This is a genomic window from Herbiconiux sp. 320_LB (genome assembly GCF_059691755.1).
Map to the genome: position 1 here is coordinate 198,333 of NZ_JCAWAD010000002.1, position 56,928 is coordinate 255,260.

Consider the following 56,928-nt stretch of genomic DNA (forward strand, 5'->3'; position numbering starts at 1 on the left):
ATCCACAACACCTTCAACGTGCACCCGAGCATCATGGACTCGGACCCGAAGTTCGCCGAGACGCAGGCGGCCGCCGGCGGTGCGCTGATCAAGGACGGCTCGAAGTACCTCTTCGACTGGTCCGACCCCGCGCAGCTCGAGGCCTACTTCGCCCTGCACAGCGAGACCCAGGCCGAGGGCGTGGACTCGTGGTGGCTCGACTGGTGCTGCAGCGACGCCTCGCGGTACACCGCGGGCGGCGTGACGCCGGATGCGTTCATCAACCACCAGTACGCCGAGCGCGCCGACGACCGCCTCGGTCGCGGCTTCGCGTTCTCGCGGGCCTACGGCGACCTGACCGCGGGCGGCTACGGCAACCCGCAGCCGGTCGCGACCGGGCCGTGGGCCGACAAGCGCACCACGCTGCACTTCACCGGCGACACCACGTCGACCTGGCAGATGCTGCAGGCGCAGGTCGGCTACACGCCGGGCGAGTCCGCCTCGACGGGCCTCTCGGCGATCAGCCACGACATCGGCGGCCACACCGGGGGCGAGACCTCCCCGGGCGCCGAGGCCGAGAGCACCAAGCTGGCGGATGACCTCTACGCCCGCTGGGTGCAGTTCGGTACCTTCCAGCCGATCGACCGCCTGCACAGCAACCACAGCGACCGACTGCCCTGGCAGTACGGTGCCGAGGCGGATGCGTCGGCGTCGAAGTTCCTGAACCTGCGCGAGAACCTGATGCCGCTGACCTACACGCTGGCGGCCCAGGCCTCCCAGACCGGCACGCCGGTCGTGCGCCCGCTCTACCTGGCGTACCCGGAGCAGGAAGAGGCCTACGCGCAGGCCGGCAACGAGTACCTGTTCGGCCCGGACGTGCTGGTCGCGCCCGTGACGACCGCGGGCACGACGGCGGCGAAGACGGTGTGGTTCCCCGAGGGCGACTCGTGGACCGACTACTTCACCGGCACCACCTACGCCGGCGGCACCTCGGCGTCGATCACCACGTCGCTGGACACCATGCCGGTGTTCGTGCGCTCCGGCGGCATCGTGCCGACGCGCAGCCATGACGTGGCGAACGACGAGACCAGCCCGCTGACGGATGTGACGGTCACCGTGACCGGCGGCGCCGACGGCACGTCGAGCCTGTACGAGGACGACGGCGTGAGCACCGACCCGGCCGCGTCGACGACCACGGCGATGTCGTACACGCAGGGCGCCGACGGTGGATCGCTCGCGATCGCCCCCGTCGCGGGCGCCTTCGAGGGGCAGGTCACGGACCGCACCTGGACCGTGGCGTTCACGAACGCGGAGCAGCCGAAGACGGTCACCGTCGACGGCGCCGTGGTCGCGGCCGAGTCCTGGACCTACGACGCCGCCACGCGCACCGTCTCGGTCTCCGTGCCCTCGCGCTCGGTCGCCCAGGCGACCACGGTCGCCTTCTCGACCCAGGCGCCGACCGACCCGGGCACCGACCCCGGGACGGACCCGGGCACGGGAACCGGCCCCGGCACGGGAACGGGTCCCGGCACCGGGACCGGTCCCGGCACGGGCGTCTCCGACGGCTCGGGCTCGGCCGGTTCGCCCGCCGACCCCGCCGGCTCCACCGGCTCCACCGGCTCCGGCTCGACGGCGACCGACCCGCTGGCCCTGACCGGTTCGGCGGCGGCCCTCATCGCGGCCGTCGCGGCGGCCCTCCTGGCGGCCGGGGTGCTCCTCGCCCTCCGCGCCCGCCGTCGTCGCGCCACCGAGTAGCCCGTCCCGCTCCACCCCGGCACCCCTCCCGCCTCACGGCAGGAGGGGTGCCCTCGTTAAGCGGCGCCGTCGCCGCTGCCGTCGCTGCCGCCGCTGCCGTCGACACCGCCGCCGATGGAACCGTTTCGCCCCCACCGGACACTCCTCATCAAGAGCAACCGACAAGGAGACGACATGCCTGACGACCAGTACCGCATCGACCCGGCCGACCTGAACCTCCCGCCGACCCAGCCCCTCGACATCACCTGGATCCTCGAGCAGCAGCGCGCCTGACCCGCCCCGTCCAGGCCCGCGCATCGCCCCGCCCCGCGCATCCGCGCGGCCGGCGCTCAGGCCCGGGCGAACGGGCCGGCGGGGGCGAAGGCGTGGGCGGCGAAGCGGGTGCCGATGAGGGCGTGCGCCTCGGGGCCGGGATGCAGGGCGTCGGGCAGCGGGTGGGTCGCCGCATCCGCCTCGCCGAAGAGCTCGAGGCCGTCGAGGTAGTACAGGTGCGGGTCGTCGGCGCGGCGCTCGACCAGCGAGGCGAGCTCGCGCCGGATGACCTCGAGCGTCAGTGACCCCTGGGCCTCGTCGCCCGGGGTTCCGGTGGCGATGAAGCGCACCTGGCCCGCGGCGAGGCCGGCCGGGTCGATGGCGCCGGGCCCGGGGGTGCGTTCGTGGATGCCGCAGAACACCGGCGAGATCAGCACGAGCGGGGTGTCGGGATGCCCCTCCCGGATCGTGTCGAGGAACCCGTGTACCGCGGGCACGAACGAGCGCAGCCGCATCCCGTCGATGTTGACGACGTTGATGCCGAGCTTGACGCTGATCAGGTCGGCCGGGGCGTCGCGCATGATCCGCGCGAGGAAGGGGTCGACCAGCGCGCTGCCGCCGAACCCGAGGTTGCGGAGCTCGACCCCGCCGCGGCGGGCGGCGATCGCGGGCCAGATCTCGCTCGGGGCGATCGCGTTCGAGCCGTGGCTGATCGAGCTGCCGTGGTGCAGCCAGAGGGGGCGGCGGGCCGGGCGGGCGCCGGTGCTGGTGCTCACGTTCTCGCCATAGGTGCCGTCGACCTCCCCGCCGGTGGCGCCCGTGGCGGTCGAAGACCGAGGCTCCGCGGTCACGGCGCGCAACTCGCCGGCCGGCTGGATCTCGGCGTCCGCCTCCAGGGCCACGAGCTCGATCGCCTCGTTGTGCGGGAGCCAGATCTCGACGTCCTTCACGCCGGGGGCGAGGCCGTCGAGCTCGGTGACCTGGTCGTCGCCGGGCACGAAGGCCGAGCCGCCCGTCTGCAGGTCGACCTCGACGAGATCGCCCGCGGTGAGGGTGTCGCGCATCCGGAGCTCGTCGTCGACGTAGACGTCGAGCCGGCCCCGGGGCCGGTCGATGCCGAGGTAGCCGACGCGGGAGGGGTGGGTGACGAGCCGGATGCGCGTGGCGGCGGTGCGGAACGCCAGGCGCACGCCCGAGGGCTGGGCCTCGACGAGCAGCAGCTGGGGGTCGGGGTAGCGCTCGCGCACGGCGGCGGGCAGGCGGTGCGGGCGCACGCCGCCGCGCTCGGTCGGCTCGAGCTCGGCGGCGCCGCGCACGAGGGCGGGCGTGAAGGGGGTGTGGAAGCGGAGGTCGGTCATGGTCGTGTTCGGCTTTCGGGGGTGGGGGTGGGGTGGATGTGGGTGGGTGGGCCGGGGTGGGTGGGGTCAGGCGTCAGCGTCGGCGGGCCAGTCGCGGAGCGCCCGGTCGAGCACGTCGACCGCCCGCGCCCACGAGGTCTCGGTGCTTGGGTCGCGGTGCGAGAACGAGCCGGAGCGCTCGAGCGCCAGGAATCCGTTGATCGTGGCGCCCACGAACCGTGTCGCGTGCACCAGCTCGGCCTCGGGCAGCCGGTAGCCGCGCAGCACGGCCCAGGTGAACGAGACCAGGCGGGCGCCGGCCTCGGATCCGCTGGTCGACGGCGCCGCCGGCCGTTGCAGCGCGGCCCAGCGACCCGGATGCTCGCGAGCGAACTCCCGGTACGCTCCGACCATCCCGGCGAGCGCGTCGCGCCCCGCTCGGCCGGCGGTCTGGGCGGCGATGAGGTCGGCGAGCTCGCCGAGCGCCGCTTCGTGCACCCCGTCGAGCACGGCGGACCGGTCGCGCACGTGCGAATAGAGGCTAGCGGGTTGCACCCTGAGGTCGCGGGCCACGGCCGAGACCGAGAGCGTGTCGAACCCGTCGCGGTCGGCGAGGTCGCCGGCGGCACGGATGACGGCGGCGCGGTCGAGCCCGCGGCGGGCGTTCGTGGGTGCGTTCTCGGAGGTGGCCATGTGGTTAACCTACACCCTGTAGGCATGGACCTATGCACCGTAGCCGATAGATCGGTGCGGCCGTAGCCGCGTGCGCCGCCGCCGCCCACTCCCCTGCACGACCGCCCGACGCCTAGGCTGCAGGCATGACTCGCCTCGCCGTCTCCGCCCCGCTCGCCCCCGCCCCGGTCGGCCCTTACTCGCACGCGGCCGGGCGGGAGGGCGGGCCGCTGCACCTCTCGGGCCAGACCCCGATCGATCCCGCGACCGGAGCCCTCGTCGACGGCGACGTCGAGACCCAGACCCGGCGCGTGTTCGCCAACCTGGAGGCGGTGCTGGCCGCATCCGGTCGCGGCTTCGACGACGTCGTGAAGGTGAACGTCTACCTCGTCGACATGGCCGACTTCGCGGCGATGAACCTCGTCTACGCCGGGGTCTTCGCCGAGCCCTACCCGGCGCGCACGACCGTCGCGGTCGCCGGACTGCCCCTCGGGGCGAGGGTCGAGATCGAGCTCGTCGCCTGAGCGGGTCGAGCATCTACTTTCCATTGTGGAAAGTTAATGCGAAGATGGAATCACTTCCCACCTGAGAGGCGGTTCCCATGCCCCCCATCGACCAGTACCGACCGCAGAACCTTCCGCAGGGCGACGACCACCAGGCCGTGCCCTCCGGCAACCCCGTGCCCCCTGGCGCGCTCAGCCCCGCCGCGGCGCGGGAGCTGCTCGCGGCCGCCGACACCGCATCCGCCCACGGCGACACCATCTCGGGCCGCGCCTGGCTCGGCCCGACGATTAGCGTCTTCCTGGCGGTGCTCCTGGGCGCATTCCTTCTCGCCGGCGTGTACGTCCTGCCCGTGGCCACCGCGCCGGAGGCGGCGCTGATCTCGGGCGGCTACGCCGTGGGGGTCGTCCTCGCGGTCACCGCCTACAACCTGGGCCGGAAGGTCGTGACCCGCGGCTGGCTCACGCGCTACACGCGCGGCGTCGCGATCTCGAGCGGCGTGTTCTTCGTGTCGCTGGCGCTATCGTTCCTCATCGACGAGCGGTCGCTCGCGCTGTGGGTGCCGCTGGCGATCGCGACCGCGCTGCCCCTCATCATCCTCGGCACCCGCCGAAGCTCCGCCCCCCGGAGCGCCGTCGACCGGAGCGCCGCATGACCCGCACCCCGCACCCCGATGCGCCGGGCCCCGCGCCCGATGTCGCGCCGACGCCCCAGCGGACTGCGAGCGATACGGCACTCACGCCGTCCACGCCGACGTCCGACCGGGCACCCGCCTCCGCCGAAGACGCCCCCAGCCCCCCACACCCCCGCCACCGCGTCGACGACCTGCTCACCGCCCCGATCCGCCTCAGCATCGTGGCCGCGCTCAGCCGGGCCGACGAGATCGAGTTCCGCATCCTGCGCGACAGCATCCAGATCTCCGACTCGGCCCTCAGCAAGCAGCTCACCGCCCTCGAGCAGGCCGCGTACCTGACGGTGCGCAAGGGCTACCTCGGCAAGCGGCCGCGCACCTGGCTCTCCGTCACGGCGGAGGGCCGGGGCGCCCTGCGCCGCCACCTCGCGGCCCTCACCGCGATCGTCGAGGGCGAGGATGCGGCCGCTCCCGCGCCGTCGGGCAGACTGGAGGGGTGAGTCCGCGCATCCACCTCGCCCGCGACCCCCGTGCCAAACCCCGCGAACGCAGCCGCCTGGTGCGGCTGGTGCGGTTGTGGCGCACCAGGAGGCCGACGACCTTCCGCGAGAAGGTGCGGTACAAGATGCTGCGCGACCACCGCCCCCTGCTCGTCACCTTCGCCGACAAGGCCGCGGTGCGCGACCACGTGGCCGCCCGGGTCGGAGCCCACGTGCTGCCCCGGGCGCACGCGGTGCTCGAGGATCCGGACGGCCTGCTCGACCTCGACCTCCCGTCGAGCTACGTCGTCAAGCCCACCCACGGCAGCGGGGCGTGCGTGGTGGTGTCGCCGGCGGCTCCGGCCGACGCGGTGCTGCCCCCGGCGGGCACGTGGTGGGGGTATTCGCACGTGCGTCCGGATGCGGTCAGTCGCGACCACCTCGCCGCCACCGCCCGCTTCTGGTCGAGCAAGCTCTACGGCCAGGGCCCGAACCGCGAGTGGGCGTACGGGCGGGTGCCGCCGCGGACCATCGTCGAGGAGAAGCTCGGAGCCCCCGCGCCCGCCGGGCAGGCGGAGCTCGGGCAGGGCGACGCGAGCCGGGGTATGGCCGGGCCGATCGCGACCGGGCCGGGCGGCGACGGGATCCCCGACGACTACAAGCTCTTCGTCTTCCACGGTCGCTGCCGCTACATCCAGGTCGACGCCGGCCGCTTCGGCGCGCGTACCCAGGACTTCTTCGACGCCGCCTGGAACCACCTGCCGATGAGCGGCGGCCCCGCCTGGGCCGAGCCGCAGCCCTCGCGCCCCGCGCGCCTGGACGAGATGATCGCCATCGCCGAACGCCTCGGCGCGGAGACCGACTTCGTGCGCGTCGACCTCTACCACCTGCCGGATCGCGTCGTGTTCGGCGAGCTGACCAGCTACCCCGCCGGTGGCGACAGTCCCTTCGACCCCGAGAGCTTCGACCTCGAGTTCGGCCGCCACTGGACCGTCCCCCGCCGCTACCGCTGACCTCGGCCCGCCGCGCTGACCGCGGCCCGCCCCGCGTCCTGCGACCTGCCCCGCCCCCGCGGTGCGCCCACCTCCCGCCCTCGCCTCCCGCCGCCCTCGCCTCCCGCAGGCCGCGCATCCAACACGCCGCCCGGCCCTGGTCCCCGCCGCTGCCACCGACCGCGGCCCACGCCTCCACCCGGTCGGGCGCGCGTCATGGCGCGTTCGGTCCGGATGTGCAAGGGGGCTGCGTCCTCAGCACGCCACGGCAGGCTGAGACCAGCGCCGACACCGGCCACCGCCCCCGAACCCCCGCCGAGCCGGCGCCGGAGACACACCCCATGCCCCACCCCGATCCACCTGCCGCACCCCGCCGACGGGCCTCCCCCGGAGCCGGCCCGCGCCACGCCCGCCCCGCGCATCCGCTCGCCACCTCAGCCCCCGCACCAGCCCCCACGCGCCTCACCGTGTCGGTCGTCATCCCCGTGCTCGACGACGCCGAGAACCTGCGCCGCTGCCTCGACGCCCTCGCCCGCCAGACCCTGGCGCCCGACGAGATCGTGGTGGTCGACAACGGATCCCGCGACGACTCCGCCGCGGTCGCCCGCCGTGCCGGGGCACGCGTCGTGCGCGAACTCCGCCCCGGCATCCCGGCGGCGAGCGCCGGCGGCTACGACGCCGCGACCGGAGACGTGATCGCCCGCCTCGACGCCGACTGCCTGCCCGACCCCACCTGGGTCGCCGCGATCGCCGCCACCCTCACCGCGCATCCGGAACTCACGGCCATCACCGGCACCGCCCGCTTCCACGACGGCCCGCGAGCCCTGCGCGGCATCGGCGCGCGGCTGTACCTCCTCGCCTACTTCGGCACGCTCGCGCCGGCGCTCGGGCACGTGCCGCTGTTCGGCTCGAACTTCGCGCTGCGACGGGATGCGTGGCTGCAGGTGCGCGACGACGTACACCGCACCGACACCGAGCTGCACGACGACCTCGACCTGTCGTTCCACCTCGGCGCCCCGTGGGTGATCCGGTTCGAGCCCGCCATCCGGATGCGGATCTCGGCCCGCCCCTTCGCCGACGGACGCGCGCTGGTGCGGCGATTCCGCCGCGGCTTCCACACCGTCGCCCGGCACTGGCCGCACGAACTCCCCTGGCTGCGCTGGGTGCGCCTGGCCCGAGCCGCCCACGCCCGCCGAGCTGACCTCGCTGGCCGCGCCCGCCGTGACGACCGGATCCGCCGCGCTGACCCGACAAGCGGTGCCGCTCGCGCCAGCCGCCCAGAAACGGAGGTCAGTGCACTGCGAGGTGTGCCACGGCGGTGATCAGCCGCGGGGCGATGTCGTCCGGCCACGGGAATGCGGGGGCGGCCGACCGCTGACTGGCCAGCCCGTGGAGCCCCAGCCACAGGGCCACGGCGTCGGCGAAGACGTCCGTGCTCGTCGAGGCGCCGGTCGCGACGCAGTCCTCGAGGGCCGTGACGAAGACCCCGAGCGCGCCCTGCCCGAGGGCCTGCACCTCCTGCAGACTGAGCGCCGAGGATTCCAGGGCCGCAGTCGCCGTCCACAGACCGCCGAACATGATCCGGTAGCGCTGCGGCAGACGCGCCGCGAAGTCGAGGTAGGCGTCGCACACCGCGGTCAATCGCGCGACGGGGCGGCTTCCGGCCCCCGCAGCCCCAGCGCGCAACGACTGCTCGAGCTCCGCGAAGGTCTCCTCGAGCACGGCGAAGAAGATCGAGTCGGTGTTGGCGAAGTGCCCGTAGATGGCCGGCGCCGACACCCCCGCCCGCCGGGCGATGGAGCGCAGGGTCACCAGGGCCTCGTTCCCGGTCTCGTCCAGCAGCTCGGCGGCCGCCGCGACGATCCGGATGCCCAGGTCTCCGCTGCGCACAGTGCCCCGCCGCCCGGTCCCGCTCCCGCGCGCTTCAGACGCGCCGCCGGGCGACCCCGACCGTGACCCCGGCTCCGGCTGCGGCCCCGGCTCCGGCTCTGTTCCACTCACACTCGTAAAGTAACGCCCCGCGGCCAGTCGGAACAATTCGCATCCTGTCGACGAGAAGATGCTTTACACATGTAAAGCCGACGTGCTACTTTACAGGCGTTCAGAAGCTGCGACCCGGCGTTGCGCCGCAGATCCCCTTGGCATCCACGCCCGAAAGAATCTGGTGATCATGCGGCCTCGCCCGTCTCGCTCCTCCCTCATCGCCGCCGTCGCCCTGCTCGTCGGCCCCGTCTTCTATCTGGTCGCCGAGACGGTGAGCGCGGCGGCCTGGGTCAGCCCGAGCTACAGCTACCTCGACAACTGGGTCAGCGATCTCGGCGCCAGCACCGTCGGAACCTTCCAGGGCCGACAGATCGACTCGCCGCTCTACCCACTGATGAACGCCGGGTTCCTGGTTCAGGGTCTGCTGTTCGCGGTCGGACTCCTGATCGTGTCTCGCCGGCTGCAGGGGCGACTCCGCACCGCGGTCGTCGCTCTCACCGTCGCGACGACCGCGGGGTACGTGCTGCTCGCGTTGTTCCACGGCTCCGCTCGGGCCGCGGAGGACGGCACCCTCGCCCTGCACTTCCTGGGTGCGGGGCTCGCGATCCTCGGAGCGAACACGCTGGCGATCGTGCTGGGCGTGCACTGGGGCCGGGATGCCGCGACCCGACTCCTGGGCCGGGTCTGCGTCGTCCTCGGGATCGTCGCGTTGGTGGCGGTCGTCGTGCTGTTCTCGACCTTGAACAGCGGCCTGCCCGCGGGGATGATCGAACGGATCGCCGTCTACATCTCCGTTCTCTGGCCGGTCGGCCTGGCCTTCCGGCTGCTTCGCCCCAGCCGGGTGCCCGAGCCGGCCTGACCGGAACTCCCCGCGCTCCCGCCGCCGCATCCGGTCCGGCACTCCGGCCCCGCACCCCCACCACTCGCACCGCATCCTCACCACCCGCACCCCCACCACCTGCACCTCGCCCCGCATCCCCACCACCCGCATCCCCACCACGCGCATCCCCCACCCCCGCATCCCCAAGGACATGACGATGACGACCACTGACTCCGGCACCCTCCGCCCGTTCCAGGTTTCCGTCCCCGACCGCGATCTCGCCGACCTGAAGGAGCGGTTGTCGCGAACGCGCTGGCCGCATCCCGAGACCGTCTCGGACTGGTCGCAGGGCGTGCCGCTCGCGAGCGCCAAGGCGCTGGTCGACGTGTGGGCGAACGACTACGACTGGCGCCGCTTCGAGGCCGAGCTGAACGCGCATCCGCAGTACCTGACCGAGATCGACGGCGTCGACATCCACGTCATCCACGTGCGGTCGCAGAACCCCGGCGCGCTGCCCCTCGTGCTCACGCACGGGTGGCCCGGATCGAACGCCGACTACCTGAAGCTCATCGGCCCCCTGACCGACCCCGAGGCGTTCGGCGGAGACGCGGCCGACTCGTTCGACGTGGTCATCCCCTCGATGCCCGGCTTCGGCTTCTCGGGCGCGCCGTCCGAGACCGGGTGGTCGGTCGAGCGCACCGCCCGCGCCTGGGTCGAGCTCATGCGGCGGCTCGGGTACGAGCGCTGGGCGGCCCAGGGCGGCGACTGGGGCGGGATGGTCACGCTCACGTTGGGTGCGATGGAGCCGGACGGGCTGGCCGGCATCCACGTGCACTCGGCCTACGCGTTCCCGTCGCCCCTGCCCGAGCCGTCGAGCCCGGAGGAACGGTCCGCGCTCGACGGGCTCGCGCGGTATGCCGGAGAGCTGGGCGGCTCCAGCCACGTGCAGGCGACCAAGCCCGAGACCGTCGGCGTCGCCCTCGCGGACTCCCCCGCCGGCCAGGCGGTGTGGATCTACGAGAAGTACCAGTCCAAGACCGACAACCAGGGGCGCGCCGAGGATGCGATCAGCACCACCGACATGCTCGACGAGATCTCGCTCGCCTGGTTCACCAACACCGCGGCGTCGTCGGGCCGGGTCTACTGGGAGAACCGCACGGTCGGAGCCAGCGGCCCCACGGTCGACCTCCCCGTCGCGGTGACCCTGTTCCCCCGCGATCTCCCGCGGCCGACCCGGGGTTGGGTGGAACGCGCCTACCCGAACCTCGTCTACTGCAACGAGCCCGACCGCGGCGGCCACTTCGCGGCGCTCGAACAGCCGGGCATCCTGGTCGACGACATCCGGGCGGGGCTTCGGTCGCTCCGGTGACCTGCGCCGCTGCGCCCGCCACCTGATCGGGAAGGCGCGGCGCGTGTCCGCGATCCGGCTCTGAGAGCCGGCACCGGATGCACGCCGCGCGCGAGCGGACCGGCGCGGGTCGAGCCAGAGTAGACGTGTGCCCATCGTCCCCATCGCCCGCGATCGCTCCGTTCCGGTCGTGCCCGCGACCGAGCCCGTGCCTGTGCCCGTGCCGCCGCACCTGCGCGCGTTCCACCTGCCCCCGGAGGCGACCGCCGACGCCGATGCGCTGGTCATCCTCGCGATCGGCAACTGCCAGGCCGAGTCCCTCCGCCTCTTCCTCCCGGAGACCACCGCCACCGCATCCGGCCGCCCCATCGTCTCCGTCCGCATCCCGCCGGTGCACGAGCTCACCGCCGCCGACATCGCGCCGCTGCACGCCTGGCTGGCCCGCGCCGACCACGTGGTGCTGCAGCCGATCCGCGACGGCTACCGCGGACTCCCGATCGGCACCCGCGAGCTCCTCGCCGCGACCCGGCCGGGTACGCGCTCCGCGATCGTGCCCGTGATCCGGTTCGCCGGCCTGTACCCGCGGCACCTGATCATCCGCCCACCCTCCGACACCTCGCTCGTGCCGCCGCTCGTCGCGTATCACGACGCCGCGATCCTGGCCGAGGCCGCCGGGCTCACCCTGCCCCCGCTGACCCCCCACGCCATCCGGGCCGTGGCCGAGGCCTCGCTCGGCGAGCTCCGCGAGCGCGAGCAGCGGCACGGGGGCGTCGTGGCCTCCGACCTCTTCACCTCCCCCCGCTTCGTCCTGATGCGCACGATCAACCACCCCGGCAACCCGATCTGGCACGAGCTCGCCCGCCGGGTGCTCGACGCGCTCGGCGTCGAGGCCGAGGTCCGCGACCCCGGGCGCGAGATCCTCGGATCGGTGCACGCCCCCCGCGAGGCCGCGGTGATCGAGGCGTTCGGGCTCGACGAGGCGCCGCGCGACGAGTGGATCGTCGACGGCCGCCCGCTCTCCGCCGCCGCCGTGCGCGAGGCCCACCTGCGCTGGTACGCCGAGCATCCGGATGCGGTACAGGCCGGCCTCGCCCGCCACGCAGCCACCCTCCGCACCCTCGGCCTCGGCGCGGGCCGCGGCGCCTCCAGCCTCGGCGCCTCCGGCCGCGCCGCCTCCCGCCGCGGCGCCTCCGGCCGCGCCGCCTCCAGCCTCGATGCCTCCGGCCTCCCCGACGGCCCCGACCTCAGCCTCGGCGCATCCAGCCTCCCTGACGGCCCCGACCTCAGCCTCGGCGCATCCAGCCTCCCCGACGGAAACGGAGCCGCATGACCGACCTGCTCCGCCCGCCAACCCCGGCGCATCCCGCCCCCGATCTCCCCCACCTCCACATCACCCGCGACCCCCGCCACGGCGTCACCCTCTACGCCCGCCGCCTGGCTGACGCGCTCGCCCCTTCGCCCCTGAGCCCCTCGCCGACCGCGCTGTCGCCTGCCAGCCCCACCCCGCCCACGCAGCAATCGAAGGGCTTGACCAATCAAGCCCCAGGCAGCCACGCCCACCCCCGCATCCACCTCCACTTCACCGACCGCCTCTGGGGCGCCGACCCCGAGTCGGCCGCCGCCGCCATCGAGGAGATCGCGCGACGCGGCCCGGTCACCGTCACCCTGCACGATCTCCCCCAACCCAGCGACGGGATGCGCGGCCTCGCCCGCCGCGCCCGCTGCTACGAGCGGGTGGTGCGGGCCGCCTCGGGCGTGGTCTGCAACAGCCGGCACGAGGCCGACCTGCTCCGCCGGTACGTCGATGCGTCGATCGTGCCCGCGGTCATCCCGCTGCCCGTCGACGCCGAGCCCCTCCCCGCATCCGGCCCGCACACCGGCCCCGCGACCACCTGGATCCCCGCGCCCACCCAGCGCCCCCGGCCCGAGCATCCGACCCGCGCATCCGCCGCACCCCCCACCACCCGCCACCCGAACCCACGGCGGTCGCCCCGCGTCAGCGTGCTCGGGTACGTGTACCCGGGCAAGGGCCACGACCGCACGATCCGCGCCGTCGCCGCGCTCGACCGGTGGCCGCGGGTGATGGTCGAGGCGCTGGGGCGGGCATCCGACGGGCACGAGCGCGACCTCGAGTCGATCCGCCGCATCGCCCGCCACTCGGCCGTGGCGCTCGAGGTCTCGGGGTTCCTCCCCGACGACGAGCTTCTCGCCCGCTGCCGGCTCGCCGACGTGCCGGTGATCGCGCATCAGCACGTCTCCGCATCCGGATCCCTCGCCACCTGGCTCGGCGCCGGCCGCCGGCCGCTCGTGCTGCGGAGTCCGTACATGGAGGAGATGGCCGAGCTGCACCGCGGCGCCCTCACGCTCGTGACGGCCCGCGAGCTGCCGCAGGCGATCGAGCGGGCCCTCGACGACCCGGGCTCGACCTGGCTCGGCCGCCGCGCCGCGCTCGGCCCGACCCTCGCCGAGACCGCCGCCCGCTACCGCTCCTTCTGGGACGCGGTACCCTGGTGACCCCTCCCCCTCTCGGCCCCGGGGTTCCGGGCAACGCCTGGGACATGTTCGACGAGCGGATGCGCGACGCCCAGACGCGCGACGACGGCATGCACGACGACCCGGTGCGCGACGAGCGGATGCACGCGGACCCGCCGCTGGTGTCGGTGATCGTCGTGCACTACGCCCAGCCCGACGACCTCACCCGCACCCTGCGCTCGCTCGCCCGCCAGACCTATCCGCGGCTCGAGGTGATCGTGGTCGACGACGGCTCGCCCGTGCCGCCGCAGTCGGTTCCCGATGGCGTGCAGCTCATCCTGCTGCCGGACCGCGGCTTCCGCGCCGCCGCCGCGCGCAACGCGGGTGCGGCCCGGGCCTCGGGCGAGGTGCTCTGCTTCCTCGACGCCGACACGGCACCCGAGCCCGAGTACGTGGCCCGCCTGACCCGCCTCCCCCTCCTCCTGCCGGAGGCAGTCACGGTCGGCCACCGCCTCCACGCCGACTTCCCTGCGCCACCGACCGAGGCACCGGTCGAGGTGCTGGGCCCGCTCCACGAACTCCCCGAGCCCGCCTGGCTCCGCGACGCCTACGCCGCCTCCCGCAACCTCCTCGACGCCGACCAGCACTCGTACCGGTTCCTGATCGGCGCCGTGCTCTGCTGCTCGCGGTGGTTCTTCGCCGAGGCGGGCGGCTTCGACGAGCGCTTCGACCGCTACGGCGGCGAGGACTGGGAGTGGGCCCACCGCGCCTGGACCTCCGGCGCCGTCTTCGCCCACGTCCCCGACGCGATCGCCTGGCACAACGGCCCCGACCTCGCCGGCCGAGCGATCGACCGCGACGACCTCGTGCGCCGCAAGAACCTCGAGGCGCTGTCGCTCCTCGACCGCATCGGCGTGCCCGGCACGCGCCTCCGCGGCCTCGCATCCGCAGCCCCCGACGTGGTCATCGACCTCGGCGCCCCGCCCCCGCCGACTGGCACCCGGTCGAACCCGACGCCGACGGATGCCGCGGCCGGCGCACGCTCCTCGGCGGCTGCCACGGTCATCTGCGCAGACGTGCTGCTGGCGGCGCTTCCCTTGGCGCGGGTGGTCGTCGACGATCGGCACGCCGGCGCGCTCGCGGGCGACCCCCGGGTCAGCGCGCGCTCAGCCTCCGCCGACCTCTTGCGTGCGGCCCGCGTGATCGTGCTCGCCCCGCATCCGCTCACGGTTCCCCGTGCATCCCGCGCCGCCTTCGCCGCCCAGCTCCAGGATGCGGTCGACGTGGTCGGCAACGGCACCCTCGGGTGGTCGCGCCTCATCGCCGCCAGCACGGCCGAGCCGACCGCCGAGATCATCGTCGCCTCGCAGCGCGCCGAGCGCCGGCGCTCGTGGAGACCGCAGACTCACGGCTTCCTCACCGAGACGACGACGGCCCCACTTCGAGCGCTTCCTGCAGAGCCCGACCTCGAGGCTCACCTCTCCGGTTGGGCCAACTGAGCCGACCCGGCCGGGAACCCGGTCAGGCGGTCTCGGCCTCCGGGTCCGGGTCTTCCTCGGGGTTGAAGTTCGACCCGTCGGGGTCGTGGCCGACGGCGATGCCGGTGTCGGAGTTCGGGATCGTCCCGTCCTTGCCGAGGTTCGGCCCGTCGGTGCCGGGCTGCCGTTCGGTGCCGTCGCGCAGGCCGTCGCCGTCGGTCAGGGAGTCCGTCGCCGTGGGGTCGACCTCCGCGTCGCGGTCGGCCGGGGGCTGGTCGGTCATGATGTCTCCTGACGTCGGTTGCTGATCGTGCCATCATGCCTACGCCCCTCGAGCCGGATGCGCCTGGCCGAGGCCCCCGATCAGCGCAACAAGCGGTGGATCCCCAGGTCGCGCTCGGCCATGATCGTCTCCCGCGACCGCTCCGCCGCCCGCCGCAGGTCGTGCAGCTCGCGCAGCTCGCGATCACCGACACCAGAAGCAGAGCCCGAAGCAGCATCCGCCACAGAAGCAGCCCGAGCCACAGAAGCCGACGCCGCAACCGAAGCCGACGCCGACGCCGACGCCACCCGCCCCCGACGCTGACTCCACGTCACCAACCTGCTCCCGACGGCATAGGCCGCCCGCTCCAGTGCCGAGACCCCCCGGCGGTCGATCGTTCCTGCTGCGTTCATGACTCCTGCTCCTCTCCAGGGGTTCCGGGCGTCTCCTCCGCGTCCATCACGGGGAAGGCATTGAGTTGGATCTGCACCGGCCGCGACCCCGGCTGCCGCTGCCCGCGGTAGCGCTGCACGTACCGGTCGGTCACCGCCTGCAGCTCGGCGACGAGCGTCGCGAGCTGCTCCGCGGTGAGCCGGATGTTCGAGGTGTCGACCGCAGACGCCTCGAGCCACCGCGGGTCGAGCCGGTCGCGACCGTGGGCGAGGTAGTCGGTGAACAGCGCGTCGCGCGTCACCTGCCACTCCCGCAGCACCAGGTCGCTCGCCGCGCGCTCGGCGCTCTGCGGCGGGTAGGTGTCGGCGACGTCGATGCCCTGGGGCACCCGCTCCCACCAGCGCTCCCGGCTCGACCCGCGCGACGAGTCCTCCCGCACGAAACCGTGCTTCTCGAGCTGCCGGAGGTGGTAGCTCATCGACCCGCTCGACTCGCCGAGTCGCTCGGCCAGCCCGCTCGCCGTGAACGCCCCGTACACCGAGAGGGTGTCCAGGATGCGCACGCGCAGCGGATGCGCCAGCCCCTTGAGGCTGGTCAGGTCGATGATGCGGTTCGGCAACTCCTCGGTCATGATCCAAAGATAGCTTTGCAAGCACCTCTTTGCAAACATCTCTTTGCATTGTTTTCTTTGCGCCCGGCCATCCCAGCGCAGCCAACGCAGCCAACGCAAGCATCGGTCACAGCCCGCACACGCCCCGCTCATCGGCGACTCCCATCCACCATCCAGACACCGACGCCCCGGAGCCGGTAGTTTCACCCCATGCCCTTGCTCCTCCCGCGCCGCCCGGCTGCTCGCGCCCTGTGCGCGACCCTCGTCTCCCTCACCCTCCTCACGGTCGCCGGATGCACGGCCTCCCCCGCGCCGAGCCCCACGAGCACGCCGTCGCCCACCCCGACCCCCACACCCACCCCGACCCCGACGGTCACCCCGACTCCCACGCCGACCCCGACCCCGGATCCGCTCGCCGGCCTGAGCCTCGAGCAGAAGGTCGGCCAGCTGTTCATGGTCGGCACCTCCGTCGACGGCGCGAACCCCACCACGCTCTCCGCGGTCACCGACGACCACGTCGGCAGCATCTTCCTCCAGGGCCGCTCGACCGCCGGCGTGGATGCGACGGCCCAGCTGGTCTCCACCTTCACCGCGGCCGCCGCATCCGCCGGCCAGCCCGCGCCGCTCTGGGTCTCGACCGACCAGGAGGGCGGCGACGTGCAGGTGCTGAGCGGGCCCGGGTTCGACACGATCCCCTCGGCCCTCGACCAGGGCGGCCTCGACGACGGCACGCTGCAGACGGATGCCGCCGGCTGGGCGGCGTCGCTGGCCCAGGCCGGGGTGAACCTCAACCTCGCCCCGGTCGCCGACATCGTCACGAATGCCGAGACGGCGCAGAGCAACCCGCCGATCGGCCAGCTCGACCGCGAGTACGGCTACGACGAGGCGACCGTGGTCGCGAAGGCCGGCGCGTTCGCGCAGGGGATGCGGGATTCGAAGGTCATGCCGACCTTCAAACACTTCCCGGGTCTCGGCCACGTGGGCGGCAACACCGACTTCTCGCAGGGCGTCACCGACGGCTTCGTCACCGCCGACGGCCCCGACGTCGACACCTACCGCGGGCTGCTCGCCGGCGGGCCGGCCCTGGTCATGATGTCGACGGCGATCTACGACCAGATCGACCCCTCGCTCCCGGCCGCGTTCTCACCCACGGTCGTGACCGGCGTGCTGCGCGACAAGGTCGGCTTCCAGGGCGTCGTCACGACCGACGACCTGTCGGCGGCCACCCAGGTCTCGGCCTGGTCACCGGCCGACCGGGCGACGCTCGCGATCGACGCGGGGGTCGACCTCGTGCTGGTGTCGGCCGATCCCTCGGTCTTCCCCGAGATGTACCAGGCCGTGCTCGCCCGCGCCCAGAGCGACCCCGCCTTCGCGGCGAAGGTGGATGCGGCGGCCACCCGGGTCCTGGCGGCCAAGGCCTCGCTCACCTAGCGCGGAGAAGCCCGGCGAGCCGCCGCCTCCGCTCCGGATGCCACCGGGTGCGGGTGCGACGGCTCGTCGGGTACGGTCGTCGAGCTGTGGTCGTCGGTCAGTGCGCGCGGCGCCGACGCGTCGCGAGCAGGGCGAGGCCGAGCAGGAGCGCGACGAGCCCCGCCCCGATCATCCCGAGCGTCTCGGCCGCGCCGGTCGCGGCGAGCGACCCGTCGCCCGAGGACGAACCCGCGGGAGCGGAGCTGCTCCCGCCCGACATGCCGTCGCCGTCCGCACCGGTTCCGGCGCCCGGCTGGCCGCTGCCGGGCTGACCGCTGCCCGGCTGGCCGCTGCCGGGCTGACCCGATCCGGGCTGACCGGTCCCCGGCTCACCCGTCCCCGGCTGCCCAGTCCCGGGCTCCCCCGAGCCCGGATCCCCCACGACCGGCCCCGCGTCGACCCCGTCCGGCAGGTGGTCGTCGGCGGTGGCGTGGAACACGACCGAGTAGCTCCGGCTGAACTCGCCGTTCGCCGAGGTCACCGTGACGGTGCGCCCGCCGAGAGCCGCAGCACCCGACACCGCAGCACCCGTCGCCGCAGCCCCCGTCTCCGTGACCGGGCCGGTCCCGTCCGTCACCGTCACGGTCGCCCCGCTGACCGCTGCGGTCGCGGAGACCGTGGGGAGCGCGTGTCCGGCCGGCCAGTCGAGCACGTACGCCGAGGTCGACGGCGAGAACGCGTCCAGCGCGACCCCGGCCACGTCGATCCCGGCCGCCGTCGCCACGCTCGCGCGGGTGCGGTCGGCGTGGTTCGTCACCGTGACCGTGCCCGCCGCGTCGACCACGTAGGTCGCGGTCATCGCCGCGGCCAGGTCGAGACGCTGCCAGCTGACGTCGCCCTCGCCGGTCAGGTCGAGGGGGTACCCCGAATCCAGAGCGGTCTGCTCCAGGATCTCGGTGCGTTGCTCGTCATCCAGCTCGGGGAACGCCGAGCTCAGCAACGCGGCCGCCTCCGCCGGCACCCGGATCGGCTGACCCGCGTCGCCGACCCGCGAGAAGCCGTAGTCGAGGCGCTCGGTGTAGAGCGACACCGCCGCACTCTCGTCGAGCCCGCGGTAGGCCGAACCCTGGCACGCGGCCAGCGTGTCGCCGAAGCCCTGCTGCTCGCAGGAGGCCAGCAGCACCTGCTCGATCTCCTGGTGCGCCGCGTCGATCAGCGGCCGGAACGCCGGGTCCGCCCAGCGGTGCGCGATCGTGGCCTGGGCCGTCATCCGGCTGCTGATCACGTCGAGCGGGTAGTGGAAGCCGAGCACGATCCGGTTGTCGCCGTACTCCGAGGTGCGGGCGAGGATGCCCGGCGCGAGCTCCGGCAGCAGCGTGGCCAGCACGGTTCCGGCGGTGTAACCGCCGTAGGTGTGGCCGCTCGGGAACGACCCGCTCCCGGTCAGCCCGCCGTAGGAGCCGTTGTTCGACTCGCGGATCTTGCCGCCGTCGCCGACCAGCCCCATCCGCACGTACGGCCGCTGGTAGGCGAAGGTGTTCTTCGCGGTGTCGGTGCCGTCGAGCCCGGCCGTCATCTGACCGAACAGAGCATCGGTCAGCGGCAGCCGGCCCGACTTCAGTGCGGCCTGGTAGATCGGGCCGAGCTGGGAGCCCAGCCCGTCGGCCATCGTGACCGTCGCGCTGGTGTCGGCGTCGATCTCGGCGCGGTCCACCTGGGCGGCCGAGGCGGCGCTGTTGATCGCGATGGCGATCCGGTCGTTCTCGGCCGTCGCCGGGGTCGCGTCGGGCAGGGTCTCGTTCGGGGCCAGGATGCCCGGGCCGAGCTGCTTCACGCCCCGCAGCATCCAGACGAACGTGTTCTCCCCGTCCGGCGTCGCCGGCCACGAGTCCGAGGCGGTCGCGGCGACCGCGGCGGAGGCGAGGCCGCTCCCGTCGTCCGTCGCCGGCAGCTCACCGCCGATCCCGGTCCCGGTCCCTGTCCCCGATGCAGCCCCGATCACCAGTGCGACCGTCTCGGCCGATGCCGCCGAGGCGCCGATCGCGTTCACCGCCCGCACGTGCGCCGTGACCTGCGATCCCGTCGGGAGCCAGGCGAACACGGCGCTGCGCTGGTCCGCGTCGTCGATCCGCACCTCGTGCCCGTCGTTGAGCGTCACGATGTATCCGGTGACCGGCGAACCGCCGTCGTCCGCGGGGGTGGTCCAGTCGACCGTGATCCCGGTGGCCCCGGCCGTCGAGGAGACAGCCGCGGGAGCGGCGGGGACGTGCAGGGGCGCGACCACGAGCCCGTCGCGGGCCGCGGTCAGAGCCGAGGATGCCGCGGCCAGCGCGTCATCCGTCGCCGACGCATCCGCCGCGACCGCCTCGGCCGAGACGAGCGCCGACTGCAGCGCCGCCCAGGAGGCGCTCGTGTACCGACGGTCGGTGATGGCCGACACGAGGTCGATCTCGTGCTCGAGCACCAGCCGCGCCCGCGGGATGAGCTGACCGGCCGCGAGCCGGAGGCTGCGCGCCTGCCGGGTCACCGCATCCTGATCGACGGCCTTCGCCGTGGCGGGATCGGCCGAGGCCGCGGCCGCCAGGAGCGCCTGGCCACCGGCGTACTCACGGCTGAAGACCGCGAAGTCGATCGTGTCGTAGCGCTCTCCGGCTCCCGTCAGAGCGGTCGTCTCGGCGACGGCCGACTCGAGGTCGGTGAGGTCGACCGGGGCGGTTCCCCCGCCCGCCGTGGCGGTGAGGAAGGTCAGCGAGTCGATGTTCGCCACGTAGGGATGGTTCGCGTCGCCCTTGGTGGTCAGGCGCAGGTGCACCCGGTGGGTGCCCTTGACGGCGGGCAGGGCGACCGTCGTGGTGCCGGCGTTCGACCATCCCGTGCCCGTCACCGGGAGCGGGAGGGTCGCGTACGGCGTGCCCGGATTCGCGGCGTCGAAGCCGTCGAGGTAGACCTGGATGGCCGAGTCGGTGCCGCACCGGCTGGAGTTGTTGACGTAGTGCACGGCGACCTGGGTGCGCGGCGTGGAGCCGAAGTCGATGTCGCCGTAGTCGAGCCAGGAGCCGTTCGTCGTGCCCCCGAGGTTCGTGACCGAGGTGCCGTCGTTCCAGCTGCTCTTCTCGGCCTTGAGCCCGTTGCCGCTGTTCGAGACCCAGGCGGCGGCCTGGATGCGCACGTCCGTGACGGGCGAGCGGGTGAACTCGAGCGAGGTGATGTTGCCGACGTACGGCTGCGCCGAGGTCTGGGTCGACGACACGAACGAGGCGTAGACGTCCTTGACGCCGGAGAACACGGCCGGGTCGAGGGCGACCGTGGCGGTGCCCTTCGTCCCCCATCCCGAGCCGGTGTAGGCGAGCGGGATGTCGACCTTCGTGGCGGAGGTCAGCGAGCCGAGCCGGAGCTCGATGTGCGAGTCGGAGGCCGCGCGCGAGCTCGGCTTGTCGTAGACCACCGAGATGCTGTCGGCGCCCCGGCCGAGGTCACGGCCGCTCCACTGGGCCCAGGATCCGTTCGCCACGTTCTCGAACAGCCCGTTGGCGAGGTTCAGGGGCTTCTCGCCGTTGCCGGTGCCGGTGACGTTCGGCGCGGTGAGCAGGGCCACCGAGGCCGGACCATCGGCCGGCTGCTCCGCCGCGGAGGAGGCGAAGCGGAACCAGTCGAAGTTCGCGACCCACTGCTGCCCCGACGGGGCGTGGAAGACGAACGAGACCTGGCGAGCGGCCATCAGCGACGCCGGATCGGCGACCGCTGCGGAGACGGTGGTGTAGTTCTGCCAGCCGTCGGTGCCCGGGAGGGCGACCGTGGCGACGATCGGGCCGTCGACACCGCCGGCGTGGACGTCGACCGAACTGGGCGCGCCGGTGGCGGCGGCCGAGCTCGCGTAGCGCACGTCGATCCGCACCGGTGAGACACCGGCGAAGTCCAGGCCGTTGTAACGCACCCAGGCGCCCTCGGTCACGCCGCCCAGGTCGCCGTTGGAGTAGTACGCCTCGCGCTTGAGCGGGCCTCCGCTCCACTCGTCGGAGGCCTCGGCCTCGAGCGTGCGGTAGGCGCCCTCGTCGAGCGTGAGCGCTGCGGCGGCCGACCGGAGTCCCTCGGTCGCGCTGCGCAGACGGGCGCTCGTGGCGCTCGCGTCGCCGAGAACGGTCTGCGCCCGCTGGAGCGCCGACCGGAAGGTCTGGAACGAGGCGTAGGAGTAACTGCCGGTGCGCACCAGCACGGCCTCGTCGACCAGCTGCTGCAGGGCCACCCGGTCGGTCGAGGCGACCGAGAGGGCGAGCGGCGCGAGGCCGGAGACGCCCTCGCCGGTCAGCTGGGCCGCAGTGACGCCGTTCGCCAGTGCCGCGTCGGTGAAGGCGACGAAGAACTTCGCGTTGCCGGAGGTCGAACCCGACAGTCGCACCGAGACGCTCTGCGCATCCACCTGCACGACCTGCGCGGTCACGCCGTCGGGAAGTCCGGAGACGGTCGCGGCGCCGGTCGTCAGGAGGTCCGTGCCCGCGGCGGCGGAGAACGACGCGCCGGCCGCGAGGGTGAGGCGCACCGAACCGTCGACGGTGCCGTCGGCCGCGGCCTCGACGGCCGTGTGGTCGGCGGCCACCGCGAAGGTGGTGCCGACCCCGCCGTCACCGGGCTGGTCGCCGGCGGTGCTCAACGAGTAGGCCGGGGCGGTCGAGGTGCCCCAGTCCGACGGCGTCGAGCCCATGGTGAAGCCGAGCTCGCCCCCGGCGAGGATGTCGGAGTAGTCGACCCAGGTGTTGCCGAAGGCCGTGCCGCGCAGGGTCGCCGACTGCACGTAGTACGCGTCCTTCGAGACGCCGGCCGCCGCGACCGAGAAGTCGGTGCCCGAGGCGCGGTGGATCGTGGTGCGGTCGAAGAACGGCGAGCCGATCTGGTACTCCGACGATCCGGCGGTGACCGGGAACAGGCCGATCGCGGCCGCGACGAACATCGTCGACATGGTGCCCGCGTCGTTGTCCATGGTGGGCAGGAAGCCCCTCGGGTCGAGCTTGTAGACCTGCGTGCGGATGGGCGGGGTGAACTCGCCGCTGCCGCTGGGCGCCTCGTTGGTCGAGCCGGTCGCGATGTAGCGGTTCCAGGTCTCGCCGGTGTAGATCGCGCGCACCCACTTCTGGGTCAGGCTCGGCTCGCCGACGTAGTTGAACAGGTACGGCGCCTGCAGGTCGATCTCGTTGGCGTTCGAGTGCAGCATCGCGTGCCCGTTCTGCGGGTCGTCCTCGCCGAACATGTGCTCGAGGGCGAGCTTCTGCGCCGCCGTGCCGCCCATGGCGTCGGCGAGGCCGGCCATGTCGTAGGCGTCGTACCAGTTGTACTGCCAGAGCGTGCCCTGGTAGAGGCCGGAGGATTCGAACTGCTCGTAGTTCACGCTGCCGAAGTTCCCGGCGGCGTCGCGCGGCGTGAGCAGGCCGACGGGCGTGCCGTCCGCCGCGGTCCACGCGCCGCCCTTGTACAGGTTGGCGATCGGCAGGGCCGCCTGGGCGCGGAGCTGGGCCGCGTCGTCGGTCTTGCCCAGCGCATCCGCCACGACGGCGAGGGCCCACTGGTCGTAGCCGCGCTGCACCGAGTTGCCCGGGTCGTTGGCGATGTAGCCCTGCCGCAGCTGTTCGCCGGTGTAGTACCCGGAGTAGTCCTTGAGAGCGGGGTAGGCCTCGTCGAGACGGTCGAAACCGGTGAAGCCCTTCGACAGGGCGTCCGCGATGATCACGGCCGAACGCTCCCAGCGCACGGTGGGCACCGAGTGGGTGAGCTGGTTCAGGGTCTTGCCGGTCTGCGCCGTGTCGGCGAAGAGGACGATCAGCGACTGGATCATGTCGCGGTACATCTCCGGGTCGACGTAGGCGAAGACCGAGTACTTCCGGAAGTCGTCCCACGACGACCAGCCGTCGTAGTAGGTGAAGCCCTCGGCGCGGTGGATGCCGCCGTCGACGCCGCGGTAGGTGCCGTCGGTGCTGGTCGCGTTCATCGGGATCGCGAACATCCGGTACAGGTGCGTGTAGAAGAGCTTCTTCAGGGTGCCGTCAGGGTCGCTCGCGACCGAGGCCGAGACGTCGACGGTGCCGAGGCGGTCGTTCCAGACCCGGTTCGCCTGGGCGCGCACCTGGTCGAAGCCGAGCGTGCCGAGCTCGCGACCCTGGTCGACGCGGGCCTGGTCGGCGCTGATCGGCGAGATCGTGACCTCCAGGCCGATGTCGGATGCGCGGGCCGGGTCGAAGGTGACGATCGCGCCGGTGTCGGTGCCGGTCTGCGAGGTCGCGGTGCCGAGCTTCTTGTCGTCGCCCCAGGTCGTGACGGTCGTCGCCGGCTGGGTGGTCTCGGCGTAGTAGAACAGCTCGTAGGCGGCGCCGTTGAACGAGCCCGCGATGCGGCCGCCGAACGAGACCCGGCCGTCGTCGAGCGTCGTGACGTCGACCGAGGAGCCGGTGCGGCTGGTGAAGTTGTTCGCCAGATCGAGCACGAGCGACGGCGTCTGACCGGCCGGGAACCCGTACCGCTGCACCGCGGTGCGGGTCGTCGCGGTGACCTCCGCGTCGATCGTGCCGCCGGTGCGGGTCACCGCCCCGTCGGTGCCCGTGATGGCGCCGAGGCCGACCTGGTAGTAGCCGGGGCTCGCCGTCTCGTCGTCGTGCGAGTAGTCGTGGGCGTAGCTGCCGGTGCTGGGGCGCGCGCTGTACGTCACGCCGGTCGGCACGACGAGGATGTCGCCGCCGCCGCCCGAGCCGCCCACGCCGTCGAGGTTGGTCTGGGTGAACCCGGCGATCTGATCCTCGCCGTAGTCGTACCCGGTGTGGTTGCGGTTCGGCGTGGTCAGCGGGTTGACCTTCGCGATGCCGTTGGGCAGCTGGGCGCCGGGGAGGTCGTTGCCGTCGTCGCCCGCGGTCGAGACGAACGGGTCGACCAGCGACGTGTAGTCGGTGGCCGAAGCGGCGACGTCGGACACGGCGCTCGACGAAGCCGGGCGAGCGGGGCTCTGACCCGCGGCGAAGGCCGGGACGGCGCCCCCGGTGACGGCGATCGACGCAGTGAGCGCCATCGCGACGGCGACCGAGCGGATGGTGGCGACCGAGCGGACGGTGAGGATGCGAGACAACGAGTACTCCAGATCAGACGGGTTCCCAGGCCTCCTCGACCCGCGCCACGAGGGCGCGCGCGTCGAGGGACACCCGCAGACGACACGGAGCGCGTGAACTCGGGATGAACGGCGGATGGAACGCCGGCGATCGACCCGGTCAGACGGCCTTTCCCAGATCGCCGCCCTAGGGCGTTCCGGGCGTGTCGCACGTTGTCATAGTCGTATCGGGGCCAGCCACGACCCCGCCGGTCGGCGTAGCGTGGAGGGCATGACTGCACTCGCACCCACCCTCCCGCTCAACGACGGCAACCGCATCCCGGCGATCGGTTTCGGCACCTATCCGCTCCGCGGCCAAGAGGGCGTGGATGCGATTACCTCGGCCATCGAGGTGGGGTACCGCTCGCTCGACACCGCCTTCAACTACGAGAACGAGGGCGCCGTCGGCGAGGCCGTGCGCCGGGCGGGCGTGCCGCGCGACGAGCTCTTCATCACCTCGAAGCTCCCCGGGCGCTACCACGGCCGCGATCTCTCGGCGCAGGCCGTGCGCGAGTCGCTCTGGCGGCTGGGTCTCGAGCACCTCGACCTCTACCTCATCCACTGGCCGAACCCGAGCGTCGACCGCTTCGCCGAGGCCTGGGATGCGCTGGTCACCGCCCAGCAGGAGGGCCTGGTCCGCTCGATCGGCGTCAGCAACTTCACCGAGGAGCACCTGCGGCGGATCATCGCCGCCACGGACGTGACCCCGGCGGTCAACCAGATCGAGATGCACCCGTACTTCCCACAGACCGCCATGCGCGCGGTGAACGCCGAGCTCGGCATCCAGACCGAGGCGTGGAGCCCGCTCGGCAAGGGCAGCGCCCCCTACGAGGAGGAGCCGGTCGCCTCGGCCGCCGCCGCCCACGGGGTCACCCCGGCACAGGTCATCCTGCGGTGGCACGTGCAGCTGGGCAGCGTGCCGATCCCGAAGAGCGCGACCCCCTCACGCCAGGCCGAGAACCTCGACGTGTTCGGGTTCGAGCTGAGCGAGGCCGAGGTGACGGCGATCACCGCCCTCGGCCGGCCGGACGGCCGCCTGTTCGGCGGCGACCCGGACGTGCACGAAGAGCAGTAGGGGCCGCCGCACACGCCGGGCGCGCGCCGGGCGCGCGTCAGGCGTCGCGTCGCCCGGTCTGGCGATCCCAGTCGAGCGACTTGAACTGCAGGAAGGTGCAGAGGTTCCCCGCGACGACGACCTCGGCCGCAAGACCGGCCAGGTGGTACGGCGTCATCGCGGTGTCGTTGCCGCGGGCGGTGAGGGTCGCCTCCCAGAGCGGGTCGTCGATGCCGATCGGCTGCATGAAGATGTCCGCCGGAGCGTTCTTCAGCCGCACGATGACGAGGCCGGTGTCGCGCCCGTCCGTCCCGTCCTGCAGGACGACGTCCAGGTGTCCGACGATGCTGTGGCCCTGCTGGCGGAACTCGTCCACCCACTCCTCGAGGAGTTCTCTGGTCCGGTAGGGCAGACCGGGGTTATCAATGCTCATCAGGGAAATGATCACACAGCAGGCTGGATGAACGAAGCCGGCGGATCACAAAGTGTACTGAACCCAGGAATCGCCCGTCATCGGTGGCCCGGCGCCCGGCGTCGCCGGCCGAGCGAGCCGTACGCCAGCACGGCCCAGCCGAGCAGCAGCGCCGCGAGCGCCCCGACGACCAGGCCCGGTTCCGCCGCCGCCGAGCCCCGCGCTCCCGCGCCCGTCGCCGCCAGCTGAGGCGAGGGCAGAGCGGCGGGAACGACGTTCGGCGCGGGGAGGGCGGCGAGGAACGCGGCCGCATCCACTCGCCCGGCGCCCGTCGCATCCCGCTCGGCGACGACGGGGAACCCGGTGGAGATCGGCACCGCCGTGGCCGTGAGCGCCGCTCGCAGCTCGGCCGGGGTGGCGTTCGGCGAGTACTGCCGACCCAGGGCGACCACGGCCGCGACCGAGGGTGCCGCCGCCGAGGTGCCCCAGAAGGAGTACACCCCGGGCCGGCCGTCGACCGGGCGGGTGCTGCTGAAATAGTTCGTCAGGATGCGGTCGACACCCGTGACGTCGGGCTTCGGGCGGATCACCGGCTCCGGCAAGGGGCTCGGCACGGGAGTGACGCTCTCGTCGACCGAGAAGTACTCGGCCACCGGGCCCAGCGAGCTGAAGGTCTCGAGCGTGGTCGGCGCCTCGGCCGGGGTCGCGGCCACCGTGACGACGAGAGCGCTGCCGCCGTGCCCGCTGATCGTCGACCCGACACGATCGTCGCCGATGGCGCCGAAGTACTCCGCCGCGATGATCTGGTCGTGGAAGGCCCAGATCCAGTCGAGGGCGGGCGTGACCGCGGCCGACGGCCCGCGAGAGAGGTCGCGCACGATCGAGAAGTCGTAGGTGCCGTCCAACGGAGGCTTGTAGGCGCCGGCGGTGATCGCGAGTCCGTCTGCGGCGGCACCGAGGATGCTCGTCGCCCCGGCCGGATCGGTGACCGCGAGCCGGAACGCGCCCTTGGCGGTGCCCCAGGCCTCCGACCACTGCATCGAGAAGGTCGAGGCGGTGTCGGCGGCTCCGAGTCCGAGCGTGTCGGTCGGGTCGGCGGGGCCGCCCTGGGCGAAGTCCATGCAGTCGAAGGGGCCGGGCGTGGCACCGGAACGGGTGCTCATCGCGACGACCACCGCGTCGGGGCAGGCCGTCGGGCGGTAGGCCGAGGTCTCCCAGCCGTTGACCGGGTGGCCGGCGCTGCGGTAGCCGTCCCACCCGGTGTTGTTGTAGTTGCCGGCGCTGGTGAGGTAGGTGACGCCCTGACGTTCGGCCTGGGCGATCGCCCCGCCGACGGGGCCGGAGTAGTAGAACGGCTCGCCGAACAGGTAGAGGTCGTCGACGATCACGGTGGCGCCCGCGGCGGCCAGGGCGAGGATCGAGTCGTGGAAGGTCAGCTCGTCGATCCCGGAGGAGGCGTACGCCAGCTTCGCGCCCGGGGCGATGCTGTGGATGATCTGCGCCATGGCCCGGCCCTCGTCGCCCACCTCGTCGCCGGTCTCGTCGCTGAGCACGGTGACGGGCTGTTCGTGGCCGCAGGGGTTGCCGGGGCCGGGCAGCAGGCCCGCGGCGATGTCCTCGGCCGGGGTGCTGAGCGCCGTGGTGCTCCCCGCGTAGGAGTCGGAGAGGATGCCGACGGTCACGCCGGTGCCGTCCACCCCGTGGATGGCGGAGGCGAGGTCGGCCCGCAGCGGCGCGGGCGCCACCGCCTCGACGCTCCGGCACCCCGCTCCCGCCGCGGTGCCGCCGACCGGAGCGCCCTCGGCGGACGCGGGCACCGCCGAGGTCGCGGGCTGCAGGGCCTCGACGACCGAGGCCACGCCGGGCAGCGCGGCGACCGCCTCGAGCCGGCTCGGAGCGACGAAGGCGCTCGCCCGCGCGTACTCCACGGAGGTCGACTGCACATCGGCGAGCGCCGCCAGTGCGGCGAAGTCGGCCTCGGTGGGTCGGGTCGCGTACCGGATCGACACGGCGATCCGCCCCTCCTCGACCTGCAGGCTCCCGGCGCCGTCCTCGGCCACCCCGAGCGCGGCGGCGCTGTCGTCGGGGTCCGAGCCCTCGGGCAGGTCGGCCACCGCTTCGAGCCGGTCGGACAGCCCGACCACGTCGGCGAACACCTCGCCCTCGTCCGGAGCCCCCGGCCCGCTCGGCTGACCCGGCGCCTGGGGAACCCCGGCGGTCGAGGCGGTCGAGGCGGTCGAGGTGGTCGAGGTGGTCGAGGTGGTCGAGGTGGTCGAGGTGGTGGCCCCCGCGGCATTCGCCGCCGTCGGCGGAGCCACCAGCCCCGGGGCCAGCAGCCCCACGGTCACGAGGGTCGCGCCGGCCAGCAGCAGCGACACCTTCCCGGTCGTCGTCGTCATCCTGTTCCCCCACGGCACAGCCACACGCTAGCGCATCGCCGCCCCGCACCGCCGGGCGGTGTCACCGCACGCGACGCCCAGCGTCGCCGTCCCACATCCCCGCCGTGCGTCGCCGCGCTCCATCCCCTCGCCCTCGTCCCGCCCCCTCAGGCGCTGGCATCCCCGCGGCCACTCGCATCCCCCTCCCCTCCCCCCGGCCACTCGCATCCCCGCTCCCTCCCCTCGGCCACTCGCATCCCCCTCCCCTCCCCCCGGCCACTCGCATCCCCGCTCCCTCCCCTCGGCCACTCGCATCCCCTCCCATCCCCATCCCCATCCCCATCCCCTCGGCCGCTCGCATCGGCCGCGGGGCCGCGTCAAGGCCCCCGCGGAGGATTGGGTCGGCGGATCGGCGGTTGTTATCGTGAGACGTCCTCGCGATGCGCGGGGCGGTCGCCGGGGGTCGGCGGCGGAACGAGGGGGAACAATGGCCGAGACCGTGGGCACGTCGCGATCCGGAGCCGGGCTCCGCCTCCCCCTGGCCGCGGGCGCGGCGCTCGCCCTGGGCATCCTGACCCTCGGCCTGGCCGGCCCGGCCGCCGCCGCACCCGCAGACACCCCTACACCCGCAGACACCCCCGCCACCGCGTCGATCCCGATCGGCTTCGTCACCGTGCAGAACGGCGACGGCCGGTTCTACCCCACCGTCGAGATCCTGCTCGGCACGAACCCCGATCCGTACACGGTCATCCTCGACACCGGGTCGACCGCCCTGGTGATGTTCCACGACGACATCCCCGGCGCCACGACGACGGATGCCCCCGCGAGCGTGCAGTACGTCGGCAACGGGGCGACCGGCACCATCGCCACCGCCGACTTCTCGATCGGCGGCGAGACGGCGAGCGACGTCAACTTCCTCGCGGGCACCTGCAGCACCAGCTGCTCCTTCGGCGGCAACGAGCTCGACGGCGTGCTGGGCATCGGCCAGGCGCTGCAGGAGCAGAAGAGCGCCTCCTCGCCGAAGACGACGTACCCGTGGTACAGCCCGCTGCGCCAGTTCGACGACTCCGCGCTGAGCGCCGGCTACAGCCTCGGGTTCACCGAGCAGGACAACGTGATGACCTCCGGAACCCTGACCCTCGGCGCCCCCGCCGTGACGGCCACCACCCCCGGCGTCGTCACTCTCGGTGCCGCGACCGCCTCCGGCACCTACCCGAACGTGCTCGAGAGCCCGGTGTACCAGAAGGCGGTCCCGCTGTGCTGGAGCGTCGAGGACGTCGCTCCGCTGTGCCAGGCGACCACGATCGACAGCGGCGCTCCCGCCGGGATGCTCACCGGCAGCCAGTTCGAGGGACTCTCCGACGACCTCGTCGCCGACCAGACGGGGCTGGCCGCCGAGAGCGGCATCGGCACGATCGCCGACGGCGACAGCCTGAAGTTCTCGGCGTCCGCCGGCGCACCGTCGATCGCGAGCTGGGTCGCGACCCGGGGCATCCACAAGATGGAGCTCTTCAGCTCGATCCCCGACGGCCACCTCAACACCGGCAACGCGTTCTTCGTGGGCCGCACCCTCAGCTACGACGCCGCGACCGGCCAGATCTTCGTGCAGGCCGGCGCGCCCGCACCCGCCGCCCCCGCCACCGTCTCGGCCGCCCCCAGCGGCAGCGGCACGGTCACCGCCCTCTGGGCCGACCCCACCCCCGCCGCCCAAGCCACCACCACCACCGCCGCCGGGGCGACCGACGCATCCGCCCTCACCGCCACCGCCCAGGCCACCGCCGACCCCGCGCCTGCCGCCACGACGTCACCGGCCGCGGCCGAGACCGCCGCAGCCCCCACCCCCGCCGCCGAGCCGCTGACCGACCGCCTGGTGCGGGTCCGGGATGCGGCCGGCCACACGGTCCGCCGCTTCAACCTGCCCGGCGAGGCCACCTCGGTCACCATCGCCGGCCTCGTCGACGGGCAGACCTACTCGGTCGACATCGCCTCGGCGAACCGCCGCGGCGTCAGCGAGTATGCCAGCGCGATCGTCACCCTTCAGGCCCCGGCGGCCTCGCCTTCAGACCCGACCGGATCCGCCCGCCTCGCCGACACCGGCGTCGCGGCGACCTCTCCCCTGCTCTCCGCGCTGTCGTCGCCGCTCCCCCTGGGCCTCTTGCTCGCGAGCATCCTCACCGGCACGCTCCTCCTCCGCAGCGCCCACCCCCGGGCCGCCCGCCCCCGGGCAGCCCGCCCCCGCGCCTCCCGCACCCGCCCCGACCGCCGAGACTGAAGCCACCCCCGCGCTTCCACCAAACGCGTCGCGCTCCCCGCGCGACAGACGCGACAGACGCAGACCGACCCTGGCGCGGCGCTGCCCGTCGCGGTTGAATCGAGCATGGAACCCATCTTCTGGATCCCCATCGGCATGATCATCGTCATCGCGATCGCGGTGGCGGGCTACTCCTACTGGCGCACCGAGAAGAGCAAGCTCGACGTCGAACGCCGGGCCGAGCTCGAGGGCGCCCGCGAGGCCGACGAGCCCCGCCCCTAGCAGCGCCGCCCGCCGCCGCCGTCACCCGCGAGGCAGCCGCCACCCGCCGGTGCCCCGCCCCTAGACCGTCGGCAACCGCACGGTCGCGGTCGTGCCGACCCCCGGCTCGCTCGCCAGCACGAGCGATCCCCCGTGCGCCCGCACGATCCGCTCGGCGATCGACAGGCCCAGCCCGATCCCCGGGATCGCCTGCTGCTCGGCATAGGCTGAGCGGTGGAACAGCTCGCCGGCCCGGCTGAGGTCGGCCGGCGACATCCCGACCCCCGTGTCGGCCACCTCGATCACGACCTCGTCTCCTTCCCGCCACGCCCCCACCACGACCCGCCCGGCGGCCCGGTTGTAGAGCACCGCGTTCTCGATCAGGATGTCGGCGAGCTGAGCGAACCGCGACGGATCGACGCGAGCCGCCACCGCTCCCCGCCCGGCCCGGCGGGGCGGGCCGGCGTCGAGGGCCACGCCCCGTTCATCCGCCGCCGCGGCCGCCCGCTCGAGCGCCGAGGCGACCAGGGGTGCGAGGTCGACCTCGGCGGCCGAGACCGCGACCGGGTGCCGGCCCGCGTCGAGCACGTCGTCGATCGCGCGGGCCAGCGCGTGCGCCTTGCGGTCGATCACCTCGAGCCAGGCCCCGGCCGCCGAGTCGCCCACGTCTCCGCGGATCAGATCGGCGTACCCGATGATCGAGGTCAGCGGCGTCTTCAGCTCGTGCCCGATCGTGCGCACGATCTGCTCCTTGCTCTCCAGCGCCGACATCAGCTCGGAGACCTCGTGGGCCACGATCAGGGTTCCGCCGTCCGGGAGCCGCCGCCCGGTCACCGAGACCGCCAGCTGGTCGCCCGGGCGGCCGACCCAGTAGACGACGCCGTCGAGCTCGCCCGAACCGAGCATCGCCGCGATGTGCTCGCGGTCGCTCTCGACCGGTGTGACCTTGTCCCGCCGGTAGATCCGCACCCCCGACCCGTCTCTCGACCCCGCCCCCGCCGTCGACCCCGGCCCGGGATGCGCCCCGCACTCCGCCCCCGACCGCGCCGCCCGCGGGTCACCCCCCGCCGCATCCGCACCCCACAACCCGGCCCTCCTGGCCAGCGCCGTGGCGGCCTCGTTCAGGGCGACCGGACGGCCGTCCCGGTCGATCCGCGCGACCGCGGCCCCGATCGCGTCGGTCACCACCCCGTAGATCTCCTCCTCGACGTCGTGCACCGCGCGATCCACCCGGAACCGGGAGGCCGCGATCGAGACGGTCACCAGGATGGGCATCGCCAGCGCCGGCAGCAGCACGATCCGGGCCCACTCGGCCGCGGTCGTCGGCAGCCCCGACGTGCGCAGCGCCGCCGCCCCCGCGAGCACCGACCCCGCCAGAGCGAGCACGAGCCCGCGCGTGCGGAAGGCGTAGGCGAGCCAGAGCAGGGGCAGCAGCACCAGCATCCCGGCGGCCGGGAGCAGCTGCGTGACCGCATGGCGCACGAGCAGCCCCGCGACCAGGTCGGCCAGCGGAAAGGCGATCACGGCCGGCTCAGGGATGCCCGGGACCGCGACCACCACGGCCATCCCCAGGGCGGCGATGACTCCGGCCGCCACGATCTCACCGGAGAGCGTATCGGAGTCGAGCGAGATCACCGCGGCGACCACGATGGCCGTCGACACGAGGAAGCCCAGTTGCAGGATGAGCGGCTCGGACAGCCGTTCTCCGCGCACCACTCTCATCCGAACCGCCCCCCATCGCCGAAGCGGCTCCGCTCCGGAGTCAGCCTAGGGCTGGCTGTGTCCCCAGAGCCTGGAAGGACGTACACCCCAGAACTGGGGGTCAGGCCCGGATGCCGGGCACGGCCCCCGGACGATACGCTCGCATTGACTCGGCGCGCCCCGTCACCCACCCGGCGCGCCGAGTCATCGCCCCATGCGGAATCGATCCCCCCGGCGTAGGTTGACATCAGATCGATGTGACGCAGCCGCACGTGAGACGGCGGCGGTCAGGAGACGGTGAGCGTGACTGTGTGGGTAGTCCTCGACATCACCGAGTGGTCGCGCGACATCGTCGGGGTCTTCGCCACGCGGGACGCCGCCATCAGTGCGATGGACCGCACGAGTTCGTGGGGCTTCAGTCTCGAGGAGTGGGTCGTCGAAGGCGGCGACCGTCTGGCGGGGAGCCGGAGCGGCGGGTCACCAACGTCCGCGTGAAGACGCCTCGGTGCCCGCGGAGAAGTCTTCGACCGGCTCGTCGATCAGTCTGAGGTCGCCGTCGTTCGCCGAGGCGATCAGCTGCTTGAGCCAGGCCCGGTTCATCACCGGCGGCCGCGTGCCGTAGAAGTGGAAGTGGATCATCGAGGCGGGGCTCACCCAGATCGAGTGGCGTCCGCCCTCGCCGTCCGAGCTCGACTCCCACGAGAACGAGAACGACTCGTTGCGCCGCAGCTTCGAGAACACCGCGACCTTGAGGTGAGCCAGGGCGCGATCGTCGATCTCCACCTCGTAGCCGTCGCGACCACCGTAGATCAGCTTTCCCACCGTGACCGTTCTTCCCTCGTCGTTGTACTCAATGTAGCAAGCCGAACCGGGAGACCCGTGGGCTTGACATCCGCCGCCGGGTCGTTTCGGCCGGTATCCGCGTGCGGTTCCCCCCGGGGAGGTTTGCGGTCGCGCCGCCGGGATTGCGGTTCCGCCCGCGACACCGTGCGCTTCACTGGAGACACGATGAACAGCGCCACCGCCGACACCGCGGCGCGCGACCTGACCCGGGCGCTGCGCCGTCTGGCCCTGGTCGCACCGCACGGATCCTTCTCCGAGCCCTCCCCCGGTCTCGCCCTCCTCCGCTCCGGCAGCGCCGTGCCGACGCTGAACGGCGTGGTCAGCTGGGTGCCGGCCCCCGAACCGGCCGAGGTCGGGATGCTCGCCGACGAGGCCGCCGCGTTCGGCGTACCGTGGAGCATCCAGCTGCGGCGTGCCCCGTCGCCCCTGGTGCTCGGCATCGCGAGCGGCCACGGCCTCGCGCGCGACCGCACCCTCGACCTCCTGGGATTGGCCGACCTCGACGGCCACGGCATCGAGCCGGTCCCGCGGCCGGGGTTCCGGGTGCGGCCCGTGCAGGGCGGGCACGGGCGCAGCCGCCGCGCCTGGGCCGGAGCGCTCTCGCGCGGGTTCGGGATGCCGCCGGCCGCGTTCGGCGACCTCACCTCCCGGGCCGTGCTCGACGACGAGCACTTCACCGCGTACCTCGGCGAGGAGGGCGAGCTACCCGTCGCCACCGGGTTCAGCGCGCTCGAAGACGGCGCGCTCGGGGTGTTCGGTGTCTCGACGCACCCGGAGCACCGCGGCCGCGGGGCCGGGCGCGCGGTACTCGCCCGAATTTTGTTCGACGGCTATGCGCGCGGGGCCCGCCGGGCGTACCTGCAGACCACCGCCTCCTCCTCGCCCCGGCACCTCGGACTCCACTTCGGCTTCGAGCGCATGGAGAGTTGGAGCTACCTGGTCGCCGCGCCCTGACGCGGGCCCGCCGAGCCGCGAACGAATCCGGCCCGAGCCGCCCCGGCCCCGCCCGACCCCTCAGGCCGGGTCGACGTCCGGATCGCCGAGGTCGAGGTCGAGCTCCTCGAAGGGCAGCTCGAGGTCGGCACGCGCCGAGGGCACGGCCACCGATCGCACGCTGCTCACCCGGCCGAGGCGCCGCACCAGGTCGTCGACCGAGCGCGAGAAGTCCGGCTCGGCACCGTGACCGGCCTCCGGAACCGCCAGCATCGACGTGCCCTGTCCGACCACGAAGGCCGCCGACGAGATCCCGTCCTCCGCCTCCGAGTTCGCCGGAGGGTCGGCGAGGATCGGGATCTCGATCACCTCGGCGACGCCCCTCGTGGTGAGGGCAGCCGTGAGCTCGATCAGTGCGCGCGCCACGTCATCCGAGGTCAGCACCGATTCGCCGGCGTAGGTGATCCGCTTCATCTCCCCACCATCCCCCCGGTGCGGTCATCCCGCATCAGGTGTCGGACACAGGTTCGTGCCGCGGCCCCGCCGGCCCCGCCGGGCCCGCTCATGAGCGTGAGCGGAGCAGGGTGAAGGATCCGTCCCGCACGATCAGGGTCTCGGCGCCCTCCTCGACGTTCTGCTCCTCGTCGGAGGAGATCGCCAGCTCCCACCCGGCGCCGGGGGCGGCCGGCAGCGCGAACTCCACGCCGTTCTCGGCCGCGTTCAGCAGCAGCGCGAACGAGTCGGCACCCGGATGCGCGAGCACGAAGGTGATCGAACGGGCGTCGGGGTTGTCCCAGTCCTCGTCGCTGAACGACTGACCGTCCGAGCGCAGGGTCTCGACCGTGTCCTGCGGGTCATCCGGCGCATCCGGAGCCTGGCGGAACCAGGCCGGGTGCGGCGCGACGTTCTCGGCCCGCAGCCGGATGAGCGTCTTCGTGAACTCCAGCAGCGACTCGTCGGCGTTCGCCCAGTCGAACCACGACACCTCGTTGTCCTGGCAGTAGGCGTTGTTGTTGCCGCCCTGGGTGCGCCCGATCTCGTCGCCGCCGAGGATCATCGGCACGCCCGCCGAGAGCAGCACGGTCGCGAGCAGGTTGCGTCGCTTCCGGGCACGGCGCTCGTTCACGGCCGGGTCGTCCGTGGGGCCCTCGGCCCCGCCGTTGGAGGAGCGGTTGTCGCTCTCGCCGTCGTTGTTGTCCTCGCCGTTGGCCGCGTTGTGCTTGGCGTCGTAGGCGGTGAGGTCGGCGAGGGTGAAGCCGTCGTGGGCCGTGACGAAGTTGACGCTCGACAGCGGCGAGCGGCGCGATGCCTCGTAGACGTCGGGCGAGCCGAGGATGCGCTGCGAGACCGTCCCGAGCACCGAGTCGGTGCCGTTCCAGAAGTCGCGCACGTCGTCGCGGAACTTGCCGTTCCACTCCGACCAGTCGGCGGGGAACCCGCCCACCTGGTAGCCCGCGGTGTCCCACGGCTCCGCGATCATCTTGACCGGGGCGAGCACCGGATCCTGGGCGATCAGGTCGAGGAAGGCGCTGTGCAGCTCGGCGTCGCCGCCCTGCCGGGTGAGCGTGGTGGCGAGGTCGAAGCGGAAGCCGTCGATGTGCATCTCGGTGACCCAGTAGCGCAGCGAGTCCATGATCAGTCCGAGCGCGGCGGGGTGACCCACGTTCAGGCTGTTGCCGGTGCCCGTGGTGTCGAAGTAGTGCTGCTCGTCGCCCTCGACCAGGCGGTAGTAGGCCGCGTTGTCGATGCCCTTGAAGCTCAGGGTGGGGCCGAGGTCGTTGCCCTCGGCGGTGTGGTTGTAGACGACGTCGAGGATGACCTCGAGGCCGGCCTCGTGGAAGGCCTTCACCATCTGCTTGAACTCCACGACCTGGCGTCCGTCGGCCGCCGAGGCGCCGCCCCGGCTGTACTCGTTGTGCGGCGCGAAGAAGCCGATCGAGTTGTAGCCCCAGTAGTTGCGCAGGCCCTTCTCCTCGAGATGGCTGTCCTGCACGAACTGGTGCACGGGGAGCAGCTCGACCGCGGTCACGCCGAGGTCGGTGAAGTGCTTGAGTGCGGCCGGATGCGCGAGCCCGGCGTAGGTGCCGCGGATCTCCTCGGGCACGTCCGGGTGCTGCATCGTGAAGCCCTTGACGTGCGTCTCGTAGACGACGGTCTCCGACAGCAGGCGCCGCGGTGCGCGGTCGTCTCCCCAGTCGAACGAGGGGTCGGTGATGATGCAGCGCGGCGTGACGGCGGCGGAGTCGCTGTCGTTGCGCGTCTCCGGGTCGTCGAGCTCGTGGCCGAAGAAGGCCTGGTTGTCGGCGGCCCAGTCGTAGGCGCCCTCGATCGCGGTCGCGTGCGGATCCAGCAGCAGCTTCTCGACGTTGTGGCGGAGCCCCTGCGCGGGATCCCAGGGTCCGTCGACGCGGATGCCGTAGCGGGTCCCGATGCCGGCGCCGTCCACGAAACCGTGGAAGACGTGGCCGGTCCGCTCGCTCAGCCGGGTGCGGGTCTCGGCCCCGGAGTCGTCGAAGGTGCAGGCGAAGACGCTGTCGGCGGTCTCGGAGTAGATGGCGAGGTTGACGCGGCCGTCGATCATGCTGACGCCGAGCGGATAGGGAAGGGAACGCGATTCGGGCATGTCCTCCATCAAGGCATGACGAGACCGGATCGGCACGGGGGCGGCACGAGCGGTATTGTGTGCACTGTCGCGCGTCCGATAGAGGCTGCGCGAGCAGATCCTATGGGGGGAACCACAGTGAACACGCGCGTCAAGAACAGAGTCGTCGCCGGGCTGGTCGCAGCCGGGCTGGTCGGGGGCACGAGCCTCCTCGTCGCGGGTCCGGCGAGCGCCGATCCGGGGGATGCGACCGCCTTCGGCGGCGCCGTCGACTTCGAGGTGCACTTCGGCAGCCTCTTCAACTACGAGCAGTCCAACATCGTGGGAGGCGTCGCCGTCTCCAACCCGGGGCAGGACGCGTCGAACCTGACCGACCAGGACCTCCTCGACCTGGGCATCGCCGACATCTCGCTCGGCACGGTCTCGACCGCCGTCGAGAGCAACGACACCGTGGCCCACGCGGCGTCGCGCGTCGCCGACACCTCGGCGAACCTGTTCGGCGTGTCGCTGGTGAGCCTGGACGTGGCCGAAGCCGCCGCCGAGTGCCCGGTCGACGGCACGCCGCAGGCCGTCGTCAACACCTCGGGCCTGCGCATCCTCGGGATCCCGGTGACCCTCGACGACACCACCCCGGGTGCTGAGCAGAGCACGACCCTCCCGACCGCTGTCGGCACCGGCAACGGAGCCTCGACCGTCGACCTGAGCGGCGTGAAGGTCACCGTGCGGGTGGCTCAGGAGGCGCTCGCCGAGCCCGACGGTGCGATCGGGATCGCACTGGCCGCCCAGGTGCTGGTCGAGGGCTCGTTCCTCGACGCCGACGCCTCGACCGTGACCATCCCGCCGGCGACCGTCGCGACGAGCATGGTGCTCGCCTCGGTCATCTGCGAGACGCCCGCCGTCGTGCCGCCGGTGATCCCGCTCACTGCGACCGGGATCACCCCGGCACACGGCACCTCGGCCGGCGGCCAGACCGTCACGATCACCGGCACCGGCTTCGTGCCCGGCACCCCGGTCATCTTCGGCGGCGTCCCGGCAACGAACGTCGTCGTCGCCGCGGACGGCACTTCGCTGACCGCCGTCACACCGGCCGGCACCGCGGGCTCGACCGTGACCGTGCTGCTCGCGAACCCCGGCGGCGCGACCGCGACGCTCGCCTACACGTACGACGCGATCGTGCCCGTCACCCCGGTGACGCCGATCATCCCGGCCGGCACGGGCGGAACCACCCTCGCCGCGACCGGAACCGACCCGGCTCCGCTGGCCGCGGGTGCCGCCGGAGTGCTCGGCCTCGGCCTGCTGCTGGCCGCCGCCGCTCGCCTCCGCCGCCGCGCCCTCTAGTCGGGGGGTCAGTGCGCCGAGGCCGCGAGCCGCAGGATGCGCGCGACCTCGTCGGCCGCCGGCACGAGCTGGGCGGCCGAGCGCTCGTAGGTCTCGTCGCTGCGGCGGTAGGGGTCGATCACATCGTCGTCCTCGCTCGCGACCGGAGGACCAACCTGGCCCTTCCGCGACGCGACGAGCGCCACGACCTCGGCGAGCCCGGAGCGGAGCGTGGGCGCCACCGCGGAGGCGTCGACGACGGTTGCGTCGTCCAGCCCCTCGGACAGCCGCGCGAACTCCCGCAGCGTGAAGGTCACCCCGACCTTGCGCGGCACCAGCTCGACGATCTCGCGGCGGTGGCTGCGCGACATCGCGAGCACGAGGTCGGCGTCGCCGACGATCTGCTCGGTGAAGTACCGGGCGCGATGGGCGTGCGGGTCGCCGCCGAACCGGAGCGACAGCGCGGCCGCCTGCTCGGGCATCCGGTCGCCCTCGCCGGCATAGGTGCCGGCGCTGGAGAACGCGATCTCGGGCAGCTCCGACAGCCGCGCCCGCAGGATCTGCTCGGCGAGCGGCGAGCGGCAGATGTTGCCGGAGCACACGGTGAGAACGGAGAAGTCGGCCACCCGTCTACGCTACTGTGTGACCACCTTCACGGCGCACAGGGGGAAGAGCGTGCAAGCGATCCGAGGCCCACGCCGGGCGGCTGCCGCGTTCGCCGGCATCCTGATCGGTGCCGTTCTCCTGATCGGATGCGTGGCCGCCGGCTCCGACGACAGCACCGACGACGCAGGCGCGACGTCATCCTCTTCCGCGACGGCCCCGGCGACGTCCGCCCCCTCCGCGCCCGGGCCCTCCGGCGACCCGGACCTCGGAGCCACGGTCCCTCCGGGTGACACCATCGCCCCGCCGACGGGTGCGGCCTCGCCCGGCCCCGGCACCGCCGCCGTCCCGTACCTCGTCGTCGGCGCGGGCGGGCTCACGGTCGTGACCGACGCCGGATCCGTCGACTACGGCTACTCCGACTCCGCGGCCCCGGCGATCGGCGCCCTGACGGCGCTCCTCGGCCCGCCGAGCACGAGCTACGCGCCGCCGGCGAAGTGCGAGCAGGGCTCGACCTCCGTCTCGTGGCCCTCGATCGCCGTCCGCTATCCCGGGCAGGATCCGGCCTCGACCGCGGCCGACTTCGAGGCGATCGCCCGCTCGGCCCCCGTGACCGGCCCGGCCGGAGCGGTGGTCGACGTCGTCACACCCCACGGCGCGCGGATCGGCGACCCCTTCGCGGCCTACGCCCCCGCCGTGGCCGGCAACGAGCGACTCACCGGCGGCACCTTCGACGTCGTCGTCGACACGGTGCGCGACGACACGCGCGACACCTATGGGGTCGTCGTCACGGCGCAGGACGGCACGATCACCGTGATCGCCGCCCCCACCGACCTCGGTGCGGACTGCTGAGGGTGCTCGACCTCACGATCCTCCTGCCGGCCATGGTGCTGACCGTCGCCGTGCTCGGCGCCCTGTTCTTCGTGGAGCGGTTCCGGAGCCCCAGCGAGTCCGCGGCCCGCTACTGGGCGGTCGTCTTCATCGCGGCCAGCCTCAGCACCGTGGCCTACTTCGTGGCTTCGCGGGCCGACGACATCTGGTGGTCGGTCGCCGTCGGCAACTCGATGATGGTGCTCACGCTCGGTGCGCTGTGGATGGGCTGCCGCGCCTTCAACCGCCGCCGGAGCCCGATCTGGCTGGTGCTGATCGTCTGCCTCGTGGTCGCGGTCACTGCGTCGCTGCCGAGCGAGGAGGGCCCGCGCTGGGCCGGCGCCGGAGAGAAGATGCTGGCCCTGGCGTTGTTCTCGGTGCTCATCGTGATCGAGTCCCTGCGGCCGCGGTTGAGCAGGTTCGTCGGCGCGCGCATCCTCACCGTCGTGCTCGGGGTGCACACGGTCTACATCCTCGCCCGCAGCGCGGTCTTCCTCTCCGCCGGGCCCGACAGCGCGCTGTACCGGCAGTTCTTCGGCACCGAGTTCGTCTCGGCGATGAACCTGGTGCTGGTGCTGTGCGGCGGCGCGGCGATCATCGCGATCCGCGTGCAGGAGGCCAGGGGCCTGTTCACCAAGCGCACCGCCGACGGCAACCGGCAGCGCTTCGAGGAGCGGGCCGTGTTCATCCGGCTCGCCGCGGCGCGGCTCGACGAGGCTCGCCGGGACGAGACCGGGGGCCGGCCCGTCGTGATCCTGGCAGCCGTCGACCTCCTCGACAAGCTCCGCGGCGCGTACGGCGTCGCCCACGCCAACGGGCTGCTCGCCGCCCTCGCCCGGGCGATCATCGCCGTCGTGCCGGACGACGCGGTGCTCGGCCGACTGCCCGGCGACCGGTTCGCGATCCTCCTGCCCGACGTCGACCTCGACTCCGCAGCCGCCCTCGCCGCCGCGATGCAGGACGCCTATCGGGCCGGCACCGCCCGGGCGCACGAGGACTCGGACGTCAGCTTCGGCCTCAGCCGTCCGCGGGAGCGCAGCGGCACCGAGATCGACGAGCCGCTGCCGTCAGCGGTGCTGCTCGCCCGGCTGATCGACTCCGCCGGCGGCGCCCTGGGGCAGGATGCCCGGGTCCGGCTCGGCCGGATCGTGCTCGCCGACCGCACCTGACGCCTCGGCCGCCCGCGCGCGGAGCGCGGCGACCGTCGCCGCCGCGTCGTACGCCGGATCCGGCTCGAGGAACCGCTCCAGGATGGCGACGAGCGCGATGGCCGGCAGGTTCCAGGCCGGGTCGTCCGAGGTGGTCGTCGCCGGCCCGGTGTACGTGTCGTCGACGAGTCCGGGGTTGCCGAGGTGGCGCAGCCCCAGCCCCTCCACGACCGCCGAGATCACGACGGCGTAGGGGCGGTAGTCGCCGTTCCATTCCGCGCGGAGCCGATAGCCCAGGATGGAGGAGAACCAGCCGTGGAACTCGGCCATCCGTTCGATGAAGGAGTCGCTGCCCTCGCGTAGGGAGCGTTCGATCTGCTCCCGCGCCGACCACTCGAGGTGGCTGAGGAGCGTGGCCGAGAGACCGACGTAGGACTGCCAGGCGACCGAGGAGATCACGGCCCGGTAGTTGTGCTCGAGCGCCACGCGGATGACCTCGTACATCACGCGACGACGGTCGTCCTCGTTCTCGAGCTTGTCGAGGTTCGCGTAGAGGATCCGTTCGCTGAGTTCGAGAGTCTCGTCGTCGGCGAGCTTGGTCGAGGTCTCCGCCGCGATCTCCTTGAGCAGGTCGGTGATGAAGGCGTCCTTCGAGTCCCAGAGCCGGTAGGTCGAGCTCCGCGGCACCCCGGCCTCGCGGATGAGGTCGTCCATCACGATGTGCTCGAACCCGATCGTCAGCCCGATGCTCTCGACCCGTTCCAGTGCGACGTCGAGCACCCGGCGCCTCACCTCGGAGGCGCGGATCCGTGACCGAGGCGTCTGGCGGTCCTCGGGGTCCGGAGAATGTCCCACCAGGTCGCCTCCTCCCTCGTACCTCACTGTCCCTCGACGATATCAGCGCACGGAGAACACCAGATCTGCCCCCCGGGCAGGGGTCTCAGGACAACCGCTAGCCACTCTAGTAAGCAGTTGGACTACGATTACGGGATGAGCTCCGATCGAACCGAGGCGTCACCGCACTATTGGTACGGTGACGACGCCGATCGCGCGCGCAGTATCGCGGTCCTCGAGGCCCTCCGTTCCTACCGCGCCGCCGAGACCGCGATGCGTCGACGCTCCCAGGAGTCGATGGGCATGGGCGAGAACGACCTGATCGCGATGCGGTACCTCCTTCGCGCTCAGGAGCAGGGCCGGGCCGTCGGCCCCAAAGAACTCGCGCAGTACCTCGGCATCACCAGCGCCTCGATCACGGTGCTGCTCGACAGGCTGGAACGCAACGGCCACATCCACCGCGAGCCCAGTCCCTTCGACCGGCGCGCCCTGATCATCGTGCCGACCGTGCCGACCGACGAGCTCGCCGCGGCGACCCTGGGCGAGGTGCGACCCGAGCTGCTCGCGGTCGTCGACCAGCTCGATCCGGCCGACGCGAAGACGATCGTCGGCTTCTTCGACTCGATGAGGGATGCGGTGGACGAGATCGACAACCACGTCACCCCCCACACGGTGCGGCTCGATGAGCGCGGCTGACCCGACGGCCTCTCCGCTCGCAGCGGAGGTGCTGAGCGCGATGCGCGCCTACCGCACGGCGGAGGCCGCGATGCGGCGGCGCACCCGCGAGTCGATGAAGATGGGCGAGAACGACCTCACGGCCCTGCGCTACCTGCTCAAGGCGCAGAGCGAGGGCCGCGTCGTCACCCCTGGCATGCTGGCCGACCACCTCGGCATGAAGTCAGCCTCGGTCACCGTGATGCTCGACCGCTTGACCACGTCTGGCCACCTCGACCGGCAGCCGCATCCGACCGACCGTCGCAGCCTCGCCGTCGTCGCCACTCCCGGTTCCGACGACGAGGTGCGCGCCACGCTCGGGGCGCTGCACCGACGGATGATCTCGGTCGCCGCCCGGCTCGACCCGTCCGAGGCAGAGACCGTACGCACGTTCCTCGTGGCGATGGCCGCGGCCGCCGACGGCATCGACGAGGCCGACAGCGCCCACAGCGCCGCCTGAGCGCCCGGCACGGCACCGCACCGCACCGCCCGAGTAAACGGCGCCCACGCCTGAGTCCGACCCGGCCGACTCGGCCGGCTCAGGCCAGTCGCGGCACGTCGAAGTGCACGAGCAGTTCCTCGCCCGCGATCTGCTCGCTGGCGGTCGGGAACATCAGCCGGATCATCCGGATGAAGGGCAGCACGTCGGTGCGCAACCGCTGCACGTCGTCGCTCGCGCAGCGCACCATGGCGAACCGGTCCTCCTCGCCCTCGATCAGCTCGAGCACGATCGAGCCCGGGCGGGTCAGCGGCGAGGCCTCCAGGGCCGCCAGCAGGGCGCGGACGGTCGCCCGGTCGTCCTCGTGCAGCCGCGGCGAGAGCCCGCTCTCGTCGACGAGCACGTCGACGTGGTCGCCGAGCGAATCCACCTCGGCCGCCTCGACCAGAGCGGCGTGCAGCGCGGTGGCGAGCCGGCCCGCGGTGACCCGGTCCTCGACCGAGAGGGTGCCGGTCATCCGGAGTCGGGCCAGGAACGGCACGACGTCGCTCCGCAGGCCCCCGACCTCGCCGATCACGTCGTCGTCGACGAACTCCTGGCGAAGCCGCTCGAGCTGCTGGTCTCGCTGCTCGGCCTGGTCGAGGCGCTCGGCGTAGATGTCGAGCACGAGCGACCGGGCGTAGGCCACCGCGCCCAGCCCCATGGCGAGCGAGGGGGCGACCGCGACGAGCAGGATGACCGGGGCCGGCACCACCTCGCCGAAGCCGGTGAACAGGTGCAGCACGGTGAGCACGGCGGTGAGCCCTACCGCGATCCCGGTGTAGGTCCCGAGCTCCACGTGGGTGCGGAACGGCGCCGCCGCCATCAGCACCAGGCCGATCGTGATCAGCCCCCAGTCGTCGCGCACCGCGGCGTTGGTGCCGACGCAGCTGAGCGAGTTGAGCACCGCGGCGATCGCGACCAGCGCGAACGAGGTCGCGAAGCGGTCGCTCGTCACCCCGAGGTCGAAGCGGAAGGCGCTCCGGATGAACCAGCCGAAGCCCGCGATCACCGCCACGATCGCGGCGACGGCGAGCGGCCAGGACGAGATCTGCGAGGTGGTCGCGAGGGTCAGTCCGATCGCGCAGACGATCGACACGGCGGCCACCACCACCAGGAAGCCCCGGGCGCTGATCGAGGCCAGCGGGTCCAGCTGCAGGGCGGTCGTGCCCCGGGCGGGCTTCAGCGGCTTCATACCTCGACCCCCGCCACGGTCATGAAGACCGCCGTGCCGGCGCCCGGCCGCGACCAGATCTGCACCGAGCCGCCCACCTCGACGATGCTCTCGACCACGACCATGCGGAGCCCGACCGTGTCGTCACCGGTGCGCTCGACGTCGAAGCCGGTGCCCGCATCCGACACCATCACGCTGAGCTCGGGCGGGCTCGACATGACCGAGATGTCGGCCTCCCGCACCCCCGAGTGCCGCAGCACGTTGTCGAGGCACTCGGTCACCGCCCGCTCGAGACCGCGCGCCACCGCCGAGGAGACGCCGTTGATCGCCTCCACGTCGCCGGTCACCCGCAGCTGCAGGCCCTTCTGCTCGGCGTCGCGCACCACCGCCATCAGCAGCGGCGCCTTCGAGAGCGACCGCGCTGCCGCCCCCGCCGAGCCCGGGCCGGCCAGCACCGGGCCGACGTCGGCGAGATTCGCCAGGTCGCGGTCGATCGCCTGCAACTGGTCGTCGCGAAGCGGCCCGGGAGCACTCTGCGCGAGCGCCCGCAGGTCGGCGAGCACGTTCTCCTGCACCCAGGCCGAGGCGGTCTCGGAGAAGGCGGCGAGCGCCACGTCACGCTCCTCGGCGAGCGCGGCCGTCGACATCACGGCCGTGCCGCGCGCCGCATCCCGCCGGCCCACCCAGAGCGCGGTGACGAACAGCGCGAGCGCGACGAAGGAGGCGACCACCGGCACGTCGACGGCGAGCGGCATGCCCGACTGCCAGGCTGCGACCTGCACCAGCCCGGGCCCCGCCACGAAGGCGAGCGTGCCGAGGAAGATGGCCTTGCCGAGCGACCGGGCGGGGATGCCGACGACGAGCACCGCGAACTCCGGCATCGACAGCAGCACGTAGTCGCTGGAGGGCGTGCTGCCCGGCACGGCCACCGAGACCGCCGTCGTGACGACCGCGTAGAGATAGAGGCCGGCGCAGGCCACGAGGGTCGCACCGACGGCGCTGACGAAGGAGCGGGCCCGGAGGGCGGCGAGCACGCCCGCGGCGACGACGACGAGCCCGGCGAGGGCGAGCAGGATCTCGAGGTGCCCGGTGACCGGGATGAACAGCGCGGCGATCACGAAGGTCGCGGCGAGGAAGACGGCGGCGAACCAGGTGCCGGCCCGGGCGAGTGCGCGGCTGGTGGCGACGCCGTCGACGTCGGCGGCGATCTGCAGGGTCATGCCAGGTAGCCGTCCTCGGCGGCCCGCAGCGCGAGGTCCTGCTTGCGTTCGGCGACCCGGCCCTCCGAGGCGTACTGCTCGCGCACGCGCTCGAGCGCGTTCTTCACGGCCTGGATGTTGGTGCCGAGGATCATGGCCACCTCGACCGGCGTGTGGCCGGAGACGTACAGTCGCAGCGTCTCCTCCTCCTCCTCGGTGAAGCGGATGCTGGAGGTCGGCACCCCGACTCCCCTCCGGTCGGGTTCGTCCCACGCCACGGCGGGTGCCGACTGCCCGCGCAGCACGCCTCGCACCGCGGCGAGCAGCTCGCTGGCCGGCTGGGCCTTGGAGACGAAGCAGGCGGCGCCGGCATCGAGCACCCGGCGGATCGTCTCGGGCGCGTCCAGCGCGCTCATCACGACGACGGCGGCCCCGACCGAGCGGCAGATCCGGATGCGCGCCTCGACCGAGATCGGCTCCTTCAGCTGCAGGTCCATCAGCACGACGTCCGGCGGGAAGGCCGGGTGGCGCACCGTCTCGACCCACGAGGTGGCGCGGATGGTGACGTCGAGATCGGGCGCGTGGCCGACGATCCAGTTCGAGACCCCGTCGAGGATGAGTTCGTGGTCGTCGACGATGGCCACGGTGGCAGGCACCGGGTTCCGCTCGTTCAGCACGACCTCACTCCAGACCCCCTGGTCGAGGATATCCGGGACACGATTGCCCCGTCCAATCGGCCCTGCGCCGGGGCTGTACCCTCAGTTCATGAGCAGGGGGAGCGACTTTACCGAGGCGGAGCGCCGTTCCCGCTTCGACCGCGCGGTCTTCCAGTCGCAGCTGCTCCTGGCGGCCGCCCTGCTCCTCCTGGTCTGCGCGGCCTACGTCTTCCAGCCCACCTCCGTGCTCGACCCCCGGTTCTTCGGCGGCGTCGCCGTCGTCTTCGTGCTCACCGCGGCCTCCGCGCTCGTGCCCTGGTCGCGCTTCCCCCGGCTGTGGGCGGGGCTGCTGCCGCTGGTCGACATCTTCGCGATCATCGCCGTCCGCGAGGGCAACTCGCAGCTGGGGGCCGGGCTGCTCCTGGTCTTCCCGGTGATCTGGCTCTCGAGCTACTTCGGGCTGCTCGGGGCGATCGTCAGCGTCGTCACGAGCTCCATGCTGCTCTGGACCACCGCGGCACTGGCCGGAGCCCCGCTCGTGATCGACAGCATCCCGGCCCTGCTGGTGCTGCCGATCACGCTCTCGTTCATCGCGACCACGACCCTCGCCACCTCCAGTCGCACCGCGGCGCAGCGGGGGCTGCTGCGCCAGCAGGCCGACCTGCTCGAGGTGGCGCTCCGCCGCGCCCGCCGGCAGGAGCAGACCCTCGACGAGGTGCTGAACGCGGTCACCTTCGGCGTGGTCGCGTTCGACAAGAACGGCGAGCAGACGATCGTCAACCGCGCCAACCGCGCGTACCAGACCGAGTTCGGCCTGCCGGAGACGAGCGTGGAGCATCCCGTGCTCTACAAACCCGACCGGGTCACCCGCTACGACGAGGAGGAGCGCCCCTTCCGACGCGCGGTGAACGGCGAGCGGTTCGACGACACGGTGACCTGGCTCGGCGAGCCCGGCCAGCACCGCATCGCCCTCTCGGTCAGCTCCCGTCCGCTCACCTCGCCGGACGGCGAGCTCGACGGCGGCGTGATGGTCTCGCGTGACGTGACCGCCGAGATCAACGCCATCCAGGCCCGTGATGACCTGGTCGCCTCGGTGTCGCACGAGCTCCGCACCCCGCTGACCTCGATCCTCGGCTACCTCGAACTCGCGCTCGACGACGAACGGCTCGACGAGTCGACCCGCTCGATGCTCGAGGTCGCCTCCTCCAACGCGGATCGCCTCCTCGCGCTCGTCGCCGACCTCCTCACCGCCGCGAGCGAGAAGGATCAGCAGATCGTCATGTCGTTCTCGCAGTGCGACCTCTCCGAGATCGTGGCGCAGTCGATCCAGGCGCAGACCCCGGCGGCCGGCGAGCGCGGCATCACGATCGAGAACGCGGCGCGCGAGCCCGTGCTGATCGAGGCCGACGGGTTCCGGCTGCGGCAGGTGGTCGACAACCTGCTCACCAACGCCATCAAGTACAACGTCGAGAACGGGTCGGTGACCGTCGAGGTGACCCCGGTCGGCGAGCGCGTCGACCTCGTCGTCAGCGACACCGGCATCGGCCTCAGCGACCTCGAGCAGTCGAAGCTGTTCGATCGCTACTTCCGGGCCGAGGGCGTGCGCCAGTCGACCATCCACGGCTCCGGGCTCGGTCTCACGATCAGCCGCGACATCGTGCGGCGGCACGGCGGCGACCTCACCGTCGCCAGCAGCCTCGGAGTGGGCACGCGTTTCACCGCATCCATCCCCCGCTCACGCTAAACTCCGGTGAGGCTGGGCGAGTGCGGGAGGAGGGGTCGGCGTGACGCTGGACATGACCACGCTGCTGTTCGTCTCCGGGCTCGTCATCATCCTCTGCGGTGTCTCGTTCATCCTGAACACCGCCATGCGGCGCAACGACGCCTCGGGCCGGCTCTGGAGCATCTCCTTCATCGCCGGGATGCTGACGGCCCTCTCGTTCGCCGTCTGGGGCTTCTCGCCGCACCTGTGGTGGATCCTGGTCACCGGCAATGCCGCCTACGTGGTCTCGATCGGGGCCATCTGGTCCGGCGCCCGGGTCTTCAATGGCCGCACCTCCTATATCTGGGTCCCGCTCGCCGCAGGCGTGGTCACGGCCGTCCTGACGCTCCTCCAGGGCCCCTCGGCCGGTATCTGGACGGGGTCGACCCCGCTATTCATCGGCATCGCCGTCTTCGCGGGCCTCGGCGCCGCCGAGACGATGCGGTCGAGGATGCGACGCAACCTCAACGCCCGCATCCTCAGCTTCAGCCTCTGGATCGTCTGCGCCTTCTACGTGCTGCGGAGCTCGGTGTTCGTGACCATGGGGCCGGACGCACCGATCTTCCAGCAGTACTTCGGGTCGTCGATCACCACGATCCTCACCATCCTGCTGGTGCTGCTCGGCACGATCTCGATGTCGATCCTGCAGGCCGAGCGCTCGGGCGCGCGGGCCCTCGGCGACGTGACCGTGGGCGTGCACTCCGTGGTCGGCGTGCTGTCGGCGGCCTCGTTCATGCAGCAGTGGGCCGACTGGGTCGAGCGCGCGTCCTTCCACGGCGACCGCCTGGCGATGATCGCGATGGATGTCGACAACCTCCCGCAGATGAACACCGCGTTCGGGCGCACCTTCGGCGACACCGCCATCCGCTCGGTCGCGCAGATCATCCGGCACCACGCCCCGACCGATTCGCTGCTCGGGCACACGGGTGCCGGGCGGTTCGTCATCGTCGTGGTGACCCCGGCGACCAACGACGCCGAGCATCTCGCGATCCGGTTGCAGACCGCGCTGGTCGACGAGCCGATCGACCCGCAGCAGTCGCTCCGGGCGACGGCGAGCTTCGGGGTCGTCGACACCGACACCTTCGGCTACGGCCTGCCGGTGCTCCGGCGCGCGCTCGACGACACGACCGCGACGGCGCGCGACGAGGGCGGCAACCGCATCGTCGTGGGCAAGGCCCCAACCGCGGCCTAGGGCTGCGCCGCACCTCCGGCCTGCGGCCGACCGCGGCCTAGGGCTGCGCGATCGCGATCGTCAGCTGGTCGGCGGCGGTCTGCTTGGCGTAGTCGTTCGAGTCGGGAGCCGACTGCAGCAGGATCTCGTAGGTGAACGAGAGCGTCATCGACGTCGCCGCGGGGTCGACCGCGGGCAGGATGAACGTCTGGCTGTAGCTGTACGGCGACTTGATGAGGTAGCCGGGCGCGACGGACGCCTGGTCCATCAGGGCCGCGGGGGCGGGCAGGGCACCGGTGGGCCCGTCGATCGCAGGGGTCACCGAGACCCGCGAGAGATAGATCTTCTGCCCCTGGTCGCTGCCGAGGGTGCCGACCATCGAGAAGCTGATCGGCTTGTTGGCCTCCGCCGTCCACTGGTCCATGCTCAGCGTCGAGTAGTAGGTCACGGTGAGCGAGATGTCGCCGGCCTGCAGTTCGTGCTGCGTGGAGCCCGTGGCGAGTTCGTTGACGATCGGCGTGATCGTCGCCGAGGGGCTCGGGGTGGCGGCGGTGGGCGGGAGAGTCGGGGAGGCGGAACCGGTGTTGAAGCCCGGCTGATCCCAGGGCGCGGTGCCGCAGGCGCTGAGCGCGATCACGCTCGCGAGGCCCACACCGGCTGCGAGAGCCGTCCGGCCGAGCCTCCGGCCCGTTCGATGCTCCCTGAATCGCATGGATTTCCTCTCGCTTCTGACCCTGATCCAATCTTAAGCTGATCCTGACGCGACCCTGGCGTATTCGCAATCGAACCCTTGGCCCGGTGACGGAGACTTATCGCATGGCAGAGAGCATCAACCCGTACGTCACGGATCGCACCGATCTCGGAGACGAGCACGACGACTTCCAGAACGACTTCATCGAGTCGGTCGAGTCGCTTCCGTCGTACCGGCCCACGATCGGCTGCATCATCCCCGCGTACAACGAGGCGGAGTCGATCGGCGAGGTGCTCGAGTCGCTGCTCGCGCAGACCCGCCTGCCCGACGTCATCCACGTGGTCGTCAACAACACCACGGACGACACGGTCAAGATCGCGGCGCAGTACGCCGGCCCGCACCTCAAGGAGGTCGACGGCGTCGAGCAGTTCACCGAGGTCTACGTGCACGACATCGGCAAGAACAAGGACAAGAAGGTCGGCGCCCTCAACTACGGCTACCAGCTGGTCGAGGGCTGCGACTTCCTCCTCGGCGTCGACGGCGACACCACGGCGGCCCCCGACGCGGTCGAGCGGCTCGCCGAGGAGATCACCTCCGACTCCCGCATCGGCGGCATCTCGGCGATCTTCTCGATCGACGACCAGCCGATCAAGGGCTTCATCGCGAAGTTCCTGATCACCGGCCAGCGCTTCCAGTTCGCCGCGTTCAACATGCAGAACATGCTGCGCGGCCGCAACATGGCGGTGCTCGGCGGTCAGTTCTCGATCTTCTCGACCAAGGCGCTGCGCCAGATCATGGTCGAGAACCACCAGAACACCCCGTGGGTGAAAGACTCCGAGGTCGAGGACTCGCTGCTGTCGCTGCAGATCAAGAGCGCCGGCTACCTCACCAAGATCTCCGCGCAGTCCCGCGCCGACGTAGGCGGCATGACCACCCTCCGCGGCCTCGACGCGCAGCAGGTGAAGTGGAACTTCGGTGCGATCGAGCTGATGTGGCCCGGACAGCGCGGCGACACCAAGGGTCAGCCGTTCCACCCGAACCTCCGACTCCGCTGGCTCGAGAACTTCTCGATGCTCACCAACGTCGTCACCCGCATCCTGTTCGTGCTGCTGCTCATGGGCTCGCTGTCGATCAGCGCGTTCGTGTTCTCGCCGATCTGGCTGGTCCCCCCGGTCGTCGCCATCCTGCTGAACTTCCGCACCGCGATGTCGATGAAGAACCGCAACGGCCGAGACCTGTTCTTCGCCCTGGCGCTGTTCCCCGCCGAGATCTACATGTGGGTGCGGATCGGTCACTTCCTCCGGGCGTGGACCAAGTTCCTCAGCCGCAAGCAGACCGACAACTGGGCCGCCCAGGCGAAGGCCGAGCGCGGCCGCGGCAACGGCTACCTCGTGCCGCTGGTCATCCTCGTGCTCGCCGTCGCCGTCCTCGTGCTGGTCTGGTTCCAGCTCGATCCCTTCGTGCAGTCCACCATCCTCTGGATCGGCTGGCCCGTGCTCGGCATCATCACGATCCTGCAGACGCTCGGGATGTTCGTGAAGGTCCTGCGTCGCTACCGGGGGTACAAGGTTTGACGGTTTACGTCGAACCCGGCGTCATGTCCTCCCTCCTCAGCACCATCGGGGACGAGGAAGGGCGCGGCCGGTTCGTGCACGACTTCATCAACCTCTGGGAGACCCGATCCCAGAGGTTGATGAAAGCGCTCGGCAACCACGACTTCGAAGATGCGGACGTGGTGCTCCTGAGCATCCGCAGCAGCAGCACCATGCTCGGCGCGTGGCCCCTGGAGGCCATCGCCGGCATGGTGCATTCGGCCGTCAAGGCCTTCGACCTGCAGGGCAGCCTCGCGCACCTGGCCCGCCTGCACGAGGTGGGGGCGAACACCTGCCGCGAGCTGCTGGTGCGCCTGGAGGCCCTCCGGAGGGAGACCCGGCCGGGTGCCGACGCGGGCGATCCCGTCACCCTGTTCGCCGACGAGCGGGCCTAGCCGAGGCCGACGACCGGCCGGTCCTTCCGCGCGACGAGGTCAGTCGTTGTCGGAGGCGGCGAGCCGGTAGCCGACGCCGCGCACGGTCTCGATCCAGCGCGGGGTGGTGATCGAGTCGGCGAGCTTGCGGCGCAGGTTGGCCATGTGCACCTCGATGGCGCGCTTGTCGGCCTCGCTCACGAAGTGCGCGGTGACATAGCTCTCGCCGCGGAGCAGCAGCGCCAGGTCGGCCTTGCTGCGCACCCGGCGCTGGCTCTCCATCAGCGCGTTCAGCAGATCGAACTCGCTGCGGGTGAGGTCGATGGTCGTTCCGTCCTTCTCGGCCAGGCGCATCTCGGAGTTGACGTGCAGGCCGTTGTGCTCGAGCCAGCCGTCCTCCCGGTCGTAGCTCTTGGGGCCGGTCTGGGCGGCGGCGGGCTGCGCCTCGACCGGCGCGGGGGCGTCGGCCATCGGGGCGGCCACGGGGGCGGCCACCGGGGCCGCGGCGACGGGCGCCGGGGCGGCATAGACGGGAGCGGCGGCCGCGGGAGCCGCGTAGACGGGGGCCACGGGCTGCGGGGCCACGGGAGCGACCGGGCCGGAGCCGTCGCCGGCGAGCACTTGGCGCGGGCGGCGCATCATGGCCTCGACGCGGGCGCGGAGCTCGCGCGGCCGGAACGGCTTGGTGAGGTAGTCGTCGGCCCCGGCCTCCAGGCCCTGCAGGGTGTCGATCTCCTCGTCGCGAGCCGTCAGCATCACCAGGTAGGTGTTGCTGAAGGTGCGGATGCGCTTAGCCGCCTCGAACCCGTCGATGCCGGGCATGCTGACGTCGAGGGTGGTGACCGTGGGGTCGTAGGCGCGAACCGCCTGCACCCCGTCGAGCCCGTTGCCGGTGGCGATGACCTCGAACCCGGCCTGCGTCAGCACCGTCTCCAGAAGGTGGCGGATGTCGGCGTCATCCTCGATGATCACCGCGACTCGTCGTTCCCCATTAGCGTCCATCGCCTTGATCGTATCAACGGATCACGGAACTGATGGGTGAATCCGAGGAGGGAATCCCGACTCTCGCCATTGTGAGCAATGACCGGCCGGAGGGTCCTGCGCGCGGGCTGCCGCTCTAGAAGCCGGCGTCCGCCGCCAGCTCGCGGGCATTTGCATCCCACCATTGGCCGGCGACCGGGCCGCCGTTGCAGGTGCCGTCGCTCTCACCCGGCGGCTTGATCCACAGGTTCGCGTCCTGGGCCGAGCCGGACTTCGTCGGCGACGGCGTCGCCCCCAGGGCGCGGCCCGGAGGGTTGCACCACTCCCCCGTCGACCCGTTGCCGTTGCGGCCGGTGTCGATGACGTAGTGGGCGCCGCCGGTGAGCGAGGAGATCTCGTTCGCGTAGTACTGCTCGCGATCGGTGGAGTTGTAGTTCGAGACGTTGGTCGAGAAGCCGCGCGCCCGGCTGACGCCGGCCTTGTTCAGCAGATCGGCCATCTCGGCGGCCGGACCCCAGTTGGAGTGCCCGGCGTCGATGTAGACGACGAGGTTGGCGCCGACGAGAGCGTCGACCGAGCCGCTCACCTCGCTCAGGCGCTCATCCACGTTCTTGCACTCGTTCGCGAGCGCCAGGGCGTCGGGTTCGAGGATGACGACGGCTTCGCTGCCGGCGAGCGCGGTCGCGATCTCCTGGACCCAGACCGGGTACTCCTCGGCCGAGAGGCCGCCGGTGGACTGGCCGCCGCAGTCGCGGTTCGGGATGCCGTACACCGTGAACACGGGCGCCTGGCCGAGCTTCGCGGCCTCGGTCACGAGGCCCTTCGCGTAGTCGCCGACCTCACCCGTGGGGTGCTCCTCCGGCACCAGCCAGACGGCGGTCGGCACGGCGGCGATGCGACCGAAGGTCTCCGCGTCGGCGGTGTCTCCGGAGTCGGTCGCCGCCTTCGCCGCCACCGCCGCCTTGGAGCCCGGGTCGGCGAAGAGTCTGCGGCTCGCGAAGGGGTTGTCCGAGGCAACACCGCCGGCCGAGAAGATCGATCCGACACCGATCACGAGGGTCGCCAGCACGCCGACGATGGCGACGATCGCGACCCAGAGACCCACGCGTGGCAGCACATTGGACAACGGTTGGCCCTCCCCGATCGGACGTGGCCCAACTCTATCCCGTGGCCGTCGCCGTCGCCGATTCGCTGACGGGCGGGGCGGAGACCGCGGCCGGGGCCGGGGCCGGGCGCCCCACCGTCCCGGCGGCGCCGTAGGCCTTCAGCCGGGACATCGTCTGCGCGAAGGGGACGGGCCGGCCGTAGAAGAAGCCCTGCGCGTGACGCACGCCAATGCCGACGAGCACGTCGACCGCATCCTGCGTCTCGATGCCCTCGACGACCGTGGAGTAGTCGAAGGCGTCGCCGAAGCCCTGCAGGGCACGCACGACCTCGCGCTGACGGGTGTCGTCGAGGTTGTCGACGAGCGAACGGTCGATCTTCAGGATGTCCATCGGGATGCGCACGAGCGCGCCGACGCTGGACGCCTCGGAGCCGTAGTCGTCGAGGGCGATCAGCATGCCGAGCTGGCGGAAGTGCTCGGCCTGCGCGCGGAGGTCGTCGTCGATGTCCTTCGTCGACCGCTCGTTGAGCTCGAGGCAGAGCGAGACGTCGGGGTACTGGGGCACGATCTCCTTGAGGAAGGCGCCCACGTGCTCGTCACGGATCTGCTCGACCTCGAGGTTGATCGTCATCACCGTGATGCCGGGGACGACCTTGCGGAACTCGCGGGCCGACTTGAGCGACGCGGCGATGACCTGCTTGGTGAGCAGGTCCATCCGGCCCAGCCCCTTCGCCTTCTCGATCAGCGACGAGGTCGAGATGCGGCCGAGCTCGGGATGCGTGTAGCGCACCAGGGATTCGAAGGCCCAGATCTTGTCCTCGACCGTGTTGACGATCGGCTGGTAGACGACGTTCAGCACGCCGTCGTCGATCGCCTTCGCCACGATCTCGTTGATGCGGCTCGACCGGTGCGGCGAGATGCCGATGCTCGACTCGAACGACGGGCCGCCCTGCCGGCGCGACTTCTTGATCGCGAGCATGCTGTGGTCGGCGTCGACCACGATCGACTGCGGATCGGTCTCCTGGTGCCCCGAGTACGCCAGGCCCACACTGACCAGCGGTCGGTACTCGCGCCCGCCGATGGTGGCCGGCACCCCCACGTTCGCGATGATGTGGTCGGCGACCGCCTTCGACTCCGCCAGCGACTGCAGCTTGGTCAGGATGATCACGAACTCGTCGCCGCCGACCCGGGCCACGAAGTCATGCGGCCTGACCGAGGCGCGCAGCCGGCCGGCCACGATCGAGAGAACCTCGTCGCCGACGTGGTGGCCCTCGGAGTCGTTCAGTCGCTTGAACTGGTCGAGGTCGATGAAGAGCACGGCGATGCCGGAGGCGTAGCTGCGATCCTCGTTCAGGCGCGCGAGCGAACGCTGGAAGGCGTTGTAGTTGGGCAGCCCGGTCAGCGAGTCGCGGTCGACCCGGTCGAGCAGCGTGTCGTAGGCGCCGCGGACGCGGGCGTTCTCGGAGGCGATGTGACCGATCGCGTCCAGCGCCAGTTCGTCGTCGGCGGTGAAGGGCGCCCCGCCGTTCTTGCGACTGGCGACGAGGTACTCCGGCGGCTCGACCGCATCCTGCTGGTGCTCGCTGGAGACACCGTCCTCCTCGGCGGCCAGGGGGCCGGCGTCGAGCTGAGGATCCGTGCCGTCGATCGCGGCGAAGCGGGTGCCGATCTCGTTGCGGCCGGGCGGGGTGCGGCGCACCTCGAAATCGGTGGCGTCGACCGCGCGCCGGGCGAACTCGACCATGATCTGCTTGGGGTCGTCGGCCGCATCCCACGGCAGGGCCCGCGCCGCCTCGACCACTCCGCTCAGGCGGCGCTCGCTGCTGCGGGTCTGGCCGCGCTTGGCCGCACCGTAGAACACCAGCGCGACCACCAGCAGCGGAACCGTGGAGCGGGCGAGGAGGAGCTGCTCCTCCGGGCCGTCCACGATGCGCATCAGGCCGGAACTGGCCGCGTACAGCGCCATGGCGACGACCGAGCCGAGCACGAAGATGAAGCCGATCCGCCAGGGGCTCAGACCGTTCACCCCGACGGAGTGGTCGACGTTCCAGCGCCCGCGGTCGAGCACGAAGTCGAGAGCGAGCGCCACCACCAGGTAGGCGGCCACACCCACCGGCACCGCGAGGAGCGGGAACAGGCCCAGGTCGATCAGCGCGCGTGAGGAGGCCACGGAGGCGAAGGCGCCGAGGGCGGCCACCCCCGTCCACTGGAAGGAGCGCCAGACGGACCGGGTGCTGAGGAGCTTGGAGACGAAGAACGCCAGCGTCCACAGCCCCACGTCGAGCACCGGGTTGGCCCCCAGTGTGCCGACCACGAGCAGCGTGTTGGCGACGCCCAGGGCGGGCAGACCGGCCGCACGCCCCGTGGGGAGCTCGTAGACCGCGGTGACGGCCACGCTGATCAGGAAGACGACGCAGCTGAGCCAGCTCGGCGGCGGATCCGCGATGCCGGCGACCACGCCCGCGGTCACGGTCGCCACGGCGACGGCGATCAGGAACCAGGGCATCGCGACAGGAGGCTCTCGGCGTGCGGGAAGCTCCTCCATGCCTGGAGTTTAGCTCTCCCGGGGGCTCCGGTCAGAGACCGAGGCGATCGAGCTCGGCATCCATCCTCGTCGCCATCTCGGCGTAGCCCTGGTCGTTGGGATGCAGGCCGTCCGCCGCCATCCACTCCGGGTGCCCTTCGATCCAGTGCGAGGCGCCCGGGATCCAGTCGGCGCCGATCTCCTCGGCGGCGGCGCGCACCCAGCCGATGACGGTCTCGACCGAGTCGGGGCGGTCGTCGGTGTACCAGAACGGTTCGACGACCAGGATGCGGGTCTCGGGGAGGGCGTCCTTCAGCGTGCGCAGGTCGGTGCTGATCGCATCCTGGATCTCGTCGGCGCGCTCGGGCATCGAGAAGTTGTCGTTCAACCCCATCGTGATGAAGAGGATGTCGGGGTCGTCGGCGATGACCAGCGGCACCTCGTCGTCCGGCCCGTAGTCGGGCGGGGTGCTGCTGCGGTTGTTGACGAAGCCGAGGCCGTTGACGCTCGGGTTGAACTCGTCCCAGCCGCGCTCGGCGGAGATGACGGTCGACCAGCGTTTCGCGGGGTCGGATGCTCCGGTACCGAGGGTGTACGAGTCGCCGTAGAAGGCGACGCGGGGGCCGCCGGTGGCGGGGCTCGGGGAGTCGGTGGCGGTGCTGCCGGAGGTCGCACTGGCTGTGCCGGCGTCGTCGCTGCCGGTGCTGCCGCCGGCGCGGCCGGACACGGCGGAGACCGCGAACAGGGCGAGCATCACGACCGCCACGAAGCCGGCGGCCAGGATCACGAGTCGTCGGGAGTCACGC

Annotated in this window: 49 protein-coding genes (2 of these 49 running past the window's edge); 26 read left to right on the forward strand and 23 right to left on the reverse strand. The window is 72.2% G+C overall.

Annotated features, from left to right (window positions below):
* On the forward strand, positions 1–1,734 hold the final stretch of the coding sequence (locus tag AC59HU_RS05065; protein WP_497222269.1) for a TIM-barrel domain-containing protein. The gene continues 1,773 nt to the left of window position 1, outside the view; the window shows 1,734 of its 3,507 coding nt (coding positions 1,774–3,507); its start codon lies off the left edge, out of view; it ends in the stop codon at positions 1,732–1,734.
* A 329-nt stretch (positions 1,735–2,063) separates the two neighbouring features.
* Here the strand turns inward: AC59HU_RS05065 and AC59HU_RS05070 are convergent, their stop codons facing one another.
* Together AC59HU_RS05070 and AC59HU_RS05075 are read right to left on the reverse strand one after the other, a co-directional pair.
* Positions 2,064–3,344: a GDSL-type esterase/lipase family protein gene (locus tag AC59HU_RS05070; RefSeq protein ID WP_497222270.1), complete on the reverse strand. Its 1,281-nt coding sequence runs from the start codon at positions 3,342–3,344 to the stop codon at positions 2,064–2,066.
* Positions 3,345–3,410: 66 nt separating this feature from the next.
* Positions 3,411–4,016, reverse strand: coding sequence for a TetR/AcrR family transcriptional regulator (locus tag AC59HU_RS05075; protein WP_497222271.1), 606 nt, complete (start codon positions 4,014–4,016; stop codon positions 3,411–3,413).
* A 125-nt stretch (positions 4,017–4,141) separates the two neighbouring features.
* Between AC59HU_RS05075 and AC59HU_RS05080 the strand changes: the two genes are divergently transcribed.
* From AC59HU_RS05080 to AC59HU_RS05100, 5 genes are all read left to right on the forward strand, one after another.
* A complete protein-coding gene (locus AC59HU_RS05080; RefSeq protein ID WP_497222272.1) occupies positions 4,142–4,519 on the forward strand; it encodes a Rid family detoxifying hydrolase in 378 nt (125 codons plus the stop codon).
* A gap of 77 nt (positions 4,520–4,596) precedes the next feature.
* On the forward strand, positions 4,597–5,151 hold the full coding sequence (locus tag AC59HU_RS05085) for a hypothetical protein (RefSeq protein WP_497222273.1): 555 nt from the start codon (positions 4,597–4,599) through the stop codon (positions 5,149–5,151).
* Entirely contained in the window at positions 5,148–5,627 is a 480-nt protein-coding gene (locus AC59HU_RS05090) for a winged helix-turn-helix domain-containing protein (protein ID WP_497222274.1), read from the forward strand. The genes AC59HU_RS05085 and AC59HU_RS05090 overlap by 4 nt, the downstream gene beginning before the upstream one ends.
* Positions 5,624–6,619 (forward strand): ATP-grasp fold amidoligase family protein, encoded by a 996-nt coding sequence (locus AC59HU_RS05095; RefSeq protein ID WP_497222275.1) that lies wholly within the window; start codon positions 5,624–5,626, stop codon positions 6,617–6,619. Before AC59HU_RS05090 ends, AC59HU_RS05095 begins: the two co-directional genes overlap by 4 nt.
* 320 nt (positions 6,620–6,939) lie before the next feature.
* A complete protein-coding gene (locus AC59HU_RS05100; protein WP_497222276.1) occupies positions 6,940–7,920 on the forward strand; it encodes a glycosyltransferase family 2 protein in 981 nt (326 codons plus the stop codon).
* Here AC59HU_RS05100 and AC59HU_RS05105 read toward each other — a convergent pair.
* Positions 7,889–8,488: a TetR/AcrR family transcriptional regulator gene (locus tag AC59HU_RS05105; protein WP_497222277.1), complete on the reverse strand. Its 600-nt coding sequence runs from the start codon at positions 8,486–8,488 to the stop codon at positions 7,889–7,891. The two genes, AC59HU_RS05100 and AC59HU_RS05105, sit on opposite strands and share 32 nt — an antisense overlap.
* Before the next feature lie 280 nt (positions 8,489–8,768).
* Between AC59HU_RS05105 and AC59HU_RS05110 the strand changes: the two genes are divergently transcribed.
* From AC59HU_RS05110 to AC59HU_RS05130, 5 genes are all read left to right on the forward strand, one after another.
* Positions 8,769–9,440, forward strand: coding sequence for a DUF998 domain-containing protein (locus AC59HU_RS05110; protein WP_497222278.1), 672 nt, complete (start codon positions 8,769–8,771; stop codon positions 9,438–9,440).
* Positions 9,441–9,618: 178 nt separating this feature from the next.
* Positions 9,619–10,770, forward strand: coding sequence for an epoxide hydrolase family protein (locus AC59HU_RS05115; RefSeq protein WP_497222279.1), 1,152 nt, complete (start codon positions 9,619–9,621; stop codon positions 10,768–10,770).
* A gap of 127 nt (positions 10,771–10,897) precedes the next feature.
* Positions 10,898–12,079, forward strand: coding sequence for a WcbI family polysaccharide biosynthesis putative acetyltransferase (locus AC59HU_RS05120; protein WP_497222280.1), 1,182 nt, complete (start codon positions 10,898–10,900; stop codon positions 12,077–12,079).
* Complete coding sequence (locus tag AC59HU_RS05125; protein ID WP_497222281.1) at positions 12,076–13,263, forward strand: glycosyltransferase; 1,188 nt, start codon at positions 12,076–12,078, stop codon at positions 13,261–13,263. Before AC59HU_RS05120 ends, AC59HU_RS05125 begins: the two co-directional genes overlap by 4 nt.
* Positions 13,260–14,720: a glycosyltransferase family 2 protein gene (locus AC59HU_RS05130; protein WP_497222282.1), complete on the forward strand. Its 1,461-nt coding sequence runs from the start codon at positions 13,260–13,262 to the stop codon at positions 14,718–14,720. Before AC59HU_RS05125 ends, AC59HU_RS05130 begins: the two co-directional genes overlap by 4 nt.
* Positions 14,721–14,742: 22 nt before the next feature.
* On the opposite strand, the gene AC59HU_RS05135 is transcribed toward AC59HU_RS05130, so the two are convergent.
* From AC59HU_RS05135 to AC59HU_RS05145, 3 genes are all read right to left on the reverse strand, one after another.
* Positions 14,743–14,982, reverse strand: a complete 240-nt coding sequence (locus AC59HU_RS05135) for a hypothetical protein (RefSeq protein ID WP_497222283.1) — start codon at positions 14,980–14,982, stop codon at positions 14,743–14,745.
* An 80-nt stretch (positions 14,983–15,062) separates the two neighbouring features.
* Positions 15,063–15,206 carry a hypothetical protein gene (locus tag AC59HU_RS05140; RefSeq protein WP_497222284.1) on the reverse strand — a complete coding sequence of 48 codons (144 nt, stop codon included), beginning with the start codon at positions 15,204–15,206 and terminating at the stop codon, positions 15,063–15,065.
* Positions 15,207–15,370: 164 nt separating this feature from the next.
* Positions 15,371–15,985: an ArsR/SmtB family transcription factor gene (locus AC59HU_RS05145; protein WP_497222285.1), complete on the reverse strand. Its 615-nt coding sequence runs from the start codon at positions 15,983–15,985 to the stop codon at positions 15,371–15,373.
* Positions 15,986–16,174: 189 nt separating this feature from the next.
* Here AC59HU_RS05145 and AC59HU_RS05150 point away from each other — a divergent pair, with 189 nt between their 5' ends.
* Positions 16,175–17,395 (forward strand): glycoside hydrolase family 3 N-terminal domain-containing protein, encoded by a 1,221-nt coding sequence (locus AC59HU_RS05150; protein WP_497222286.1) that lies wholly within the window; start codon positions 16,175–16,177, stop codon positions 17,393–17,395.
* Between the two features lie 97 nt (positions 17,396–17,492).
* Here AC59HU_RS05150 and AC59HU_RS05155 read toward each other — a convergent pair whose 3' ends face one another.
* The gene (locus tag AC59HU_RS05155) at positions 17,493–24,476 is read right to left on the reverse strand and encodes a glycoside hydrolase domain-containing protein (RefSeq protein ID WP_497222287.1); all 6,984 of its coding nucleotides are present in this window, start codon (positions 24,474–24,476) and stop codon (positions 17,493–17,495) included.
* Between the two features lie 250 nt (positions 24,477–24,726).
* Here AC59HU_RS05155 and AC59HU_RS05160 point away from each other — a divergent pair, with 250 nt between their 5' ends.
* Positions 24,727–25,569, forward strand: coding sequence for an aldo/keto reductase (locus AC59HU_RS05160; RefSeq protein ID WP_497222288.1), 843 nt, complete (start codon positions 24,727–24,729; stop codon positions 25,567–25,569).
* A 37-nt stretch (positions 25,570–25,606) separates the two neighbouring features.
* Here the strand turns inward: AC59HU_RS05160 and AC59HU_RS05165 are convergent, their stop codons facing one another.
* Together AC59HU_RS05165 and AC59HU_RS05170 are read right to left on the reverse strand one after the other, a co-directional pair.
* Positions 25,607–25,981 (reverse strand): hypothetical protein, encoded by a 375-nt coding sequence (locus AC59HU_RS05165; protein WP_497222289.1) that lies wholly within the window; start codon positions 25,979–25,981, stop codon positions 25,607–25,609.
* 77 nt (positions 25,982–26,058) lie between these two features.
* Complete coding sequence (locus tag AC59HU_RS05170) at positions 26,059–28,359, reverse strand: S8 family serine peptidase (RefSeq protein WP_497222290.1); 2,301 nt, start codon at positions 28,357–28,359, stop codon at positions 26,059–26,061.
* Between the two features lie 466 nt (positions 28,360–28,825).
* Between AC59HU_RS05170 and AC59HU_RS05175 the strand changes: the two genes are divergently transcribed.
* Together AC59HU_RS05175 and AC59HU_RS05180 are read left to right on the forward strand one after the other, a co-directional pair.
* A complete protein-coding gene (locus AC59HU_RS05175) occupies positions 28,826–30,610 on the forward strand; it encodes a pepsin/retropepsin-like aspartic protease family protein (protein ID WP_497222291.1) in 1,785 nt (594 codons plus the stop codon).
* 105 nt (positions 30,611–30,715) lie between these two features.
* Complete coding sequence (locus tag AC59HU_RS05180; RefSeq protein ID WP_497222292.1) at positions 30,716–30,871, forward strand: hypothetical protein; 156 nt, start codon at positions 30,716–30,718, stop codon at positions 30,869–30,871.
* 60 nt (positions 30,872–30,931) lie between these two features.
* On the opposite strand, the gene AC59HU_RS05185 is transcribed toward AC59HU_RS05180, so the two are convergent.
* Complete coding sequence (locus tag AC59HU_RS05185) at positions 30,932–32,563, reverse strand: sensor histidine kinase (protein ID WP_497222293.1); 1,632 nt, start codon at positions 32,561–32,563, stop codon at positions 30,932–30,934.
* A gap of 291 nt (positions 32,564–32,854) precedes the next feature.
* Here AC59HU_RS05185 and AC59HU_RS05190 point away from each other — a divergent pair, with 291 nt between their 5' ends.
* Positions 32,855–33,046, forward strand: coding sequence for a hypothetical protein (locus AC59HU_RS05190; protein WP_497222294.1), 192 nt, complete (start codon positions 32,855–32,857; stop codon positions 33,044–33,046).
* On the opposite strand, the gene AC59HU_RS05195 is transcribed toward AC59HU_RS05190, so the two are convergent.
* The gene (locus AC59HU_RS05195) at positions 33,029–33,373 is read right to left on the reverse strand and encodes a DUF7882 family protein (RefSeq protein WP_497222295.1); all 345 of its coding nucleotides are present in this window, start codon (positions 33,371–33,373) and stop codon (positions 33,029–33,031) included. The genes AC59HU_RS05190 and AC59HU_RS05195 overlap by 18 nt on opposite strands.
* 186 nt (positions 33,374–33,559) lie before the next feature.
* Between AC59HU_RS05195 and AC59HU_RS05200 the strand changes: the two genes are divergently transcribed.
* Positions 33,560–34,348, forward strand: a complete 789-nt coding sequence (locus tag AC59HU_RS05200) for a GNAT family N-acetyltransferase (protein WP_497222296.1) — start codon at positions 33,560–33,562, stop codon at positions 34,346–34,348.
* Between the two features lie 60 nt (positions 34,349–34,408).
* Here AC59HU_RS05200 and AC59HU_RS05205 read toward each other — a convergent pair whose 3' ends face one another.
* Together AC59HU_RS05205 and glgX are read right to left on the reverse strand one after the other, a co-directional pair.
* Positions 34,409–34,801, reverse strand: coding sequence for a hypothetical protein (locus AC59HU_RS05205; protein ID WP_497222297.1), 393 nt, complete (start codon positions 34,799–34,801; stop codon positions 34,409–34,411).
* An 88-nt stretch (positions 34,802–34,889) separates the two neighbouring features.
* Positions 34,890–36,950: a glycogen debranching protein GlgX gene (glgX, locus tag AC59HU_RS05210; RefSeq protein ID WP_497222298.1), complete on the reverse strand. Its 2,061-nt coding sequence runs from the start codon at positions 36,948–36,950 to the stop codon at positions 34,890–34,892.
* A gap of 102 nt (positions 36,951–37,052) precedes the next feature.
* Between glgX and AC59HU_RS05215 the strand changes: the two genes are divergently transcribed.
* Positions 37,053–38,267, forward strand: coding sequence for an IPT/TIG domain-containing protein (locus AC59HU_RS05215; RefSeq protein WP_497222299.1), 1,215 nt, complete (start codon positions 37,053–37,055; stop codon positions 38,265–38,267).
* Positions 38,268–38,275: 8 nt separating this feature from the next.
* Here AC59HU_RS05215 and AC59HU_RS05220 read toward each other — a convergent pair whose 3' ends face one another.
* The gene (locus tag AC59HU_RS05220) at positions 38,276–38,872 is read right to left on the reverse strand and encodes an arsenate reductase/protein-tyrosine-phosphatase family protein (protein ID WP_497222300.1); all 597 of its coding nucleotides are present in this window, start codon (positions 38,870–38,872) and stop codon (positions 38,276–38,278) included.
* Between the two features lie 49 nt (positions 38,873–38,921).
* Between AC59HU_RS05220 and AC59HU_RS05225 the strand changes: the two genes are divergently transcribed.
* A complete protein-coding gene (locus AC59HU_RS05225; RefSeq protein ID WP_497222301.1) occupies positions 38,922–39,701 on the forward strand; it encodes a hypothetical protein in 780 nt (259 codons plus the stop codon).
* 2 nt (positions 39,702–39,703) lie between these two features.
* Complete coding sequence (locus AC59HU_RS05230) at positions 39,704–40,888, forward strand: diguanylate cyclase domain-containing protein (protein WP_497222302.1); 1,185 nt, start codon at positions 39,704–39,706, stop codon at positions 40,886–40,888.
* On the opposite strand, the gene AC59HU_RS05235 is transcribed toward AC59HU_RS05230, so the two are convergent.
* The gene (locus AC59HU_RS05235) at positions 40,787–41,722 is read right to left on the reverse strand and encodes a TetR/AcrR family transcriptional regulator (protein WP_497222303.1); all 936 of its coding nucleotides are present in this window, start codon (positions 41,720–41,722) and stop codon (positions 40,787–40,789) included. The two genes, AC59HU_RS05230 and AC59HU_RS05235, sit on opposite strands and share 102 nt — an antisense overlap.
* 135 nt (positions 41,723–41,857) lie before the next feature.
* On the opposite strand from AC59HU_RS05235, the gene AC59HU_RS05240 reads away from it, so the two are divergent.
* A complete protein-coding gene (locus tag AC59HU_RS05240; protein ID WP_497222304.1) occupies positions 41,858–42,397 on the forward strand; it encodes a MarR family winged helix-turn-helix transcriptional regulator in 540 nt (179 codons plus the stop codon).
* Entirely contained in the window at positions 42,384–42,875 is a 492-nt protein-coding gene (locus AC59HU_RS05245; protein WP_497222305.1) for a MarR family winged helix-turn-helix transcriptional regulator, read from the forward strand. The genes AC59HU_RS05240 and AC59HU_RS05245 overlap by 14 nt, the downstream gene beginning before the upstream one ends.
* Before the next feature lie 79 nt (positions 42,876–42,954).
* On the opposite strand, the gene AC59HU_RS05250 is transcribed toward AC59HU_RS05245, so the two are convergent.
* Genes AC59HU_RS05250 through AC59HU_RS05260 form a run of 3 tightly spaced genes read right to left on the reverse strand, consistent with a single transcriptional unit; the run spans position 42,955 to position 45,922 of the window.
* A complete protein-coding gene (locus tag AC59HU_RS05250; protein ID WP_497222306.1) occupies positions 42,955–44,088 on the reverse strand; it encodes a hypothetical protein in 1,134 nt (377 codons plus the stop codon).
* Positions 44,085–45,287, reverse strand: a complete 1,203-nt coding sequence (locus AC59HU_RS05255; RefSeq protein ID WP_497222307.1) for an ATP-binding protein — start codon at positions 45,285–45,287, stop codon at positions 44,085–44,087. Before AC59HU_RS05255 ends, AC59HU_RS05250 begins: the two co-directional genes overlap by 4 nt.
* Positions 45,284–45,922 (reverse strand): response regulator, encoded by a 639-nt coding sequence (locus tag AC59HU_RS05260; RefSeq protein ID WP_497222308.1) that lies wholly within the window; start codon positions 45,920–45,922, stop codon positions 45,284–45,286. Before AC59HU_RS05260 ends, AC59HU_RS05255 begins: the two co-directional genes overlap by 4 nt.
* Before the next feature lie 109 nt (positions 45,923–46,031).
* Here AC59HU_RS05260 and AC59HU_RS05265 point away from each other — a divergent pair, with 109 nt between their 5' ends.
* Complete coding sequence (locus AC59HU_RS05265; RefSeq protein WP_497222309.1) at positions 46,032–47,666, forward strand: sensor histidine kinase; 1,635 nt, start codon at positions 46,032–46,034, stop codon at positions 47,664–47,666.
* Positions 47,667–47,706: 40 nt separating this feature from the next.
* Positions 47,707–48,876, forward strand: a complete 1,170-nt coding sequence (locus tag AC59HU_RS05270) for a GGDEF domain-containing protein (RefSeq protein ID WP_497222310.1) — start codon at positions 47,707–47,709, stop codon at positions 48,874–48,876.
* A gap of 37 nt (positions 48,877–48,913) precedes the next feature.
* Here the strand turns inward: AC59HU_RS05270 and AC59HU_RS05275 are convergent, their stop codons facing one another.
* Positions 48,914–49,567: a hypothetical protein gene (locus AC59HU_RS05275; RefSeq protein WP_497222311.1), complete on the reverse strand. Its 654-nt coding sequence runs from the start codon at positions 49,565–49,567 to the stop codon at positions 48,914–48,916.
* Positions 49,568–49,671: 104 nt separating this feature from the next.
* Between AC59HU_RS05275 and AC59HU_RS05280 the strand changes: the two genes are divergently transcribed.
* On the forward strand, positions 49,672–51,120 hold the full coding sequence (locus AC59HU_RS05280; RefSeq protein ID WP_497222312.1) for a glycosyltransferase family 2 protein: 1,449 nt from the start codon (positions 49,672–49,674) through the stop codon (positions 51,118–51,120).
* A gap of 23 nt (positions 51,121–51,143) precedes the next feature.
* Complete coding sequence (locus AC59HU_RS05285; RefSeq protein ID WP_497222313.1) at positions 51,144–51,533, forward strand: hypothetical protein; 390 nt, start codon at positions 51,144–51,146, stop codon at positions 51,531–51,533.
* Positions 51,534–51,572: 39 nt separating this feature from the next.
* Here AC59HU_RS05285 and AC59HU_RS05290 read toward each other — a convergent pair whose 3' ends face one another.
* The 4 genes from AC59HU_RS05290 to AC59HU_RS05305 form a co-directional block, all read right to left on the reverse strand.
* Positions 51,573–52,484, reverse strand: a complete 912-nt coding sequence (locus AC59HU_RS05290) for a response regulator transcription factor (protein ID WP_497222314.1) — start codon at positions 52,482–52,484, stop codon at positions 51,573–51,575.
* 145 nt (positions 52,485–52,629) lie between these two features.
* Complete coding sequence (locus tag AC59HU_RS05295; RefSeq protein WP_497222315.1) at positions 52,630–53,598, reverse strand: glycoside hydrolase family 6 protein; 969 nt, start codon at positions 53,596–53,598, stop codon at positions 52,630–52,632.
* A 55-nt stretch (positions 53,599–53,653) separates the two neighbouring features.
* The gene (locus AC59HU_RS05300; RefSeq protein ID WP_497222316.1) at positions 53,654–56,104 is read right to left on the reverse strand and encodes a putative bifunctional diguanylate cyclase/phosphodiesterase; all 2,451 of its coding nucleotides are present in this window, start codon (positions 56,102–56,104) and stop codon (positions 53,654–53,656) included.
* Between the two features lie 70 nt (positions 56,105–56,174).
* Positions 56,175–56,928, reverse strand: partial view of an SGNH/GDSL hydrolase family protein gene (locus AC59HU_RS05305; protein WP_497222317.1) — the 3' portion only. The gene runs 2 nt beyond the window's last position; 754 of the gene's 756 nt are visible here — the last part of the coding sequence; its start codon straddles the right edge of the window (only 1 of its three bases is visible, at position 56,928); its stop codon occupies positions 56,175–56,177.

What these genes read in the sequence shown, in the direction of transcription:
- AC59HU_RS05160 (WP_497222288.1), top strand. Translation starts at nt 24,727, where the DNA reads ATGACTGCACTCGCACCCACCCTCCCGCTCAACGACGGCAACCGCATC.
- AC59HU_RS05070 (WP_497222270.1), bottom strand. Translation starts at nt 3,344, where the DNA reads ATGACCGACCTCCGCTTCCACACCCCCTTCACGCCCGCCCTCGTGCGC.
- AC59HU_RS05280 (WP_497222312.1), top strand. Translation starts at nt 49,672, where the DNA reads ATGGCAGAGAGCATCAACCCGTACGTCACGGATCGCACCGATCTCGGA.
- AC59HU_RS05125 (WP_497222281.1), top strand. Translation starts at nt 12,076, where the DNA reads ATGACCGACCTGCTCCGCCCGCCAACCCCGGCGCATCCCGCCCCCGAT.
- AC59HU_RS05115 (WP_497222279.1), top strand. Translation starts at nt 9,619, where the DNA reads ATGACGACCACTGACTCCGGCACCCTCCGCCCGTTCCAGGTTTCCGTC.
- AC59HU_RS05250 (WP_497222306.1), bottom strand. Translation starts at nt 44,088, where the DNA reads ATGAAGCCGCTGAAGCCCGCCCGGGGCACGACCGCCCTGCAGCTGGAC.
- AC59HU_RS05135 (WP_497222283.1), bottom strand. Translation starts at nt 14,982, where the DNA reads ATGACCGACCAGCCCCCGGCCGACCGCGACGCGGAGGTCGACCCCACG.
- AC59HU_RS05240 (WP_497222304.1), top strand. Translation starts at nt 41,858, where the DNA reads ATGAGCTCCGATCGAACCGAGGCGTCACCGCACTATTGGTACGGTGAC.
- AC59HU_RS05110 (WP_497222278.1), top strand. Translation starts at nt 8,769, where the DNA reads ATGCGGCCTCGCCCGTCTCGCTCCTCCCTCATCGCCGCCGTCGCCCTG.
- AC59HU_RS05285 (WP_497222313.1), top strand. Translation starts at nt 51,144, where the DNA reads ATGTCCTCCCTCCTCAGCACCATCGGGGACGAGGAAGGGCGCGGCCGG.
- AC59HU_RS05075 (WP_497222271.1), bottom strand. Translation starts at nt 4,016, where the DNA reads ATGGCCACCTCCGAGAACGCACCCACGAACGCCCGCCGCGGGCTCGAC.
- AC59HU_RS05200 (WP_497222296.1), top strand. Translation starts at nt 33,560, where the DNA reads ATGAACAGCGCCACCGCCGACACCGCGGCGCGCGACCTGACCCGGGCG.
- AC59HU_RS05175 (WP_497222291.1), top strand. Translation starts at nt 28,826, where the DNA reads ATGGCCGAGACCGTGGGCACGTCGCGATCCGGAGCCGGGCTCCGCCTC.
- AC59HU_RS05275 (WP_497222311.1), bottom strand. Translation starts at nt 49,567, where the DNA reads ATGCGATTCAGGGAGCATCGAACGGGCCGGAGGCTCGGCCGGACGGCT.
- AC59HU_RS05145 (WP_497222285.1), bottom strand. Translation starts at nt 15,985, where the DNA reads ATGACCGAGGAGTTGCCGAACCGCATCATCGACCTGACCAGCCTCAAG.
- AC59HU_RS05215 (WP_497222299.1), top strand. Translation starts at nt 37,053, where the DNA reads ATGGGGGGAACCACAGTGAACACGCGCGTCAAGAACAGAGTCGTCGCC.
- AC59HU_RS05085 (WP_497222273.1), top strand. Translation starts at nt 4,597, where the DNA reads ATGCCCCCCATCGACCAGTACCGACCGCAGAACCTTCCGCAGGGCGAC.
- AC59HU_RS05100 (WP_497222276.1), top strand. Translation starts at nt 6,940, where the DNA reads ATGCCCCACCCCGATCCACCTGCCGCACCCCGCCGACGGGCCTCCCCC.
- AC59HU_RS05265 (WP_497222309.1), top strand. Translation starts at nt 46,032, where the DNA reads ATGAGCAGGGGGAGCGACTTTACCGAGGCGGAGCGCCGTTCCCGCTTC.
- AC59HU_RS05080 (WP_497222272.1), top strand. Translation starts at nt 4,142, where the DNA reads ATGACTCGCCTCGCCGTCTCCGCCCCGCTCGCCCCCGCCCCGGTCGGC.
- AC59HU_RS05245 (WP_497222305.1), top strand. Translation starts at nt 42,384, where the DNA reads ATGAGCGCGGCTGACCCGACGGCCTCTCCGCTCGCAGCGGAGGTGCTG.
- AC59HU_RS05170 (WP_497222290.1), bottom strand. Translation starts at nt 28,359, where the DNA reads ATGACGACGACGACCGGGAAGGTGTCGCTGCTGCTGGCCGGCGCGACC.
- AC59HU_RS05090 (WP_497222274.1), top strand. Translation starts at nt 5,148, where the DNA reads ATGACCCGCACCCCGCACCCCGATGCGCCGGGCCCCGCGCCCGATGTC.
- AC59HU_RS05165 (WP_497222289.1), bottom strand. Translation starts at nt 25,981, where the DNA reads ATGAGCATTGATAACCCCGGTCTGCCCTACCGGACCAGAGAACTCCTC.
- AC59HU_RS05205 (WP_497222297.1), bottom strand. Translation starts at nt 34,801, where the DNA reads ATGAAGCGGATCACCTACGCCGGCGAATCGGTGCTGACCTCGGATGAC.
- glgX (WP_497222298.1), bottom strand. Translation starts at nt 36,950, where the DNA reads ATGCCCGAATCGCGTTCCCTTCCCTATCCGCTCGGCGTCAGCATGATC.
- AC59HU_RS05150 (WP_497222286.1), top strand. Translation starts at nt 16,175, where the DNA reads ATGCCCTTGCTCCTCCCGCGCCGCCCGGCTGCTCGCGCCCTGTGCGCG.
- AC59HU_RS05300 (WP_497222316.1), bottom strand. Translation starts at nt 56,104, where the DNA reads ATGCCCTGGTTCCTGATCGCCGTCGCCGTGGCGACCGTGACCGCGGGC.
- AC59HU_RS05180 (WP_497222292.1), top strand. Translation starts at nt 30,716, where the DNA reads ATGGAACCCATCTTCTGGATCCCCATCGGCATGATCATCGTCATCGCG.
- AC59HU_RS05255 (WP_497222307.1), bottom strand. Translation starts at nt 45,287, where the DNA reads ATGACCCTGCAGATCGCCGCCGACGTCGACGGCGTCGCCACCAGCCGC.